Origin of the sequence: Enterobacter cloacae complex sp. IR5403 (assembly GCF_049238705.1) — a bacterium.
Lineage (GTDB): Bacteria > Pseudomonadota > Gammaproteobacteria > Enterobacterales > Enterobacteriaceae > Enterobacter > Enterobacter hormaechei_C.
The window spans coordinates 1-57128 of the sequence record NZ_JBMKHP010000017.1 but is presented as its reverse complement, the minus strand read 5'-3'; the positions used below and the strand labels follow the sequence as shown (position 1 = coordinate 57128).

The window sequence follows — 57128 nt, the reverse complement described above, 5'->3', positions numbered from 1 at the left end:
CACCGATGGGCTAATGGCGCACGCCATCGCCCAGCTTGGCAAGGAGAACATCTATGGTCGCAGCGGCATTCAGTTTCTGCCGTTTAACACGCTGTATCAGCTGCGCGCGCTGGTTGAGCAACAGCCAGAGCTGGTCGAAAAAGTGGCGCATGCGCTGCTGATCCCGGACTACTTAAGCTACCGTCTGACCGGCAACATGAACTGGGAATACACCAACGCCACCACTACGCAGCTGGTCAATATCAACACCGATAACTGGGATGAACACCTGCTGGCCTGGACGGGCGCCTCGCCGTCCTGGTTCGGCGCGCCAACCCATCCGGGCAATGTGATCGGCCACTGGCTTTGCCCGCAGGGGAATGAAATCCCTGTTGTCGCCGTCGCCAGTCACGACACCGCGAGCGCGGTCATTGCCTCGCCGCTCGCTGGCAAAGATGCTGCCTACCTCTCTTCCGGCACCTGGTCGCTGATGGGCTTTGAGAGCAAAACCCCGTACACCAGCGATGCTGCGCTGGCGGCGAACATCACTAACGAAGGTGGCGCGGAAGGGCGCTACCGGGTGCTGAAGAACATCATGGGCCTGTGGCTGCTCCAGCGGGTGCTGAAAGAGCAGGCCATCACCGACCTGCCCGCGCTTATCGCGGAAACTGAAACGCTGAAGGCCTGCACCTTCCTGATTAACCCGAACGACGACCGCTTTATCAACCCGGCGCACATGAGCGCTGAAATCCAGGCCGCCTGTTTTGAAGCGGGGCAGCCAGTACCTTCCCGCCCCGCCGAGCTGGCGCGCTGCATTTTTGACAGTCTCGCCCTGCTCTATGCCGACATTCTGAGCGAGCTGGCTGACCTTCGCGGCAAACCGTTCACGCAGCTGCATATCGTGGGCGGCGGCTGCCAGAACCAGCTGCTGAACCAGCTCTGCGCGGATGCCTGCGGCATTACCGTGGTGGCAGGTCCGGTTGAAGCCTCCACGCTCGGCAATATCGGCATTCAGCTGATGACCCTGGACGAACTGTCCAACGTTGACGATTTCCGTTCGGTGGTGACGGCGAATAACAGCCTGACCACCTTCACCCCCCATCCCTGCCATGAAATTGCCCGCTACCGGGCGCAGTTTCAGCAAAAACGACTGACTAAGGAGCTTTGCGCATGACCACTCAACTTGAACAAGCCTGGGACCTGGCTAAACAGCGTTTCGCCGCCGTCGGCGTGGATGTCGAAGAGGCGCTGCGCCAGCTCGACCGTCTGCCCGTCTCCATGCACTGCTGGCAGGGTGATGACGTTGCTGGCTTCGAGAACCCGGGCGGTTCCCTGACGGGGGGTATTCAGGCCACGGGTAACTATCCGGGCAAAGCGCGCAACGCCACCGAACTGCGTGCGGATCTGGAGCTGGCGCTGAGCCTCATCCCCGGGCCAAAGCGCCTGAATCTGCACGCCATTTATCTCGAATCCGACGAGCCGGTGGCGCGTAACGAGATCAAACCAGAGCACTTTACGAACTGGGTGGCGTGGGCGAAAGCCAATAAGCTGGGCCTGGACTTTAACCCCTCCTGCTTCTCGCACCCGCTGAGCGCGGACGGGTTTACCCTTGCGCACGCCAACGACGAAATCCGCCAGTTCTGGATCGACCATGTCAAAGCCAGCCGCCGCGTCTCGGCGTATTTCGGCGAGCAGCTTGGCACGCCGTCGGTGATGAACATCTGGATCCCGGACGGCATGAAGGACATCACCGTGGACCGACTGGCCCCGCGTCAGCGCCTGCTGGCCGCGCTGGATGAGGCCATCAGCGAGAAGCTGGACCCGGCGCACCACATCGACGCCGTCGAGAGCAAGCTGTTCGGCATTGGCGCAGAGAGCTACACCGTGGGCTCAAACGAGTTCTACATGGGTTATGCCACCAGCCGCCAGACCGCGCTGTGCCTGGATGCCGGTCACTTCCATCCGACCGAGGTGATCTCCGACAAAATCTCCGCTGCCATGCTCTACGTGCCGCGCCTGCTGCTGCACGTCAGCCGCCCGGTGCGCTGGGACAGCGACCACGTGGTGCTGCTGGATGACGAAACCCAGGCGATTGCCAGCGAAATCATCCGCCACGATCTGTTCGACCGCGTACACATTGGCCTCGACTTCTTCGACGCTTCCATCAACCGCATCGCGGCGTGGGTTATCGGCACCCGCAACATGAAGAAAGCCCTGCTGCGCGCGCTGCTGGAACCTGTCGCCGCCCTGAAACAGCTGGAAGAAAACGGCGACTACACCGCGCGCCTGGCGCTGCTGGAAGAGCAGAAATCCCTGCCGTGGCAGGCGGTGTGGGAGATGTACTGCCAGCGTCACGATGCGCCTGCGGGCAGCCAGTGGCTGGACAACGTGCGGGCATATGAGAAAGACGTTCTTGCCGCTCGTCAGTAAAAAACATTGCCCGGCGGCGCGTTGCTTGCCGGGCCTACAGGTAAAAGTAGGCCGGGTAAGCAACGCGCCACCCGGCATTTTCAAAGGAAACACAGTATGCAGACCATCACCACCTCCTGGTTCGTCCAGGGCATGATCAAAGCCACCTCCGACGCCTGGCTGAAGGGCTGGGACGAGCGCAACGGCGGCAACCTGACGCTACGCCTGGACGACGCGGATATCGAGCCATTTGCCGCCGATTTCCACCAGAAGCCGCGCTATATCGCCCTGAGCCAGCCGATGCCGCTGCTCGCCAACACGCCGTTTATCGTCACCGGCTCCGGGAAGTTCTTCCGCAACGTCCAGCTCGACCCGCAGGCCAACCTCGGCGTGGTGAAAGTGGATAGCGACGGCGCGGGCTACCACATTCTGTGGGGGCTGACGGATGAGGCGGTGCCCACCTCCGAACTGCCAGCGCACTTCCTCTCCCACTGCGAGCGCATCAAGGCGACCAATGGCAAGGACCGCGTGATCATGCACTGCCACGCCACCAACCTGATCGCCCTGACCTACGTGCTGGAAAATAATTCTGATTTCTTCACCCGCAAACTGTGGGAAGGCAGCACCGAGTGTCTGGTGGTGTTCCCGGACGGCGTCGGCATTCTGCCGTGGATGGTGCCGGGCACCGACGAAATCGGCCAGGCGACCGCGACGGACATGCAGAAGCACTCACTGGTGCTGTGGCCGTTCCACGGCGTCTTTGGCAGCGGCCCGACGCTGGATGAAACCTTCGGCCTGATCGACACCGCCGAGAAATCCGCGGAAGTGCTGGTAAAGGTCTATTCCATGGGCGGCATGAAGCAGACCATCACCCGGGAAGAACTGATCGCCCTGGGTAAACGCTTTGGCGTCACCCCCATGCAGTCGGCGTTAGATCTGTACCAATAACAACATCGCGCCCCGCTCACCGAGACGGGGCGAAAACCACCTGCAATCCCTACAACTAACTCAAGTCAGTGGAGTAAAAGCAATGAAAATAAAAGCAAGCTTGATCCTCACCGTTGCCGCTCTGGCGTTGTCCGGTTCCGCTTTAGCAGAAGTGAAAATCGCCCTGGTGGCGAAGTCCTTAGGGAATGGATTCTTCGAGGCAGCGAACGTCGGCGCGCAGGAGGCGGCCAAAGAGTTAGGCGATGTAAAAGTGATTTATACCGGCCCGACCACCACCACGGCGGAAGCGCAGATCGAGGTGCTGAACGGGTTGATCGCCCAGGGGGTGGATGCGATCGCAATTTCCGCGAACGATCCGGACGCCGTCGTGCCGGTGCTGAAAAAAGCGATGCAGCGCGGCATCAAGGTAGTGTCGTGGGATTCCGGGGTGGCGAAAGCCGGGCGTCAGATCCACCTCAACCCGTCCAATAACGCCCTGATTGGCGAAACCAACGTCAAGCTCGCCGCCGATGCCCTGAAAGCGCTGAACGTGGAGAAAGGCGATGTGGCGGTGCTGAGCGCCACGCCAACCTCCACCAACCAGAACACCTGGATTGCGGAGATGAAAAAGGTGCTGCCGAAGTACCCGTCCGTCAATCTGGTGACCGTGGCCTACGGTGACGATCTCTCTGATAAAAGCTACCGCGAGGCGGTCGGCCTTCTGAAAACCTACCCTGATTTGAAAGTGATCGTTTCACCGTCGTCCGTGGGCATTGTCGCTGCCGCGCAGGCGGTGAAGGACCAGGGCAAGATTGGCAAAGTGTACGTCACCGGGTTAGGCCTGCCGTCTGAGATGGCGGGCGCGGTGAAGTCTGGCGCAAGCAAGAGTTTTGCCATCTGGAACCCGATTGACCTCGGCTATGCCGCAACCTACCTGGCGGATGACCTGGTGAAAGGCACGGCCACGAAAGGCGAGGCCAGCATGGGCAGACTGGGCAAAGTGAAGCTGGATGCCGACGGCAACGGCGCGATGGCCGAGCCGTTCGTTTACGATGCCAGCAATATTGATAAGTTCTCGAAAATCTTTTGATGCGATTTGTAGGCCGAATAAGCGTAGCGCCATCCGGCAAAAGGCGGGTGGCGCTGCCGCTTACCCGCCCTACAAATTCCCCTGTCCAGGAGAACTATCATGACCCCATTGCTACAGCTTTCTGGCATCACCAAGGTGTTCCCCGGCGTGCGTGCTCTTGAGAACGTGCAGCTTGCGCTGTGGCCCGGCAAAGTGACGGCGCTTATCGGCGAAAACGGCGCGGGCAAGTCGACGCTGGTCAAAGTGATGACCGGCATATACCAGCCCGACGAGGGCGAAATTCTCTACAAGGCGATCCCCGTTCACCTTCCGACGCCGGAGTCGGCGCATAAAATGGGCATCACCGCCATTCACCAGGAAACCGTCCTGTTCGATGAACTCTCGGTCACCGAAAATATCTTTGTCGGTCAGTACCTTCACAAAGGCTTCCTGAAAAAGCTCGACTGGCCGGAAATGCACCGCCGGGCGCAGGCTATTCTCGCCCGCCTTGAGGTGCAAATCGACCCGCGCGCAACGCTGAAAACCCTGAGCATCGCCCAGCGTCACATGGTGGCAATTGCCCGCGCGCTGTCGTTTGAGGCGCAGGTGGTGATCCTCGATGAACCGACGGCGGCGCTGTCACAGCATGAAATCCTCGAGTTTTACCAGATTGTGGAACGCTTAAAGCAGGAGGGAAAAGCCATCCTGTTTATCTCCCACAAGTTCGACGAGATTTTTGAGCTGGCCGATCACTACACCATTTTGCGCGACGGCGTGTTCGTCGGTGCAGGGGCAATAAATGAGATCACCGAGGAGCGGATGGTGTCGATGATGGTCGGGCGCGCCATTACCCAAACCTTCCCGAAAATCGACTGCGAAAAAGGCGAGACGGTGCTGGAGGTGAAAAACCTCTGCCATCCGACCGAGTTTGCGCATATCTCGTTCTCCCTGCGTAAAGGGGAGATCCTCGGCTTTTACGGGCTGGTGGGTGCCGGGCGTACCGAGCTGATGCAGGCGCTTTCCGGCGTCACGCGGCCATCGTCGGGGGAAATTATCCTCAACGGACAGCCCCGGCGCTTCCGCCAGCCTGCGGATGCGATCAAAGCCGGTATCGTCTGTGTGCCGGAAGAAAGGCAGAAACAGGGGGCGATTATCGCCCTGCCGATTGCCCAGAACATCAGCCTGCCTCAGCTCAGCAGGCTCAATCCGAACGGCGTGCTGCATGACGACCGCGAATGGAAGCTGGCGGACGAGTACGCCAAACGCCTGCAAGTGAAAGCCTTCAGCTGGAAGCAGGCGGTGGAGACCCTCTCTGGCGGCAACCAGCAAAAAGTCGTGATCGGCAAATGGCTGGCGACGCACCCTGACGTGATCATCCTCGATGAGCCGACAAAAGGCATCGATATCGGCTCAAAGGCAGCCGTGCATCAGTTTATGTCCGAGCTGGTCAGTCAGGGGCTGGCGGTGATTATGGTCTCGTCCGAACTGCCGGAAGTGATGGGCATGGCGGATCGCATTATCGTCATGCACGAGGGGCTGATGGTGGCCGAATACCAGGCGGGAGACGCGACGGCGGAAACCATCGTCAGCGCCGCCAGCGGTGCAAAACAGGAGGCGGCATAAATGATTAGCTCACTCTTAAAACATCGCGAAGCTCTGCTTGGCGCGGTGATTGTGCTGATGGTCGTCGCCATTGGCAGCCGCGTGCCATCGTTTATCGCGCCGGGCAACCTGGTGGAGATGTTTAACGACACCGCCATTCTGATCGTCCTCGCGCTCGGGCAGATGATGGTGCTGCTCACTAAAGGCATCGACCTGTCGATGGCGGCTAATCTGGCCCTGACCGGGATGATTGTCGCCCTGATTAACTTCCATTACCCGGACGTGCCCGTCTGGGCGCTGCTGATCCTCGCCAGCGCGCTTGGGCTGCTGATGGGCGCGATTAACGGCCTGCTGGTGTGGAAGCTGGGCATTCCGGCGATTGTGGTCACGCTCGGCACCATGAGCATCTACCGCGGAATGATCTTTTTGCTCTCCGGCGGCGGCTGGGTGAACGCCAACCAGATGGGTGCAGACTTCCTCGGCCTGCCGCGTGCGTCAGTGCTGGGCTTGCCGGTGCTGAGCTGGTGCGCCATCGCCATACTGCTGCTGGTGGGCTACTTCCTGCGCTACAGCCGCACCGGACGGGCGCTCTACACCGCAGGCGGGAACGCCACGGCAGCGTACTACACCGGGATCAACGCCGGGAAAATGCAGTTCATCAGCTTCTGCCTTTCCGGTCTGCTGGCCGGGTTCTGCGGCTACCTGTGGATCTCGCGCTTTGCCGTTGCGTATGTTGACGTCGCGAACGGTTTTGAATTGCAGGTGGTGGCCGCCTGCGTGATTGGCGGGATCAGCACCATGGGCGGCACCGGCCGCGTGCTCGGCTGTCTGTTCGGGGCGCTGTTCCTTGGCGTCATCAACAACGCCCTGCCGGTGATCGGCGTCTCCCCGTTCTGGCAGATGGCGATTTCCGGCACGGTCATTGTCATCGCTGTGCTGCTGAACGAGCGCGGCAACAAGCGCAAAGGCAGGCTGATCCTGCGCGACGCGGCGTTGGCACGTCAGAAACTGGCGGTGAAATCATGAGCAAAATGATGACATCTGAAGAGTTTAAACCCACTTCTGCGACGGGCATCTTCCAGCGCCTGCTGTGCTGGGAGGGCTTCCTGCTGGCGGTGACGCTGGCGGTGTTTGTGGTGAACGCGCTCGCCTCGCCCTACTTCCTCAATATCTGGAACCTCTCCGACGCGACGTTCAACTTCACCGAAAAGGCGATCATCGTGTTGCCGATGGCGATGCTGATTATCGCCCGGGAAATTGACCTGTCGGTGGCCTCCACCATCGCACTCAGCTCCACGGTGATGGGCTTTTGCGCGGCGGCGGGCGTCGATACGCCGCTGCTGGTCTGCGTGGGATTAGGCGTCGGGCTGCTGTGCGGGCTGTTCAACGGCATTCTGGTGACGCGCTTTAACCTGTCGTCCATCGTCATCACCATCGGCACAATGAGCCTGTACCGCGGGATCACCTACATCCTGCTCGGGGACCAGGCGCTGAACAGCTATCCGGAGAGCTTCGCCTGGTTCGGCCAGGGCTACGTCTGGGGCGCGCTGTCGTTTGAGTTCGCGCTGTTTATCGTGCTGGCCGCTCTGTTTGCCTTTGTGCTGCACCGCACCAACTTTGGCCGCCGCACCTACGCCATCGGCAACAACCCGACCGGCGCGTGGTACTCCGGCATCAACGTGAAGCGCCACAACCTGATCCTGTTTGCGCTGGTGGGGCTGATGTCCGGCCTGGCGTCGGTGCTGCTCACCTCGCGTCTGGGCAGCACCCGCCCGACCATCGCGATGGGATGGGAGCTGGCGGTGGTGACGATGGCGGTGCTCGGCGGCGTCAATATTCTCGGCGGGTCCGGCAGCATGGTGGGCGTGATTATCGCCGCCTTCCTGATGGGGCTGGTGACCTTCGGCCTGAGCCTGCTCAACGTGCCCGGCATTGTGATGTCAGTGATTATCGGCGCGATGCTGATCGTGGTGATTTCGCTGCCGATTATTACCCGCCGGATTATGCAGCGAAGACGGATCTCATAGCCGGGTGGCAATGCGTTTACCCGGCCTGCTTAACCGTAGGCCCGCGCAAGCGCAGCGCCGCCGGGCATAAAAATCACAGCAATTAAGGAGAATTATCATGAGCTTTATGTTGGCGCTTCCAAAAATCAGCCTGCACGGCGCGGGCGCGATCGGCGATATGGTCAATCTGGTGGCAAACAAACAGTGGGGAAAAGCGCTGATTGTCACCGACGGCCAGCTGGTGAAGCTGGTCCTGCTCGACAGCCTGTTTTCCGCGCTCGACGCCCATCAGATGTCGTATCACCTGTTCGATGAGGTATTCCCGAATCCGACGGAAGCGCTGGTGCAAAAAGGCTATGCGGCATATCAGGATGCGGAGTGTGATTACCTGATTGCCTTTGGCGGCGGCAGCCCGATTGATACCGCCAAGGCAATCAAAATCCTCACCGCCAACCCAGGTCCGTCAACCGATTACTCCGGCGTCGGCAAGGTGAAAAACGCGGGCGTGCCGCTGGTGGCGATCAACACCACCGCAGGCACGGCGGCGGAGATGACCAGCAACGCGGTGATCATTGACGCCGCGCGACAGGTGAAAGAGGTGATTATCGACCCGAACATCATCCCGGATATCGCCGTGGACGATGCCAGCGTGATGCTCGATATTCCGGCCTCCGTGACCGCCGCAACCGGCATGGATGCCTTGACCCACGCCATTGAAGCCTACGTGTCCGTCGGCGCGCACCCGCTGACCGATGCCAACGCGCTGGAGGCGATTCGCCTGATCAACCTCTGGCTGCCGAAAGCGGTCGACGACGGTCACAACCTGGAAGCGCGCGAGCAGATGGCTTTTGGTCAGTATCTGGCGGGCATGGCGTTTAACAGCGCCGGTCTGGGGCTGGTACACGCTCTGGCGCACCAGCCGGGCGCGACGCACAACCTGCCGCACGGCGTGTGCAACGCCATTCTGCTGCCGATCATCGAAAACTTTAACCGCCCGAACGCGGTTGCCCGATTTGCCCGCGTGGCGCAGGCGATGGGCGTTGACACGCGCGGCCTGAGCGATGAAGCGGCCAGCATGTCAGCCATTCAGGCGATTCGCGACCTGAGCGCCCGGGTCGGCATTCCGTCCGGCTTCAGCCAGCTTGGCGTCACCAAAGCGGATATTGAAGGCTGGCTGGATAAAGCGCTCGCCGACCCGTGCGCGCCGTGCAACCCGCGCACCGCGAGCCGTGACGAGGTCCGCGAACTGTACCTGGAGGCATTATGATCCGCAAAGCGTTTGTGATGCAGGTAAACCCGGACGCGCACGAGGAGTATGCGCGCCGCCACAACCCGATCTGGCCTGAACTGGAGGCGGTACTGAAAGCCCATGGCGCGCACCACTACGCCATTTACCTCGACAAAGCCCGCAACCTGCTGTTTGCGACGGTGGAGATTGAATCGGAAGAGCGCTGGAACGCGGTGGCAAACACCGATGTCTGCCAGCGCTGGTGGAAATATATGGGTGACGTTATGCCGTCGAACCCGGATAACAGCCCGGTGAGTGCGGCGCTGAAAGAGGTGTTTTACCTGGCGTAAAGGCAAAGCAGGTGATGCAACACAAGCGTCACCTGCTTTTAGCGCAAGGTCCGCAGACCATAAACGACTCTATCATGCTCCCATATGATGGTTTCGTTTCTCTCTTTTGCAGCACGACAGGGCGGTTCAATGACTGAAATCTGCTCGGGCGATAGCGCGCAATACGGTTTGATATAGCGATAAATATCAAGCTCTTCCACTGAACAAACGCGTCTGGCATTTTCAAACAGCCCAACCTTTTTCATCACGTTCAGCAGGTTGAGATCAAGGGCTTCAAGGACAAGCTCAATTTTATTTATCTTGATTCTAATCGTATCGATGGCCGTTCTTGCATCATTCACATTCGGCGCTTTAACCCAGATAGGTTCGTGATGGGAAATACGGTTTCGATACTCTCTCAGTTCGAAGATGAGATCGATCAACTCCTTTCTGACTTTTTGCGGATTGGCGCTGATTTTAGCGTAATTTTTAAAGACCTTACTCAAAGACTTAGGCCATAAATACTGCTGGTTTTCTCGCGGTGCAGGGGCACTAAACTCATTATTTAATACATAATGCCAGGTACTAAAATCCGTGGATGCAACGATCCGATCGTGAGTCCAGTCCGGAACAGGTTGTGCATGCGCTCCAGCGCCTCGTCTGCGTCTCATCTCTTTTTTGCGCCATTCCCGGGTAAGGCAATCTTTAGCCTTTTCGATGTTTTTATAGAAATGACACTCATCCCGATCTTTTGAAGTGTGGATATTTTCCCACCACATTTCGCCAAATCTTGCCCTTGCCTCTTTATCAACGGCATTTCTTAATGAAATCTCAAGGTTCTGAAGTAATGGATAAATAGACGCTGCTGCATGCTGAGACCAGATATAAACCCCGTATAATTCGCATTCATCAGCTGGGCGAAAAGTCGTACGGTAACTGTCCAGACGTATTGATGAGATCAATGAAATAATTGGTTTATAATTAGTCTCTTGCGGCATTTTTCTTACTCCCATCACAATGGGACGAAGCATACCATATGCGCGAAGAAACGGTTGACTGAGGATCCCCCAGCCTTTAGTATCTGCTCTCAACAGCCTGTACTGTCTACTTCCCCTTTCATAGGTTCTAGTTGCGTACATCTTAGGCAAAGCGATTTATGAAACCCACCTCTGGTGGGTTTCGTCGTTTTAAACGGTATCTAAACTTTTTCCTTAATTCACCTCCACCGCACCCCGGCTTGCAGCAATCTCCCGCCTGCCACTCAGCGTAAACGCCGACACCACCGTGATCGCCAGCACGAAGCAGCCCAGTATCAGATACGTCTCCTGGAAGCCGACCCGGTCATACATATTTCCGGCAAAGGCGGAGAGGAAGATCGCCGCCGACTGTTTGGCAAACTGGAAGCCAATCAGGTAGATGGTGGCCGACAGGCGCGTATCAAACACCCCGGTGATGTACTTGAATGCCCCCACCAGCAGGAACGGGACTTCCAGCGCGTGCAGCATCTTCAGGGCAATCACCTCCACGGCAGTGGTGGCAAACGACGAGCCGATAATGCGCGTCGCCATGATCACCCCGGCAATCAGCAGCGTGTTTTTCGCGCCGATGCGGTTAATGATCCACGGCGAGCAGAACATGATGATCGCGTTACAGATTTCCCCCGCCGTGGTGGCGAAACCAAAGGCGCGGGTCCCCTCCTGCGGCGTGGCGAAGAAGGTTTTGAAGAAGGTGGCAAACTGCTGGTCGAAGACGTCATACACGCAGGCCACGCCAATCACGTACAGGATGAATATCCACATTCTGCGCTGGCGGAACAGGGTAAAGACGGTTTTAGCGGTGATCTGCGGCTGATTCGCACCCAGGGCATTCATCACCTGCGCCGTCTGGTTGGGCTTCGGTTTCGCGACCACCAGCAGCAGCATCAGCAACAGCGCCGCTCCCGACCCCATCCAGAATACATACGACGGATCGATGCCGAACAGGATGCCGCCCGTTGAGGCGCAGAGCCCCCAGCCGAGACAGCCAAACATACGCGCCTTGCCGTACTCAAAAAAGCTGTTGCGGCTCACGCGCTCAATGTAGGCCTCAATCGCCCCCGAACCCGCTGAAAAGACAAAGCCGATATAGATCCCACCGCTCAGCGCGCCCAGCCAGATATTGGTTTTCAGCAGCGGGGCGAAGACGTACAGGAAGAACGGCGCGAACAGGAACAGCAGCACCGAGATGATCCAAAGCAGATGTTTTTTCAGCCCCAGCTTGTCGGAAATGACCCCCAGCACCGGCTGGAAGGCAATGGCCGACAGCGAGATGCAGGAGAAAACAATCCCGGTATGGGTTTTGTTCAGGCCGATGATGTCCGACAGCCAGATCGGCAGGAACGGAAAGCAGGTGGCCATGATGAAGAAGTAGAGAAAGAAGAACAGCCCGAAGATCCAGAAGTTAGGGTTGTCTTTGTGGGTACAGGTTGTTGTGTTCATTATTTTTATCCTCAACGGAGGGCCGGTCGCCCGGCCCGTCACCCTTACACGCGTTCCACACCAATCAGAATGGCGGTTTCCGGATCCAGAATCGGCAGCGCAATACCCGCTTGCATCAGCCACTCACCGCTTACCGTTTGCGGCGCGTCCATCCACGCCGGGAGCTTGCGCATGGTGTGCCCGCCCTCGCCCGTAATCTGAATGTTCGGGTGATCGAGCAGCGTGATGCGGTACTGCGCGCTGGCGTCTAACCCCGGCATGCGCAGCGGCATCATCAGGGTGTAGTCCGGCATCGCGAGCTGGCTGACCAAAAACAGCCCCTGCGCCTTGTCTTCGCTCACTATACCCTGCGCCAGGGTGGTGGCGTCCGGCATATCCACGCGCCACTGGGTGCCGCGATGAATGATCTCGCGCCACCGCTTATACAGCGCGGCGTAATGGCGATAGCCTTCACGCTCCTGCGCGTCGACGGTGAGCGGATCCAGCTCCAGCCCCATGTGACCAAACAGCGCCGTCAGCCCGCGGAACTGAATGCTGTGCTGGCGGAAGGTGGCGTGACATTTATGATGACCGATATGCGCCCCCATCACCTCCGGCGGGAAGAAGTAGCTCATGCCGCGCTGGATAGTGTTGCGCTCCAGCGCGTCGTTGTTGTCGGACGCCCAGAAGCGGTGGCAGCGGGTCAGCACTTCATAATCGATTCGCCCGCCGCCGGAGGAGCAGGATTCAAATTCAATGTGCTGGAAACGCTCGCCCAGCACGTCCAGCAGGCGATAAAACTGACGCGTCTGGGCATCGGCGGCGGCTTTGCCCTTGTGCCCTGGCTGCACCAGCTCGCGGTTCATGTCCCACTTCACATAGTCGACCGCGTGTTCGCCCAGCAGCCAGCTCATGCGCTCGACCAGATAATCAAAGGCCTGCGCAATATTGAGATTGAGCACCAGCTGGTGTCGCCCGGTCGCCTGGGCGTAGCCCGGCAGCGCCAGCACCCAGTCAGGGTGCGCACGATACAGATCGGAATCCGGGTTAATCATCTCCGGCTCAACCCAGATACCAAACTCCATGCCGAGCTGTTTAACGTGATCGATCACCGGCTTAAGGCCGTTCGGGTATTTTTTCTCGTCCAGATACCAGTCGCCCAGCGCGGCGTGGTCGTCGTTGCGGCCTTTGAACCAGCCGTCGTCAATGATAAAGCGCTCCACGCCCAGCGCGGCGGCCTCGTCGGCCATGCGCATGATGTAGTCCGGATCGTGGTTGAAGTAGATCCCCTCCCAGGTGTTGAGATGCACCGGGCGCGGTTTATCTTCCGGGAAGCGGATAACGTTATCGCGCAGGTAGCGGTGGAACTGCTGGCTCATGCCATTCAGCCCGTGCGGGGAGTGGCTGGCATACAGGCGCGGCGTCCAGAGCGTTTCCCCCTCTTCAATCGCCCTTTCACCCGGCAGGTAGAGCGCTTCGGCCTGCATATAGCGGCGGCCATCGGTTTTCGCCTCCGCGCGCAGGCGGTGGTTGCCGCTCCAGCCCAGATGCACGCCCCAGACGTGGCCGTGCATTTCACTGAATGACGGCGTACCTGAAATCAGCGCCGGGAAATGTTCATGGGAGGTTTTACCCCGGCGGTTTTCAATCACGAAGCTGTCATGTTCAAGCATCACGCGGTGCGGCTGAAACTCCCTGATCCAGCGTCCGTGGAAGGCCATCACCTCCTGCGCGCGTTCGGCCACCGGCAGCGTCACGGCAAAGCGATCCACCTGCCACGCCTGCGTTTTCAGGTTGGTTAAGCCATGGCGCACCACCAGTACGCCGCTGGCATCCAGCGTTAATTCACTGGTCAGGCGCAGGCCCGCCTGTTTATCTTCTGCCGTTACCGTCAGGGTTTGCCCCTGCTGTTGTACGCCTGTGGTGGTGAAGACAGGCGATCCGTCCAGCCCCTGGCGATGCCCCTCAATGCCGGGCGAACCAAACAGGCCGTGCCCCAGCTCTGCCATCAGCGTGACGGGGGAGTCCACGTCCAGCCTGCCATTCGCAACCGGGCGCGCAATACTCAGCGCATCCTGCGGCGAAAAATGCTGAAGGTGCGGCCCCCAGTAGAGAATTTCGGCGAACGGGTGGGTTTTTAGCACCACGTCAACCGTATTGCTTTCAAGTCGAAAAATGGCATCTTGCATCGGACATCTCCTGTCATCGGGATGTCCTGAGTGTTGATCCGAAACGTTTCGGATACAAACCAAAACGTTTCGGATCTGTGATCGGGTTTTGAATTTTTGGTGTAATCAGGCCGTCTGGCCTGGGGAAAATTCCGGCTGCCAGAGCACCTGAAGGGTGTCGATGTCGTCGCCGTTAATCAGCTGGCGCACCATATCGGCAATCTGTTTCCCGACACCCTGACGGGTAGACTGGATCACCGCCGCGACGTCGATATCGACAATGCTGTCCTGCGGTAAACCGTCATAGACCACCAGCGAGACGGCATTTTCACCGGTTAAGCGCCCCATCTGCGCCAGGGCCATCGCTGCGCCGTCGCCGTGGGTGTTGCAGTCGGTAATGATGGCCGTGGGCGGCTGCGGCAGGGAGAGAAGTTCTTGCGTGGTGGCATACCCCACGCGGCGCGAAGGGGGCATGGCGCGCAGCCATTCGCTGGAAAGTCCGGCTTCCCGCAGCGCGTCCAGATAACCCTGGCGGCGCTGGGTGATGAATGCCTGGTTGTTGCTTTCGCCCAGCAGCGCAATGCGCTGATGGCCTTTCTCGATCAGCCAGCGGGTGGCCTGATACGTACCGGCATAGTTGTCGAAATCGAACCACGCGTACGGCTGCGGGAGCTGGCTGCGGCCGAGCGCCAGGAACGGGAACCCGGCGGCCTGAAGCTGCTCAAGACGCGGATCGTGATCCAGCGTATGCGCCACTATCAGCGCATCCACGCGTCGGCTCTGCACCATGCGCATATAGCTGTGTTTGTCCGCCAGATCGTCGTCAGCGATGAGCAGCAGGTCAATCTCATGTCGCGCCAGTTCGTGGCTAATTTCGCCGACCATGTCCATAAAAACGCTGTTATTGAGCGGAACAGGATGCACCGGAAACACCAGCCCGACGGCGTCGATTTTTCCCATCTTCAGGCGGCGGGCAAAGGTGTTTGGTCGGTAGCCACGGCGCTGGGCCTCCGCTTCCACGCGGGCCCGCGTCTCAGCAGAAACGTCGTCATACCCGTTGAGGGCGCGGCTGACGGTGGTAACAGACAGCCCCAGTTCTTTGGCAATGGCTTTAAGCGACATGATTTTCCGTATCTTCGTTAGTTTTGTTCCGCCACCAGCAGCGCGTGCGTATCCGGCTCCAGCGCCTTAAAGATATGCGGCTGGTCAGCGGGGTAGCAAATGTAATCTCCCGGGCCGAGCTCTTCCGCCGCGTCGATCAGGCCGACCATCGCCCGCCCCTGGGTCACGATAATATGCTCAACCGACCCAGGCGGATGGGGCTGGGAAATACGGTCTGCCCCCGGCTGAGTCAGCAGCAGATAGATATCACGACGCGCGCCAGGCGGACACGCCGCGAGCAAAATCGCCTCGTAGTTCGCCTGCCCGGCGACGACTTTTGTGCCCTCGCCGCGGCGGATCACCTGCGTGACGGGTTGTTGCGGCTCCAGTAACCGGGCAAACGGAATATCCAGTGCCACGCAAAGCGACCACAGCGTTTCCAGGCTAGGATTGCCGTTGCCAGATTCCAGTTGTGAAAGCGTGGATTTGGCGATCCCGGCACGGCGGGCAATTTCCGCCAGTGAGAGCCCGGTTCGCAGGCGTTCTCGTACCAGGCTTTTGGCGATCACGCTGATTGGCTGCGTCATAATAACGGCCTCTGTCTCTCTATAACGAACGAATCGTTCGTCTTGTAAAACGCTTCTGATGCGTTCATTATAATGGAAATACGTTCGATATGGCTAAAATGGTATGAAGAATCACCTCTCTTGCCTGAAAGGCGACACGATAAAAGCGATCGTCCTGGTCTGCCTCGCGGTGGGCGTGGTCGGCATGTCTTATGGCTCACTGGCGATGGCCTACGGTTTCCCGCTGTGGGTGCCGTTTGTCCTCTCCCTCACGGTGCTGGCAGGCGCATCCGAGTTTATGTTTATCGGCATCGTCGCGAGCGGCGGCAATCCGCTGGCAGCGGCCGCAGCCGGTTTACTGGTTAACGCGCGCCATGTGCCGTTCGGCGTAACGGTGCGTGACCTGGTGGGCAAGCGCGGCCTGAGCTTTCTGGGCTGTCATATCATGAACGATGAAAGCGTGGTGTTCGGCCTGTCGCAAAAAACCGCCGAGCAGCGTAAAGCGGCCTACTGGCTGTGCGGCCTGGGCGTAGCAATCATCTGGCCGCTGGGGGCGGTGCTGGGCGCGATGGTCGGCAAGCTGCTGCCGGACCCGGAAACCATCGGGCTGGACGCGGTGTTCCCGGCGATCCTGCTGGCGTTAGTGGTGCCGGCATTTAAAAACCGTACCACGCTGATCCGCGCCTGTAGCGGCGCAGTGTTGTCGCTGGCCGCCGTACCGTTTGCGCCGGTGGGTCTGCCGGTGCTGCTCTCTTTGCTCGGCCTTGCCGCGAGGAAAAAATAATGGAAAACATGACGGTCTTTATTCTCGGCATCGCCATTCTTTCTGCCGGAACCTATCTGATGCGTCTTGGCGGAGCGAAGCTTGGCAACCGGCTGGCGCTTTCAGAACGGTCGCAGGCGCTGCTTTCAGACGCGGCTACCGTTTTGTTGTTCTCCGTCGCGCTGGCGACCACGTTTTATGAAGGGGACCATTTTGCCGGGATGGCGCGCGTGCTGGGGGTGGGGTTCGCGGTGTTTCTGGCCTGGCGCAAAATGCCGTTAATCGTGGTGATCGTCGCGGCGGCGGTGGTGACTGCTCTGCTGCGTCTGGCGGGCATAAACTAAAAAGCGCCCCAGGGGCGCTCTTTCGACGGTATAGCGGAATTATTTGTTCAGTTCAGCGGTCATGTGTACGCGGTTACCGGTGAATGCCTGGGTAATTTTGTAGGATGACGCGCCCGCTTCCTGAGCCTGTGCAGCGATTTTAGCTTCTGCACCATCCAGCGTAGAGGCGGATGCGGTCACTGTCTGCGCAGCGAAAGAACCAAAAGAGGTAGCCAGAGCAATTACAGCGACAAAAGTTTTGATGCTTTTCATGAGATAAACCCTTTCGTTAAGTTGTTTAGATAAGGCGCCGTGCCTTGATGAGATAAATATTAGACCTCATCATGAACAACTAAAAGCGGAAGGATTTGCTATACTCATTCAAAATTACTGATCAATTATCAATCGCTGCGGATGGGTGTAAATTGTCGCCCTTCCCGGCTTGCAGAACCCCACCAGCGTCAGGTTGCAGCGCTCCGCCACCTCCACCGCCAGCGTGGTTGCCGCTGACACCGCAAACAGAATTTCCACGCCGCACATGGCGGACTTTTGCACCATCTCATAGCTGGCGCGGCTGGAGACTAACGCCGCGCCCTGCTGCCAGACGTTGCTTTCCCGAGCGCGGCGACCTAGCAGCTTATCCAGCGCGACGTGGCGGCCCACGTCTTCATGACCGCCGGCAATGTTGCCTGACGGCAATATCCATGCCGCCGCGTGGGTACAGCCGCTGAGCTGACCGATGGGTTGCACGTCGTTCAGGTGCTCAAGCGCCCGGTCAAGATGCGTCAGATTGAACGTCTGGGTGAACGGCAGCGGGATAATGGGTTTGCCGATATCATTAAGCTGTTCAACGCCGCACACGCCGCAGCCGGTACGTCCGGCCAGCGCCCGGCGGCGCTCTTTCAGCCCCATAAAGCGACGGCTGGAGAGTTCGATTTGCACTTCAAGACCATTACAGACCTGAACCACATCCATGCCGTAGATCTCCTGCGGATGCGCAATGATGCCTTCCGAGAGGGAAAAACCTATGGCGAACAGCTCCAGATCTTTCGGCGAGGCCATCATCACCACATGCGAAATCCCGTTGTAAACCAGGGCAACGGGGACCTCTTCCGCCAGAAAATCCGGCGTGGCATGTGAAATGTGAGGCGGTCTGTGCACCGACAGTTCCACAATGCCCGCAGGCAGTGGCGACGCGTGGGCAGCACGGTTTTGTTTAGACACAACGGTATTCCTGAACAACCACGGAAGTGAGCCTGCTATTGCAACACAAACGGCAGGCCTTACGCATAGTATGGATCAACTTTTCAGCAACCATTCTCCTACTCAATCCGGAGAGGTGCAACCGATCACCTGCTACACCTCTTTAACATGCACGGGGTAAAATGTGATTGATATCACATTTTATAATCAATGCCGTGATAATACGTTCACTTTGTTTTAACGCCGTTGGAACAGGCGTACCGACATTGTGGTATTCTGGGCTTATCCCTCGGAGAAATGAGGGATTAACGCAAATTTTTCTCCTTTGCGGTTAATTCTCAACCGCAGAGTAAAACTACATAGCAATGTCGTAATGAACCAAGGAGTGACCCATGCAGGTCAGCAGAAGGCAGTTCTTTAAGATCTGCGCTGGCGGTATGGCAGGCACCACGGCGGCGGCACTGGGCTTTGCACCCGGTGTAGCGCTGGCGGAAACACGGCAGTATAAACTGCTGCGCACCCGCGAAACCCGTAACACCTGTACGTACTGCTCCGTCGGCTGTGGGCTGTTAATGTATAGCCTCGGCGACGGTGCGAAAAACGCCAAAGCATCCATTTTCCACATCGAAGGCGATCCGGATCACCCGGTCAACCGTGGTGCGCTGTGTCCGAAAGGGGCCGGTCTGGTAGATTTTATCCACTCCGAAAGCCGCCTGAAGTTTCCTGAGTATCGCGCTCCCGGCTCTGACAAATGGCAGCAAATCAGCTGGGAAGAAGCGTTCGATCGCATCGCTAAGCTGATGAAAGAAGACCGCGATGCCAACTTTATCGCGAAGAATGCCGAAGGCACCACCGTTAACCGCTGGCTCTCCACCGGCATGCTGTGTGCTTCTGCGTCCAGTAACGAAACCGGCTATTTAACCCAGAAATTTACGCGCGCACTCGGTATGCTCGCGGTCGACAACCAGGCGCGTGTCTGACACGGACCAACGGTAGCAAGTCTTGCTCCAACATTTGGTCGCGGTGCGATGACCAACCACTGGGTCGACATCAAAAACGCCAACCTCATTGTGGTGATGGGCGGTAACGCCGCTGAAGCGCACCCTGTTGGGTTCCGCTGGGCGATGGAAGCCAAAATCCACAACGGCGCGAAGCTGATTGTGATCGATCCCCGCTTTACGCGTACGGCGTCAGTGGCGGATTTCTACACCCCTATTCGTTCAGGTACTGACATCACTTTCCTGTCAGGCGTATTGCTGTACCTGATGACCAACGAAAAATATAACCGCGAGTACACCGAAGCCTATACCAACGCCAGCCTGATCGTGCGTGAGGATTACCACTTCGAAGATGGCCTGTTCAGCGGTTATGACGCCGAAAAACGCAAATACGACAAAACCAGCTGGAACTACGAGCTGGACGAAAACGGCTTTGCGAAGCGCGACACCACCCTGCAACACCCGCGCTGTGTGTGGAACCTGCTGAAAGAGCACGTTTCCCGCTATACGCCGGAGGTTGTCGAAAACATCTGTGGGACGCCGAAGGCGGACTTCCTGAAGGTGTGCGAGCTGATTGCGGAAACCAGCGCGAAAGATAAAACCGCGTCGTTCCTGTATGCGCTCGGCTGGACGCAGCACTCCATCGGCGCGCAGAACATCCGCACCATGGCGATGGTTCAGCTGCTCCTCGGCAACATGGGGATGGCAGGCGGCGGCGTGAACGCCCTGCGCGGTCACTCCAACATTCAGGGTCTGACCGACCTCGGCCTGCTGTCTCAGAGCCTGACGGGTTACATGAACCTGCCGAGCGAGAAACAGACCGACCTGCAAACCTACCTGACGGCCAGCACGCCAAAACCGCTGCTCGAAGGCCAGGTGAACTACTGGGGCAACTATCCGAAGTTCTTCGTCTCGCTGATGAAAGCCTTCTACGGCGACAAGGCGACGGCGGAAAACAGCTGGGGCTTTGACTGGCTGCCGAAGTGGGACAAAGGTTACGACGTACTTCAGTACTTCGAAATGATGCACCAGGGCCAGGTCAACGGCTATATCTGCCAGGGCTTTAACCCGGTGGCGTCGTTCCCGAACAAGAACAAGGTTGTCGAATCTCTGTCGAAGCTGAAGTTCCTGGTGACGATTGACCCGCTCAATACCGAAACGTCGACGTTCTGGCAGAACCACGGTGAGTCGAACGATGTCGATCCGTCGAAGATTCAGACCGAAGTGTTCCGTCTGCCGTCAACCTGCTTCGCGGAAGAGAACGGGTCTATCGTCAACTCCGGCCGCTGGTTGCAGTGGCACTGGAAAGGCGCGGATGCCCCGGGCATCGCCTTGAACGACGGCGAGATCCTGGCCGGTATCTTCTTACGCCTGCGTAAAATGTACGCGTCTGAAGGCGGCGCAACGCCTGAGCCGGTGCTGAACATGACCTGGAACTACTCGACGCCAGAGAATCCGTCTCCGGAAGAAGTGGCGATGGAGAGCAACGGTAAGGCGCTGGCGGACGTTATCGACCCGGCGACCGGTGCGGTGCTGGCGAAGAAAGGCGATCAGCTCAGCACCTTTGCGCACCTGCGCGATGACGGTACGACCTCCAGCGGCTGCTGGATCTTTGCCGGTAGCTGGACGCCGAAAGGCAACCAGATGGCCAACCGCGATAACGCCGACCCGTCGGGCCTCGGCAATACGCTGGGCTGGGCATGGGCGTGGCCGCTTAACCGCCGCATCCTCTATAACCGCGCCTCTGCTGACCCGCAGGGCAACCCGTGGGATCCGAAGCGTCAGCTGCTGAAGTGGGACGGCGCGAAATGGGGCGGCGTGGATATTCCGGATTACAGCACTGCCGCACCAGGCAGCGATGTCGGGCCGTTTATCATGCAGCCTGAAGGGATGGGCCGTCTGTTTGCTATCGATAAGATGGCGGAAGGGCCGTTCCCGGAACACTACGAGCCGTTTGAGACGCCGCTGGGTACTAACCCGCTGCACCCGAACGTGGTCTCTAACCCGGCAGCCCGTATCTTCAAGGGCGACTTTGAAGCGCTGGGTAAAAAGGACAAGTTCCCGTATGTCGGCACCACTTACCGTCTGACCGAGCACTTCCACTACTGGACCAAGCACGCGCTGCTGAATGCCATCGCGCAGCCGGAACAGTTTGTGGAGATCGGTGAGAAGCTGGCGAACAAACTCGGCATTGCCCATGGCGATACCGTGAAGGTCTCCTCTAACCGCGGCTACATCAAAGCCAAGGCGGTGGTGACCAAGCGTATTCGCACGCTGAACGTTCACGGTCAGCAGGTGGATACCATCGGCATCCCGATTCACTGGGGCTATGAGGGCGTGGCGAAGAAAGGATTCATTGCGAACACCCTGACGCCGTTCGTCGGTGATGCGAACACGCAGACGCCGGAGTTTAAGGCCTTCCTCGTGAACGTGGAAAAGGTGTAACGGAGACGACTTATGGCTTATCAATCTCAGGATATTATCCGTCGTTCCGCGACTAACGGTTTCACGCCCGCGCCTCAGGCGCGGGACCACCAGCAGGAAGTGGCCAAGCTTATCGACGTGACCACCTGTATCGGCTGTAAAGCCTGTCAGGTGGCCTGTTCAGAGTGGAACGACATCCGTGACGAAGTGGGTCACAACGTCGGGGTGTACGACAACCCGGCGGACCTGACCGCCAAGTCCTGGACGGTAATGCGTTTCTCGGAAGTGGAGCAGAACGACAAACTGGAATGGCTTATCCGCAAAGACGGCTGTATGCACTGTGCGGATCCGGGTTGCCTGAAGGCGTGTCCGTCAGAAGGGGCTATCATTCAGTATGCCAACGGCATCGTCGACTTCCAGTCCGAGCAGTGCATCGGCTGCGGCTACTGCATCGCGGGCTGTCCGTTCGACGTGCCGCGCCTGAACCCGGAAGACAACCGCGTCTACAAATGTACGCTGTGCGTTGACCGCGTAAATGTCGGCCAGGAGCCAGCGTGCGTGAAGACCTGTCCAACCGGCGCTATCCATTTTGGCTCCAAAGAGGATATGAAAACGCTGGCGGCAGAGCGTGTGGGCGAGCTGAAAACCCGTGGTTACGATAACGCGGGCCTGTACGATCCGGCCGGGGTTGGCGGTACGCACGTCATGTACGTGCTGCACCACGCCGACAAGCCGAATTTGTACCATGGCCTGCCGGAGAACCCGGAAATCAGCGCCACCGTGAAGTTCTGGAAAGGCATCTGGAAACCACTGGCCGCGGTCGGTTTTGCGGCCACCTTCGCAGCGAGCATCTTTCACTACGTCGGCGTTGGTCCGAACCGCGCGGAAGAGGAAGACGACAACCTGCATGAAGAGAAAGACGAGGTGCGCAAATGAGAAAACGTGACACCATCGTGCGCTACACCGCGCCGGAACGCATCAACCACTGGGTCACCGCCTTCTGCTTCATGCTGGCGGCGATAAGCGGGCTGGGGTTCTTCTTCCCGTCCTTCAACTGGCTGATGCAGATCATGGGGACACCACAGCTGGCGCGTATACTGCACCCGTTTGTGGGCGTCATCATGTTCGCGTCGTTCATCATCATGTTTTTCCGTTACTGGCACCATAACCTAATCAATCGGGATGATATCTTTTGGGCGAAGAATATTCGTAAGATCGTCGTCAACGAGGAAGTGGGTGATACCGGGCGTTATAACTTCGGCCAGAAATGCGTATTCTGGGCGGCGATTATCTTCCTGGTCCTGTTGCTGGTGAGCGGCGTGATCATCTGGCGTCCGTACTTTGCGCCTGCTTTCTCAATCCCGGTGATCCGATTTGCGCTAATGCTGCATTCATTTGCCGCAGTAGCGTTAATTGTGGTTATCATGGTGCATATTTACGCCGCCCTCTGGGTGAAAGGCACCATTACCGCGATGGTGGAAGGCTGGGTCACCAAAACGTGGGCGAAGAAACATCACCCGCGCTGGTACCGTGAAGTCCGCCAGAAACAGGAAAAGTCATCTGAATGAGTATTCGCATAATCCCGCAAGATGAGCTGGGGTCGAGCGAGAAACGTACGGCGGAGTATATTCCGCCGTTGTTATTCCCCAGACTCAAGAACCTCTACAACCGCCGCGCAGAGCGTCTGCGCGAGCTGGCAGAGAACAACCCGCTGGGCGATTTTCTGCGTTTTGCCGCGCTGGTCGCCCATGCGCAGGAAGTGGTGCTGTACGACCATCCGCTGCAAATGGACCTGACCGCACGCATCAAAGAAGCCAACGAGCAGGGCAAGCCGCCGCTGGATATTCACGTCCTGCCGCGCGACAAGCACTGGCATAAGCTGCTGCATTCCCTGATCGCCGAGCTGAAGCCCGAGATGAGCGGCACGGCGCTGGCGGTCATTGAGAACCTGGAAAAAGCCTCCGATCAGGAGCTGGAAGAGATGGCGAGCGCGCTGTTTGCCTCCGACTTCTCGCTGGTGAGCAGCGATAAAGCCCCGTTCATCTGGGCTGCGCTGTCGCTCTATTGGGCGCAAATGGCGAGCCTGATCCCAGGCAAAGCCCGCGCCGAATACGGCGAAGCGCGCCAGTTCTGCCCGGTGTGTGGTTCAATGCCGGTCTCCAGCATGGTACAGATTGGTACGACGCAGGGGCTGCGCTATCTGCACTGCAACCTGTGTGAAACCGAGTGGCACGTGGTGCGCGTGAAGTGCAGCAACTGCGAGCAGACCCGCGATCTCAACTACTGGTCGCTGGAAAATGAAGACGCGGCGGTGAAGGCCGAAAGCTGCGGCGACTGCGGGACCTACCTGAAGATTCTGTATCAGGAAAAAGACCCGAAAGTCGAAGCGGTGGCCGACGATCTCGCCTCGCTGATTCTGGATGCGAAGATGGAGCAGGAGGGCTTTGCCCGCAGCTCGATCAACCCGTTCCTGTTCCCGGGTGAAGGGGAGTAATCTCCTGTGAGAGTGCCGGGCGGCGCGAGCTTGCCCGGCCTACAGCTGGTAAGGCGTAAGGACCTCGTCAATACCCGCAAAATCTTTCGTGTTGCGAGAAATCAACGGACATTTTCTGCTCTGCGCTGTGGCCAGAATGATAGCATCAGGCAGTTTCATTCCATGCTTCTCACGTAGTAAAACGCTTCTTTCCGCAATATCCCGAGACACATCAATAATTTCAAAAGCGCCCATAACGGCTGCCGTTTTCGCTTCATGACCATGCCTGCGAGCGCCCACCATTACTTCCATCCAGGTAATTAAGCTGATGGCACGATGCGACGCGGTATGCTCAATCGCATCCGCAGCTTCAACACGGTTGTTGAAGAGATCAATGAGAATATTGGTATCAAACACTGCCATGTGCTCCATGATTACCACTCCTCACGCAACTTGCGTTCATACTCAAGCCCGTCCTCTTTTCTGTCTCCCCACAGACCAAGCGCATTTCGGATAACAGAAGAACTCTGCTGGTCGAGATACAGTTCTATCGCTTCCCGAAGCAGTTCAGCACGTGGTTGATTTCGCAATTGCTTGAGATTATCCAAACGTTGAATCACGTCATCAGATAAATCGATAAGTATTCTGCCCATATCAAGTTCCGCTAAAACGCTCATATATCACCTTAGTATATCATCTTTGGTTAATTTTCAGGCAAAATACTCTTTATCAATTTAGGGTGAAAGGACGTTTTTTAGGGAATGATCGATTTTGCGAGCCGCTTTCCACAATATGCACCTCTCAACATTTCTCTGTTTTCATCTGCTCTAAACCAGGCTATAAACTGTATAAACACACAGTAAAAGGACGTAACCATGGCTCTGGAGAAGGGTATTGATAAGCTGGTACAGGAGTTTATTACCGCAGGACGACCTTCCTCACGAAAGCAGAGTATTGATGACCGGAGAAGCGGGTATGTCGCCAGCACAGCGCTGGCCGGGGAAACAGAAAAGCGTATCCAGGTTGAAACGCTTGTTCTTGAGAATATGACCTTTCGGGTCTTTTCGCCTTTCAATGCCCCTGAAATGTTACCTTCTGCCCTCTACTATCATGGCGGTTGTTTTGTCAGCGGTGGGTTTGAAACCCATGATAATCAGCTTCGCCAACTGGCGTTTTACGGTAACTGTCGGGTCATTGCGGTTCAGTACAGACTCGCACCCGAGCATACTTTCCCCGCTGCGCATGACGATGCAGAGAGAGCGGCAGATCTTGTCTGGCAAAATGCTGAACTATTAGGCGTGGATAAAAACCGGATTACACTTTGTGGAGACAGCGCGGGAGGTCATCTTGCGCTGGTAACGTCATTGCGGCTTAAAGCCAAAGGTCTCTGGGATCCCGCGCAGCTCATTCTTATCTACCCCATGCTCGACGCTACGGCCAGTTTTGAAAGCTATACCCTCAATGGCATGGATTACGTGATTACTCGCGATACCCTTTTGAGCGGCTATGAAATGTATCTGGCTGGAGCCGACCGTCAGCATCCTGACGTCAGCCCACTGTGGCGCAACGACTTTAGCGGTCTGCCGAAGGTCCATATTGTTACCGCTGAGTATGATCCGTTACGCGACGAAGGCGAGGCGCTTTATCAGCGCCTCACGGAGCAAGGCGTGAAGTGTACCGCTCAACGATGGCGGGGTGTAATTCACGGCTTCTTCCAGTTGGGTGGAATTAGCCAGTCAGCGCGAGACGTTATGCGAGATATTGCCTGGCGCATTAACCATGCCGGGCGAGAGTGAGAAGGAGACTACTCCTCCTCGTTCCCGCCCTCTTCATACGCGCCATAAGGCTTCGCAGGCAGAACGATATAGGTGCCTTCAAACACCGCGCCTGGCGTTTCATCGCCGAACAGCTCAACCTGCATCTGTACGCGCGCTTTACGTCCACGCGCCAGACGGTCGAGATCGCCGCCCAGTGCGCCCAGGTCAGCTACCGCGCTCGGCTTGCCGCTGATCGGTGCGCTGTAGCGGATATGGGCATCGGCCAGAATAATGGTGCCGCCGAGATGACGTTCGCGCAGCATCAGCCAGATCAGCCCCCAGCCGGTGAGCGTGGCGAGTGAAAACAGGCTGCCGGCAAACAGGGTATGGTGCGGGTTCTGGTTGCCGGTTTCCGGCATGGTGGTAATAAATTTTTGCCCGGTGTACTGCTGAATACGCACACCCATTTTTTCACTGAGCGGAATGTGCTGATACCACGCCTGCTGGAGCTGCCCGCACCAGTCGGCGCGATGGAGAATATCGTCCAGCGTGGCGATGGGTTTGATCATCAAAAAGTGACGAATCGGCGTAGTTTGCGGGGCGGTGATTTCCCCCTGATTCACGAAACCAAGCTTGGCAAAGAACTCAACGGCATCTTCGCGGGCGCTACAGGTGACGCGCTTGACCCCTTCCTGACGGGCGACGGATTCCAGCGTCATTGCCATCAGCGTTCCGAGGCCTTTGTCCTGCACGGAGGGGTGAACGGCCATAAAGCGGATTGAAGCTTCGTTGTCGGCATTGATATACAGACGTCCCACGGCAACGAGGTTGCCCTCTTCATCAACCACCATCTGGTGGTGCGCCATCGCGTCCCAGGCGTCGCGTTCAGACCCTTTTGGTTGATGCAGTGGCTTGCGCAGCATTTCCCAGCGGAAATGGTAATAAGCGTCTAATTCTTCTTCCGTTTGCGGTACTCGAAGGTGATACATAGCTGTACTCTCTCTTGTTACCCGCGGCCATGCCGCCAGTTGGCTCATACCTGGAGCCAGAATGTGACGGGGCCATCGTTCACCAGCGAAACCTGCATATCCGCAGCGAATCGTCCGGATTGTGTATTCATGTCCTGTTGGCGACAACGCTCAACAAAGTACTCGTAAAGGGCTTCTGCGCGATCCGGTGCCGCGCCCTTCGAAAAACTCGGCCGCATGCCGCGTTCGGTATCCGCAGCCAGCGTAAACTGGGAAACCACCAGCACGCTGCCGCCCGCCTGCTGAACGTTCAGGTTCATCTTGCCTTCCGCATCGCTGAAAATGCGATAGCCCAGCACGCGCTCACATAAGCGGTTGGCTTTTTGTTCGTCGTCATCCTTTTCGACACCCAGGAGCACCAAAAGTCCTGGGCCAATTTCACCCGTCACCTCATCCGCCACGGTGACGCTGGCACGGGTTACGCGCTGAATCAATGCAATCATGGTTGGTCTGCTTCTTGTTGTTTTTCAGCTTCTGCTGCTTTTTTGAGTTCGCGGTAGACCCCGAGAGTGACAGTTATTTCGGCGCCAAGCAAGACGATACACCACGTCCAGTAGACCCAGACAAACAAAATGGGGATCACCGCCAGCACGCCATAAATCAGCTGATAAGAGGGGAACATGGTGATATAAAGCGCGAATCCTTTCTTGCCCAGCTCAAAGAGCAACGCCGCGACCAGCGCACCCACCACGGCATCCCGGTTGGGTACGCGCGTGGTTGGCACCACGCTGTAGAGCAGCCAGAACGAAAGCCACGATAAAATCAGCGGGAAGATACGCAGCACGTTATCGATCACGCTGTTTAAGTCTGTCGCCCAGCGCAGCGAAAGAAGGTAGGAACTGATCGCCAGGCTTGCCCCCGCCAGCAATGGGCCAAGGGTTAAAATCATCCAGTAGACGGCAAAGGAGTAAACCTTCGGGCGGACTTTTTTGCTCCGCCAGATGGTGTTGAGCGCACTGTCGATGGAGTACATCAGCAGCAGCGCGGTAACAATAAGCCCACACGCCCCCACCGCCGTCATCTTGCTGGAGTTTGCGACAAACTGTTCAATGTAGTTCTGGATCACATCGCCGGTGGCCGGAATAAAGTTCGCGAAAACAAAATGGCGAAGCTGCATGCTCACATCGGCAAACATCGGAAACGCCGAAAAAAGCGCAAAAATCACCGCCACCAGCGGCACCAGCGAGAGCAACGACACGTAAGCGAGATTGCCCGCCAGCGTGGTCATGTTGTCCTCGTCAATGCGATGCCAGAGGAGTTTCAGCCACGCCCTCAGCGGGCGCGTGTGGTGATTGGCTTTTTGATGCACGGTTTTTAGCATAACTGCTTCGCAAAGTAGTTCGGTATCGTCTCTTTTCCGGTCACCAGAATGGAGGTGATACCTAACTGATTAGCCCCTTCTATATTATCGGCGTTGTCGTCAAAAAAGACCGCATCCGCCGCCGTGAATCCTTCTTCCTGCAATACCGCCTGATAGATGCGCGCCTCAGGTTTACGCATCCCCATCTCCTGGGAGAGATACACTTTATCTGCCGCTGCGTGGATTTCCGGGTATTCATCCGGCCAGAAGGTGGTATGCAGGCGGTTGGTATTCGACAGTACGACGACGCGATGCCCCTGCTCGCGCAGCTTGTGCATGATGTCGATCACTTCGGGGCGGATCGCGACAAAAACCGCCTGCCAGCCGTGGGAAAACTGCTCGTAGCTTAACGAGAGACCCATTTCCTGACAGAAACGCTCTGCGAACGCTTCATCGCTGATCTCACCGCGCTCGTGCAGATGGAAAGTCTCACCCATCGCGAAATTCTGCTTTAACGTCGCCAGCGGAACACGGCTAAAATCGCTCCATGCACCCAGCACCCGGTTAAAATCGATATCGACGATTACATTTCCTAAGTCAAAGATATAAAGCATGTTTATCTCCTTTCGCCGTGGAAAAGTAACTGTAGCGGGAAAGAGAAACTTTAGCTATGCGCCAGATTCAGCTTAGAGAAAGGAAAGGCCCGAATCGCAATATCGGGCCATAAGAGGATCAGCCAGCCTGCTGCTCTTCTCCGGAATTGACTTCGACAACCTCAACCTTGCTGGATTTGAGGTGATTTTGCAGCGCCGGGCCGGGCAGCTCATCGGTGAACAGCGCCGTCGCCTGCGCCACGTTGCCGATTTCAACCGCCGCGGAGGCGTGGTATTTCGTATGATCGGCCGCCAGTAAAATGTGGCGGGAGTGGGCAATCATGGTTTTCACCACACTGGCTTCGTTAACGTCAAATTCCATCATCGCACCGTCGTGTTCAATCGCCCCCACGCTGGTCACGAGGTAGTCCGCCCGGAAGCCCGACACAAACGCCGTTGCCGCAGGACCGATAATGCCGCCGTTATGCGGGCGCAGCGTACCGCCAGGCACCATCACCTCAAAGCGCGGGTTCTTATAAAGAATGTGCGCCACCCGCAGGCTGTTGGTGATGATGCGCAGATGATTATGGTTAAGCAGTGCCCGGGCAACGTGCTCCACGGTCGTCCCGATAGTGATAAAGATAGTCGAACCGTCGGGAATATAGTCCGCAATGGCTTCGGCAATCGCCCGTTTCTCTTCGGTAAGCGAGACTTCACGCTGTTCAAACGCCGTGTTGACCACGCTGGATGCCCTGCCCGCGCCGCCGTGATGACGGGTGATCAGCCCCTGCTCGCTGAGCTTACGGATATCCCGGCGCACGGTTTGCGTCGACACATCCAGCAGCTGCGCCAGTTCATCAATGTTCATATAGCCGCGATCGGCAATCAGCGTCAGCAGCTGATCGTGACGCGGGTTGCCGGTCAGTTCGGTAAGGCTCATGGGCTGTCCTCTGAAAACCATCACGCCCCGCATTTTATACAAAAAGTGACAAAAAAGAGCGGGTTTGATCACAGTCGGGTATACCCGCGCGCCCGCCGGGCTTTGTGCATTTCAGTGCTGCGACGGCGCTGGCAAAACGCACGGCGTCTGCGGCGGGCAATTTCTGCCCCAGGCTGACCGCCAGCGCACCGTGGAATACGTCTCCCGCCCCGGTGGTATCAATGACGTTCACTTCAAAACCAGGCTGATGACATAGCGCGCCGTTTTCCAGCCAGAAACAGCCGTCTCGCCCTTGAGTGACATACACATGTCCATTTGTGAGCGTTTGTGCTTTCTTCAGCGCATCTTCGGTTTCATCCCGCTGCGTTAACCGCCGCAGTCCCGGCGCGGAGAAGGCCGCGTGGTCGCTTAAGGCGATCAGCTCCGCGATATCCTGCGGGGTGACATCCGCATCCAGCAACGTCGGAACACCCTGCTGACGGGCCAGGGTGAATGCCTGTTTTGCCCCGTCATGCCAGCGCACGTCGGCTAAGACAATGTCCCACTGAGAGAAGTCGATTTCTTGCAGCCAGTCTGCCGACGCAGGGAGATCGGGGCTGGGATAGTTCGCTATAACACGCTCCCCGCTGCCGTCCACCAGCACCGCCGACTGTGACGAACGAGCCCCCTTAAACACGCGCGTATAGCGTGTGTTCACCCCCAGGGATTCCAGCTCCGCGAGCAGCCGTCTGCCGGTATCGTCGTCCCCCACCCGGCCAATAAAATCCACTTCCGCATCCAGTTTCGCGGCTGCCACTGCCGCCGTTGCCGCCGGTCCGCCGCCCACTTCCGTATAATCTTTTGCGACATATTTCCCACCTTCTTTCGGTAAATCATCGAGATACCAGATGCGATCCAGCACGGTAATGCCGACACAAACGATGCGAGTCATGGTGATTCCTTCTGCGATTTCTGATGCCTTCATTTTAATTTCACCAAATGTTTAAAAAGTGACCCGTGTCAATTTTTTGACTATAAATTACAAATACGATCAAAAACAGACACCACAAACGCGCAAAAATTGACACGATGTGACAGGAGAGAGGCATGTCAGCAATCGCATTTATCGGCTTAGGACAGATGGGCGCGCCCATGGCGAAGAATCTGTTGAAACAGGGCCACCAGCTTAACGTTTTTGATGTGAACCCGCAGGCGGTTCAGGCGCTGGTAGAGAGCGGCGCCCGGGCGGCGGCTACGCCCGCACAGGCAGCAACGGATGCCGAATTCGTGATCACTATGCTGCCAAACGGCGACCTGGTGCGCAGCGTGCTGTTCGGCGAGCACGGCGTGTGCGAAGGGTTATCCCGCGACGCGCTGGTGATTGATATGTCCACCATTCACCCGCTGCAAACCGACGCGCTGATCCGCGACATGGCTGAGCAAGGCTTCAGCCTGATGGACGTGCCCGTCGGACGCACCTCTGATCATGCCATCGCCGGTACGCTGCTCCTGCTGGCGGGCGGTACGGCGCAGCAGGTTGAGCGCGCCACCCCCGTCTTAATGGCGATGGGCAATGAACTGATTAACGCTGGCGGGCCGGGCATGGGCATCCGCGTGAAGCTCATCAATAACTACATGAGCATCGCCCTGAACGCCCTTTCCGCCGAGGCCGCCGTACTGTGCGAAGCGCTTGGCCTCTCCTTTGACGTGGCGCTCAAGGTGATGAGCGGCACACCGGCGGGTAAAGGCCACTTCACGACATCCTGGCCGAACAAGGTGCTGAAAGGGGATCTTTCACCCGCCTTCATGATCGACCTTGCGCATAAAGATCTGGGGATCGCCCTGGACGTGGCCAACCAGCTCCACGTTCCGATGCCGCTGGGCGCGGCGTCCCGCGAAGTATACAACCAGGCACGCGCCGCCGGGCGCGGGCGCGAAGACTGGACGGCCATTCTTGAACAGGTTCGCGCATCTGCCGGGCTGAAAAAATCACACTGATACGAAAGGACTGAGGAATGACGATGTACACCCTGAAAGATATCACCCGACCTTCCGGCGGTTTTGCGATGCTGGCCGTGGATCAGCGCGAAGCGATGCGCCTGATGTTTGCTGCCGCAGGCGCGCCGGTGCCGGTAACCGACCAGCACCTGACGGATTTTAAAGTCAATGCGGCGAAAATTCTGTCGCCGTACGCCTCTGCGATCCTCGTCGACCAGCAGTTCTGCTACCGCCAGATTGTCGAGCAGCAGGTCGTGGCCAAAAGCTGCGCAATGATTGTCGCCGCCGACGAGTTTATTCCGGGGAACGGCATTCCGGTCGACAGCGTGGTGATCGACAAGAACGTCGACGCGCAGGCGGTCAAACGCGATGGCGGTAAGGCGCTGAAGCTGCTGGTGCTGTGGCGCAGCGATGAAGATCCACAGCAGCGCCTGGAGATGGTGAAGGCGTTCAATACGCTGTGCCACGACAATGGTCTGCTGAGCATTATCGAGCCAGTGGTGCGTCCGCCGCGTCGCGGAGCCGAATTTAACCGCGAACAGGCGATTATCGATGCGGCCAAAGAGCTGGGCGACAGCGGCGCCGACCTCTACAAAGTGGAAATGCCGCTGTTTGGCAAGGGCACACAGCAGGAACTGCTGACGGCCTCGCAGAAGCTGAACGAGAACATCGCCATGCCGTGGGTAATCCTCTCCTCCGGCGTGGACGATAAGTTATTCCCGCGTGCCGTTAGCGTCGCTATGCAGGCGGGGGCATCAGGCTTTTTAGCCGGTCGCGCCGTCTGGTCATCGGTGATTGGCCTGCCGGACACCGAGCTGATGCTGCGTGATATTTCAGTACCAAAACTTCAGCGTCTGGGTGAGATCGTCGACGAAATGATGGCTCGCCGTTAAGAAAGGACCCGAACATGAAATGGTTTAACACCCTGAGCCATAACCGCTGGCTCGAACAAGAGACCGACCGCATTCTCAATTTCGGTAAAAAAGCCGCCGTACCGACCGGCTTTGGCTGGCTGGGCAATAACGGGCAGGTGCGCAGCGATATGGGCACCCATCTGTGGATCACCGCCCGCATGCTGCACGTTTACGCGGTGGCGGCGAACATGGGACGTCCCGGCGCGTACGCCCTGGTTGAGCACGGCATTAATGCCCTGAACGGTCCGCTGCGCGACAAACAGCACGGCGGCTGGTACGCCTGCGTAAACGATGAAGGCGTGATTGATGCGTCCAAACAGGGCTATCAGCATTTCTTCGTCCTGCTGGGCGCGGCGAGCGCCGTCACCACCGGCCACCCCGAGGCGCGCAAGCTGCTGGACGACGCCATCGAAGTGATTGAGCGCTACTTCTGGAGCGAACAGGAGCAGATGTGCCTGGAGTCCTGGGACGAAGCCTTCAGCAAGACGGAAGATTACCGCGGCGGTAACGCCAATATGCACGCCGTGGAAGCCTTCCTCATCGTCTATGACGTGACCCACGACCGTAAATGGCTCGACCGCGCCCTGCGTATCGCCTCGGTGATTATTCACGACGTGGCGCGCAAAGGGGAGTACCGCGTTAACGAGCATTTCGACACCAACTGGAACCCGATCCGCGATTACAACATCGATAACCCCGCCCACCGCTTCCGCGCTTACGGCGGCACGCCGGGGCACTGGATCGAGTGGGGCCGCCTGATGCTGCACCTGCGTGCCGCGCTGGAAGCCCGCTTTGAAACCCCGCCGGAATGGTTGCTGGAAGATGCGAAAGGCCTGTTTCACGCCACCATCCGCGACGCCTGGGCACCCGACGGGGCTGACGGCTTTGTCTATTCCGTGGGCTGGGACGGCAAGCCTATCGTGCGCGAACGCGTGCGCTGGCCAATCGTCGAGGCGATGGGCACGGCTTACGCGCTATACACCGTCACTGGTGAGGCGCAGTACGAAGCCTGGTATCAGAAATGGTGGGATTACTGCATCAAGTACCTGATGGATTACGAAAACGGTTCATGGTGGCAGGAGCTGGACACCAATAACGAAGTGACCACCAAAGTCTGGGACGGCAAGCAGGATATTTACCATCTGCTGCACTGCCTGGTGATCCCCCGCCTGCCGCTGGCGCCGGGCTTAGCCCCTGCCGTCGCCGCCGGATTACTGGATAGCCTGGCCAAATAATAAAGACGGAGTTTTTATGCGTACCCTACACAATATTGACCTGAAAAATAACGAAAGTGGTTTCACCCTGCGCTGGCAGGACCGTCTGATTTTATCCCACTCTGCGGATGCCCCTTGCCTGTGGATCGGCGCAGGTGAGGCGGATATCGAGATGTTTCGTGGCAACTTCAGCATCAAAGACAAGCTCAACGAAAAGATTGCCCTGACGAACGCGACCGTTACGCAGCAAAGCGCGGGCTGGGCAATCCGCTTTACCCGCGGCGACGCGGTGAGCGCCACGCTGCTGGTGGGCGTGGATGGTGAGGGCCGTCTGGAGCTGAAGCTGAAAAATGACGCCGCCAGCCATAACCGCATCTGGCTGCGGCTGGCAGCTCAGCCTGACGATCATATCTACGGCTGCGGCGAGCAGTTCTCGTATTTCGATTTGCGCGGCAAGCCGTTCCCGCTGTGGACCAGCGAGCAGGGCGTGGGCCGCAATAAGCAGACCTACGTCACCTGGCAGGCCGACTGCAAAGAGAACGCGGGCGGCGATTACTACTGGACCTTCTTCCCGCAGCCTACCTTCGTGAGCACCCAGAAGTATTACTGCCACGTGGATAACAGCTGCTACATGAACTTTGACTTCAGCGCGCCGGACTTCCACGAACTGGCGTTCTGGGAAGATAACGCCACGCTGCGCTTCGAATGCGCAGAAACCTACGTCGATCTGCTGGAAAAACTGACCGGCCTGCTGGGGCGTCAGCCTGAACTGCCGGACTGGGTTTACGATGGCGTGACGCTGGGTATTCAGGGCGGCACCGAGGTGTGTCAGCAGAAGCTCGACGCCATGCGCAAGGGCGGCGTGAAGGTGAACGGCATCTGGGCGCAGGACTGGTCCGGCATCCGCATGACCTCCTTTGGCAAACGCGTAATGTGGAACTGGAAGTGGAACAGCGCGCTCTATCCGCAGCTTGATGAGCGGATTGCACAGTGGAAAGAAGAAGGCGTGCAGTTCCTCTCCTACATCAACCCGTACGTCGCCAGCGATAAAGATCTCTGCGAAGAGGCGTCGAAGCGCGGCTATCTGACCAAAGATGCCGACGGCAAGGATTACCACGTTGAGTTCGGCGAGTTCTACGCGGGCGTTATCGACCTGACCAACCCGGAAGCCTACAGCTGGTACAAAGAGGTGATCAAAAAGAACCTGATCGAACTGGGCTGCGGCGGCTGGATGGCCGATTTCGGGGAATATCTGCCGACCGATACCTTCCTGCACAACGGCGTGAGCGCGGAGATCATGCATAACGCCTGGCCTGCCCTGTGGGCGAAATGTAACTACGAAGCGCTGGAGGAGACCGGCAAGCTCGGGGAGATCCTGTTCTTCATGCGCGCGGGCTACACCGGCAGCCAGAAGCACTCGGTGATGATGTGGGCGGGGGATCAGAACGTCGACTGGAGCCTGGACGATGGTCTGGCGTCCGTCGTACCGGCGGCGCTGTCGCTGGCGATGACCGGGCACGGGCTGCACCACAGCGACATTGGCGGCTATACGACCCTCTTCGAGATGAAGCGCAGCAAAGAGCTGCTGCTGCGCTGGTGCGACTTCAGCGCCTTTACGCCGATGATGCGTACCCACGAGGGCAACCGCCCTGGCGACAACTGGCAGTTCGACGGCGACGCGGAAACTATCGCCCACTTCGCGCGCATGACCACCGTCTTCACCACCCTGAAGCCGTATATCAAAGCTGCGGTTGCGCAGAACGCGAAAAGCGGCCTGCCGGTGATGCGTCCGCTGTTCCTGCACTATGAGGACGACGCGCGCGCCTACACGCTGAAATACCAGTACCTGTTTGGCCGCGATCTGCTGGTGGCGCCGGTCCATGAAGAGGGACGCCGCGACTGGTCGCTCTATCTGCCGCAGGACACCTGGGTCAATGCGTGGACCGGAGAAACCTGCCAGGGCGGTGACATCACCGTTGATGCCCCGCTCGGCAAACCGCCGGTCTTCTATCGCCAGCAAAGCGAATGGGCAGATCTGTTTAGCACCTTACGTCATATCTGATAAGGCTCGCCCGCAGGGAAACCTGCGGGCAGACGGAGAACAATAATGAGTCAACATACTTCTGATCCGGCAACCCTGCGCCTGCCGTTTAAAGAAAAACTCGCCTACGGGATGGGCGATCTCGGCTCTAACATCCTGCTTGATATCGGCACGCTGTATCTGCTGAAGTTCTACACCGACGTGCTGGGGCTGCCTGGCACCTACGGCGGGATTATCTTCCTGATTGCGAAGTTTTTTACCGCCTTCACCGATATGGGCACCGGGATCATGCTCGATTCCCGGCGCAAGATCGGCCCGAAAGGGAAATTCCGCCCGTTCGTGCTGTATGCAGCCTTCCCGGTAACGTTGCTGGCGATTGCCAACTTCGTCGGCACACCGTTTGAAATCACCGGTAAAACGGTGATGGCGACGGTGCTGTTCATGCTGTACGGCCTGTTCTTCAGCATGATGAACTGCTCCTACGGCGCGATGGTGCCCGCTATTACCAAAAACCCGGACGAGCGTGCTTCGCTGGCCGCCTGGCGCCAGGGCGGCGCCACGCTGGGTCTGCTGCTCTGTACCGTCGGTTTTGTCCCGGTAATGAACCTGATTGAGGGCAACGATCAGCTAGGCTACATCTTTGCCGCTACCCTCTTCTCGCTGTTCGGGTTGTTCTTTATGTGGTGGTGCTATAAAGGCGTAACCGAGCGTTACGTCGAGACGCAGCCTGTTAACCCGGCGCAGAAACCGGGGCTGTTGCAGTCGTTTCGCGCCATCGCCGGGAACCGTCCGCTGTTTATCCTGTGCATCGCTAACCTGTGCACGCTGGGCGCCTTTAACGTCAAACTCGCCATTCAGGTCTACTACACGCAGTACGTGCTGAACGACCCGATCCTGCTGTCGTATATGGGCTTCTTCAGCATGGGCTGTATTTTTATCGGCGTCTTTATGATGCCCGGCGCGGTGCGCCGCTTCGGTAAGAAAAAGGTCTACATCAGCGGGCTGATGATTTGGGTGGCGGGCGATCTGCTTAACTACTTCTTCGGCGGCGGCTCGGTGAGCTTCGTGGCGTTCTCCTGCCTGGCGTTCTTCGGCTCCGCGTTCGTGAACAGCCTGAACTGGGCGCTGGTCTCCGATACCGTGGAGTACGGCGAGTGGCGCACCGGCGTACGCTCCGAGGGGACGGTCTATACCGGCTTTACCTTCTTCCGTAAGGTATCGCAGGCGCTGGCGGGCTTCTTCCCGGGGATCATGCTCACGCAGATCGGCTATGTGCCCAACGTGGTGCAATCCGCCGGCACGGTTGAAGGGCTGCGGCAGCTGATATTTATCTATCCGAGCCTGCTGGCGGTCATCACTATCGTGGCGATGGGCTGCTTCTACAACCTTAACGAGAAGATGTATGTGCGCATCGTGGAAGAGATCGAACTGCGCAAACGTACGGCATAAATGACGTGATTGAGCGCCTTGCGGGGCGCTTTGAGGATCGACCATGACACATAATACTGATCCGTTAACCCTGAAATTGAGCCTGCGAGAGAAGTGCGCCTACGGAATGGGCGATTTTGGCTCGAATCTGATGCTGTGTATTGGCACGCTGTACCTGCTGAAGTTTTACACCGATGAACTGGGCATGCCGGCGTTCTATGGCGGCATTATTTTCCTCGTCGCGAAGTTTTTCACCGCGTTTACCGACATGCTGACCGGGGTGCTGCTGGACTCCCGGCGTAACATCGGCGCGCGGGGGAAATTCCGGCCATTCATTCTCTACGCCTCCGTTCCGGTGGCGCTGGTGGCCACGGCGCAGTTTATGGCCAACGACTTTAGCCTGACGGTGAAAACGGCCCTCGCCACCGTGCTCTTCATGATGTTCGGCCTCTGCTATAGCCTGATGAACTGCGCCTACGGTGCGATGGTCCCGGCCATCACCAAAAACCCGAACGAGCGCGCGCAGTTGGCGGCCTGGCGTCAGGGCGGCGCAACGGTGGGGCTGTTACTCTGCACCGTCGGCTTTATGCCCATTCAGGCGCTGTTCGTCCACCAGCCCTCCCTCGGCTATCTGGTAGCCGCGCTGGTGTTCGTCACCGGTGGTCTGTTCTGCATGTGGTGGTGCTACAGCGGGGTGAAAGAACGCTACGTGGAGCTCACACCCGATCACCATAAGCCCGGCATTCTGAAATCGTTCTGCGCGATTTTCCGTAACCCGCCGCTGCTGGTGCTGTGCATCGCCAACCTGTGTACCCTCGCCGCGTTTAACATCAAGCTGGCGATTCAGGTCTATTACACCCAGTACGTGCTGAACGATCTGCATCTCCTGTCGTGGATGGGCTTTTTCAGCATGGGCTGCATTCTGATTGGCGTGTTTCTGGTGCCTGGCGCGGTGAAGCGCTTTGGCAAGAAGCCGGTCTATCTGGGCGGGCTGACGCTGTGGGCGGTGAGCGACGTACTGAACTTCGTCTGGGGGACCAGTTCCCTGCTGTTCGTGCTCTTTTCCTGCATGGCCTTTTTCGGCACCGCGTTTGTGAACAGCCTGAACTGGGCGCTGGTGCCGGATACGGTTGATTACGGCGAGTGGAAAACCGGGATCCGCGCCGAAGGGTCGGTGTATACCGGCTATACCTTCTCGCGCAAAATCTCCGCGGCGCTGGCCGGTTTTCTGCCCGGCATCATGCTGACCCAGATTGGCTACGTTCCCCATGCCGTGCAGAGCGCGGGCACGCTGCTTGGGTTGCGTCAGCTTATTTTCCTCTGGCCGTGCGGCCTGGCGATCGTTGCCGCCGTGACCATGGGGCTGTTTTATAAACTCAACGAAGCGCGCTTCGCCTTTATTATCGAGGAGATTGGAAAACGGAAAAAACAGACAGCAAATACCCCTGAGATAACCACCAACAATAAAGCGTCAGCAGTCACTTTATAACAATAAATCCGGCCACTATGTCCTTCCTGTTTATCAAGAGGGAGGCCTTTCTGTACCTGATACATGGACAAATTATGAAAAGAATCATTACTGTACTGATCGTGTCGTCTGTGTCCTGCCCGGTTTTTGCCGGGGCCTATGTCGAAACGCGCGAAGCCTACAACACCGCCTCTGAGCTGCACGAAGTGATCCTGCGTGCGGGCTATAACTTCGATATGGGCGCGGGACTGATGTTCACCAATGCTTATAACGTGGGGAAATGGGACGAACTGAAGCACAGCTATAACGAAATCGAGGGGTGGTATCCGCTCTTCAAACCGACCGACAAACTGACCTTCCAGCCCGGCGGCTTAATTAATGACAGCAGCGCAGGATCAGGTGGCGCGGTTTATTTAGATACCAATTACAAATTTACGGACTGGTTTAATCTGACGTTCCGCTATCGCTATAACCATAACAATTACGATACGCCGGACTATAACGGGCAGATGGATAAGAACGACACGCATGAATTCGCCAACTACTGGAATTTCAAAGTGACGGATGCGTTTTTCTACACCTTTGAACCGCACTTTTTTCAGCGGGTGAATGATTACCACAGCAAAAATGGTAAAGATCATCACTGGGAAATTACCAACAAGTTTAGCTATAAAATCGACAGAAACTGGCTGCCGTATCTTGAGCTACAGTGGCTGGACCGATGGAATGATTACAACCGCGAGCAGTACCGGATCCGGTTAGGGTTGCGGTATTCGTTCTAATAAAAAAGCCGCTGATCGCTCAGCGGCTTTTTCGTTGCCGGGTGGCGCTTGCGCTTACCCGGACTACGGCATAACCGAATTAGTCTTCTTTCGCACCGCGCATAGCACGTTTACGATCGTTCTCGGTCAGGTGACGTTTACGGATACGAATTGACTGAGGCGTCACTTCGACCAGTTCGTCATCATCGATGAATTCCAGAGCCTGCTCCAGGGTCATCTTGATCGGTGGAACCAGAACCGTTGCTTCGTCAGTACCGGACGCACGCATGTTGGTCAGTTTCTTACCGGTCAGGCAGTTTACCGTCAGGTCGTTAGAACGGCTGTGAATACCGATGATCTGGCCTTCGTAAACTTCAGCGCCGTGGCCCAGGAACAGCTTACCGCGATCCTGCAAACCGAACAGCGCAAACGCAACCGCTTTACCCTGACCGTTGGAGATCAGCACACCGTTGTTACGCTGGCCCACTTCGCCCGGACGAACGTCGTCGTAGTGGCTGAAGGTGGAGTACAGCAGACCAGTACCGGAAGTCATGGTCATGAACTCAGAACGGAAGCCGATCAGGCCACGACTTGGGATCACGTAGTCGAGACGTACGCGGCCTTTGCCATCTGGATTCATGTTTTTCAGGTCGCCTTTACGCTCACCCAGTGCCTGCATCACAGAACCCTGGTGCTGCTCTTCAACATCCAGCGTTACGTTTTCGAATGGCTCTTGTTTACGGCCATCGATTTCGCGGAAGATAACTTTCGGACGGGAAACCGCCATCTCGAAACCTTCACGACGCATGTTCTCAATCAGAACAGACAGGTGCAGCTCACCACGACCCGAAACGCGGAATGCATCAGCGTCTTCGGTTTCTTCAACGCGCAGCGCAACGTTGTGCACCAGCTCTTTGTTCAGGCGGTCAAGGATCTGACGAGAGGTAACAAACTTACCCTCTTTACCACAGAACGGAGAGGTGTTGACGTTGAAGAACATGGATACGGTTGGTTCATCAACGGACAGGGCTGGCAACGCTTCGACGTTCTGCGGATCGCAGATGGTGTCGGAGATGTTCAGTTCACCCAGACCGGTGATGGCGATGATGTCGCCCGCTTCAGCGATGTCGCTCTCGATACGCTCAAGACCCAGGTGAGTCAGAACTTTACCGACTTTACCGTTACGGGTTTTGCCTTCGCTATCGATGATAGTGACCTGCTGGTTAGGCTTCACTTTACCGCGCTTGATACGACCAATGCCGATTACGCCAACATAGTTGTTGTAGTCGAGCTGGGAGATCTGCATTTGCAGGGTGCCTTCCAGGTCAACGTTTGGCGCAGGAACGCGGTCAACAATCGTCTGGTACAGCGGAGTCATGTCTTCCGCCATGTCTTCGTGATCCAGACCGGCGATACCGTTCAGCGCAGACGCATAAACGATAGGGAAGTCCAGCTGTTCGTCGGTCGCGTCGAGGTTAACGAACAGGTCGAAGACCTGGTCAACAACCCAGTCAGGACGCGCGCCAGGACGGTCAACCTTGTTGATCACAACGATAGGTTTCAGGCCGTGGGCAAATGCTTTTTTGGTCACGAAGCGCGTTTGCGGCATAGGGCCATCAAATGCGTCAACCACCAGCAGCACGGAATCCACCATGGACATCACGCGCTCAACTTCACCACCGAAGTCGGCGTGCCCTGGGGTATCAACGATGTTGATACGGTAGTCATTCCATTTGATAGCGGTGTTTTTGGCGAGGATGGTAATCCCACGCTCTTTCTCCAAATCGTTGGAGTCCATCACACGCTCTTGAGTTTCGGCACGAGCATCAAACGTACCGGACTGCTGTAGCAGCTTATCAACCAGGGTAGTTTTACCATGGTCGACGTGCGCGATGATGGCGATATTACGCAATTTTTCGATCACAACTTTGCCTCAGGCATTTAGAAATAGCGCGTTATTGTACACGGATTAATCGCACTACAAAACAGGATCACAAACATCCCCCGCAAACAAGTATTGCAGAGATGCTTTGTGATCGCTTTCACGGAGCGGTAAAAGGGCACTTTAACGTAAATTGCACCAATATGGTGCTCGATGTTCACACAGAAGCACTATAATGGTGCAACAAATCCAATGTGGTGCAGCCCTTCTGCACTATGGTGCGCATGATAACGCCTTTTTGGGGTGTTTTAAAAGTTGGCACAGATTTCGCTTTACAGAAATACAGTAAAAATATGGCAGCCCAGCCGATTTGAAGACCTCGTTACCACGACGACAATGACCAATCTGGAGAGTTAAGTATGTCCGCTGAACACGTTTTGACGATGCTGAACGAACATGAAGTGAAGTTTGTTGATCTGCGCTTCACCGATACCAAAGGTAAAGAACAGCACGTCACGATCCCTGCTCATCAGGTGAACGCCGAATTCTTTGAAGAAGGCAAAATGTTTGACGGCTCCTCCATTGGCGGCTGGAAAGGCATTAACGAATCCGACATGGTTCTGATGCCAGATGCAACCACTGCGCTCATTGACCCGTTCTACGAAGAACCTACGCTGATCATCCGCTGCGATATCCTGGAACCTGGCACGCTGCAAGGCTATGACCGTGACCCACGCTCCATCGCAAAACGCGCTGAAGAGTACCTGCGCTCTACCGGCATCGCAGACACCGTTCTGTTCGGGCCAGAGCCAGAGTTCTTCCTGTTCGACGACATCCGTTTTGGCGCTTCCATTTCTGGTTCCCACGTCGCTATCGATGACATCGAAGGCGCATGGAACTCTTCCACCAAATACGAAGGTGGTAACAAAGGTCACCGTCCGGGCGTGAAAGGCGGTTACTTCCCGGTTCCTCCGGTCGATTCTTCACAGGACATCCGTTCTACCATGTGTCTGATCATGGAAGAGATGGGCCTGGTTGTTGAAGCGCACCACCACGAAGTGGCAACGGCTGGCCAGAACGAAATCGCAACCCGCTTCAACACCATGACTAAGAAAGCGGATGAGATTCAGATCTACAAATACGTTGTGCACAACGTTGCGCACCGTTTCGGTAAAACCGCGACCTTCATGCCAAAACCCATGTTCGGCGACAACGGTTCCGGTATGCACTGCCACATGTCCCTGTCCAAGAACGGCACCAACCTGTTCTCTGGCGACAAATACGCAGGTCTGTCTGAGCAGGCGCTGCACTACATCGGCGGTGTTATCAAGCACGCTAAAGCGATCAACGCCCTGGCGAACCCGACCACCAACTCCTACAAGCGTCTGGTTCCAGGCTACGAAGCACCGGTAATGCTGGCGTACTCTGCCCGTAACCGTTCTGCTTCTATCCGTATCCCGGTGGTGGCGTCTCCGAAAGCGCGTCGTATCGAAGTGCGCTTCCCGGACCCGGCGGCTAACCCATACCTGTGCTTCGCAGCACTGCTGATGGCCGGTCTGGACGGTATCAAGAACAAGATCCACCCGGGCGAAGCCATGGACAAAAACCTGTACGACCTGCCGCCAGAAGAAGCGAAAGAGATCCCACAGGTTGCCGGCTCTCTGGAAGAAGCCCTGCAAGCGCTGGACGCAGACCGTGAGTTCCTGACCGCTGGCGGCGTGTTCACCGATGAAGCGATCGACGCTTACATCGCGCTGCGTACCGAAGAAAACGACCGCGTTCGCATGACGCCGCACCCGGTTGAGTTCGAACTGTACTACAGCGTTTAATTGATTTGTTTTACCCGGCGCATACGCGTCGGGAGTAGTTGCCGTGGAAACTTTAGCCCATCTTCGGATGGGCTTTTTTCACCACCAACAACCTGATCTCACGCGCTTTTTATCTCTAAAACGCTATACTGCACTAAAATAGTGCAACGACTCCAGGAGACTGCTGAATGGCAACTGGCACGCTGCCCGATGCTGGGCAGATCCTCAATTCTTTGATTAACAGTATCTTGCTGGTCGACGACGAGCTGGCGGTGCATTACGCCAACCCGGCGGCGCAGCAACTGCTCGCCCAAAGCGCCCGTAAACTGTTTGGCACGCCGCTGCCTGAACTGCTGAGCTATTTCTCGCTGAATATTGGCCTGATGCAGGAGAGTTTGCAGGCGGGTCAGGGCTTCACCGATAACGAAGTGACGCTGGTGATTGACGGACGCTCGCATATTTTGTCCCTCACCGCACAGCGCCTGCCGGATGGCATGATTCTGCTGGAAATGGCGCCGATGGATAACCAGCGTCGTCTCAGCCAGGAGCAGCTTCAGCATGCGCAGCAGATTGCGGCGCGCGACCTGGTGCGCGGGCTGGCTCATGAAATTAAAAACCCGCTGGGCGGCTTACGCGGTGCGGCACAACTTTTGACCAAAGCGCTGCCTGACCCTGCCCTGGCGGAGTATACCAACGTCATTATCGAGCAGGCGGACCGTCTGCGTAATCTGGTCGACCGCCTGCTCGGGCCGCAGCAGCCGGGGATGCATGTTTCAGAAAGCATTCACAAGGTCGCGGAGCGGGTGGTGAAACTCGTCTCTATGGAGCTGCCGGATAACGTCACGCTGGTGCGTGATTACGACCCAAGCCTGCCGGAGCTGGCGCACGATCCGGACCAGATTGAACAGGTGCTGTTGAACATTGTGCGTAACGCGTTGCAGGCGCTGGGCCCGGAGGGTGGCGAAATTATTCTGCGTACCCGCACCGCGTTCCAGCTGACGCTGCACGGCGTGCGTTATCGTCTGGCGGCACGTATTGATGTGGAAGATAACGGGCCGGGGATCCCGCCGCATCTCCAGGACACCCTGTTCTACCCGATGGTCAGCGGTCGCGAAGGCGGCACCGGGCTGGGGTTATCCATCGCCCGTAATTTGATTGACCAACACTCCGGCAAAATTGAATTTACCAGTTGGCCGGGACATACCGAGTTTTCGGTTTTCCTGCCGATTAAAAAATAAAGGTGACGTTTATGCAACGAGGGATAGTCTGGGTAGTCGATGACGATAGCTCCATCCGTTGGGTGCTTGAACGCGCGCTCACAGGAGCGGGATTAAGCTGCACGACGTTTGAGAGCGGCAGCGAGGTGCTCGACGCACTCACCACCAAAACGCCGGACGTTCTGCTCTCGGATATTCGCATGCCGGGCATGGACGGACTGGCGCTCTTAAAGCAGATCAAACAGCGCCACCCCATGCTTCCGGTCATCATAATGACCGCTCACTCCGACCTGGATGCCGCCGTCAGCGCCTACCAGCAGGGGGCGTTTGATTACCTGCCAAAACCGTTTGATATCGACGAAGCCGTTGCCCTGGTCGAACGCGCCATCAGCCACTATCAGGAGCAACAGCAGCCCCGCCACGCGCCGGATTTCGGGCCTACGACGGACATCATCGGTGAAGCGCCAGCCATGCAGGACGTGTTTCGCATCATCGGGCGTCTGTCGCGCTCGTCTATCAGCGTCTTGATTAACGGTGAATCAGGGACCGGTAAAGAGCTGGTTGCGCACGCCTTGCATCGCCACAGCCCGCGGGCGAAAGCCCCCTTTATCGCCCTGAACATGGCGGCGATCCCCAAAGATTTGATTGAATCTGAGCTGTTCGGCCACGAAAAAGGGGCGTTTACCGGGGCAAATACTATTCGTCAGGGACGCTTTGAACAGGCTGACGGCGGAACGCTATTCCTGGATGAAATCGGCGATATGCCGCTGGATGTGCAGACCCGACTGCTGCGCGTGCTGGCAGATGGCCAGTTTTACCGCGTGGGCGGCTATGCGCCGGTGAAGGTGGACGTGCGTATTATTGCCGCGACGCACCAGAACCTGGAGCTGCGCGTGCAGGAGGGGAAATTCCGTGAGGATTTATTCCATCGTCTGAACGTGATCCGCGTCCATCTGCCGCCGCTGCGCGAGCGTCGGGAAGATATCCCGCGTCTGGCGCGCCATTTCCTGCAAGTGGCGGCCCGCGAGCTGGGCGTGGAAGCCAAGCAGCTTCATCCGGAAACGGATGCCGCCCTCACCCGTCTGGCGTGGCCGGGCAACGTGCGTCAGCTGGAAAACACCTGTCGCTGGCTGACCGTGATGGCCGCCGGACAGGAAGTGTTGATTCAGGATCTCCCTGCCGAGCTGTTTGAAGCAACCGTGCCCGAAAGCACCACCGGACATGCGCTGCCAGACAGCTGGGCGACGTTGCTGGCGCAGTGGGCAGATCGCGCGCTGCGTTCCGGTCATCAAAATCTGCTCTCCGAAGCGCAGCCTGAGATGGAGCGCACGCTGTTAACTACCGCGCTTCGTCATACCCAGGGCCACAAACAGGAAGCGGCTCGCCTGTTGGGATGGGGTCGAAACACCCTGACGCGCAAGCTGAAAGAGCTGGGAATGGAGTGATCTTACTCCGCTGTGTAAAGGTTACTAATTGAGCGCAAAGTGCCGTTATTTTGCGCTTTACTGTTCCGATGAGTTTTGTATGATCGTGCCCGGAAACAGGGGGGAGCATCATGCTGGAATCATTAGTGACTTTGCTTTCGAGCGGAGCAGCAGAAAGCCACACGCCACAAACTGCCGTTGCGGCGGTATTGTGTGCGGCACTGGTTGGGCTGTTTAGCTAACGAGCTGTCGATGAAAAGCCGGGTGGCGCTTCGCTTACCCGGCCTACATCTCGCACTTAAGTAGGCCGGGTAAGGCAAAGCCGCCACCCGGCATTACAGCTCAAATCACCCGCGAGAACTGCTGTAAACGCGCCTTCTGACGCAGATAGGCATCGAAGCACATGCAGATATTACGAATCAACAGACGTCCTTTCGGCGTGACGACAACCGCACTCTCCGACACATCCACCAGCCCGTCTTTCGCCAGCGGCGCCAGAAGCTTCAGGTCTTCGGCAAAGTAATCGCTGAATTGCAGATCCCATTGCGACTCCACCTCGCGAAATTCGAGACGGAAGTTGCAGATAAGCGCCTTAATCACGTCCCGACGGATGCAGTCGTCGCGCGTTAGCGCAATGCCGCGCCACAGCGCGTTGCCGGTTTCGTCTATCTGCTGATAGTACAGCTTCAGCTCTTTCTGATTCTGGGCGTAGCAGTCGCCAATCATGCTGATGGCGGAGACGCCCATTCCGAGCAGATCGGTATCGCCCTGGGTGGTGTAGCCCTGGAAGTTACGGTGGAGAACACCTTCGCGCTGGGCAATCGCCAGTTCATCGTCAGGGCGGGCAAAGTGATCCATTCCGATAAACTGATAGCCGGTTTCGGTCAGCGAGGCGATGGTCTCCTGCAAAATGTCCAGCTTCTGCTGGGCGGAAGGCAGATCCGCATCTTTGATTTTGCGCTGAGCGGCGAACAGCGTCGGCAGGTGCGCATAGTTAAAGACGCTCAGACGGTCCGGGTTAAGCTCAGCCACGCGTTTAAGCGTGTAGGCGAAGCTCTCCGGCGTCTGCTTCGGCAGGCCGTAAATCAGGTCTATATTCGTTGAGGTAAAGCCGATTTCACGCGCATGGTTGAGTAAGGCAAAGATAAACGCTTCGTCCTGCTCGCGGTTTACCAGGCGCTGTACTTCTTTGTTGAAGTCCTGTACGCCCATACTCAGGCGGTTGAAACCTTCGGCGCGTAAATGATCCAGCACATCCAGCTCGATTTCACGCGGATCGACCTCGATCGAAATTTCGGCGTCGTCGTTAAAACTAAAATTGCCGCGCAGCAGCGCCATCAGGCGGCTGATCTGCGCTTTATTCAGATAAGTTGGCGTACCACCGCCCCAGTGAAGCTGGCTGACGTGACGCCCTTTAAACAGCGGTGCGCGGTGCAGAATTTCCTGTTCGAGCGCATCGAGGTATTGATCGGCTTTGTGCTGCTGGCGGGTAACGATTTTATTGCAGCCGCAGAAGTAGCAGAGCTTATGGCAGAACGGAATATGGACGTAGAGCGACAGCGGGCGCTCGGGATAGCGCGCCACAGCTTGCTGAAAATGCGCCTCGCCGAAAGCGTCAGAAAACTCCAGCGCGGTGGGGTATGAGGTATAACGCGGCCCGGAATAGTTATATTTCTGGATCAGGGCCAAATCCCAGTCGATAGATGGTACAGACATGCTCACTCCTTCCGTTGGTGTCGCGTTCGTATACGGCGGCCCGTTCTGGTCCCGTTGCGGGCCATCATTCGGGTGCGCAGCCACTTCTGTCGCCGCGACAACCGCCGTAGTTTAACGAATAACCACACCAGATAACATATAACCGGAAGGGTTATAAGCAGGACGAGTGTACCTGCCGGGTGCAAATGTTAGTTTCCACCTTTCAGCAGACGCATCATATCTTCCTGCTTTTCGTCTTCCTCTTCGTCTTCTTCATCATCGTAGGACAGACCCAGCTTCTGCATCAGTTCATCAATGCGGTCCAGTTTGGCATCCACCCAGGACTGCTCTTCAGCAGTCAGGGTTTCACCCTCTTCAAGACGTTCCAGCAGCGCGTCCAGGCGCTCATCGTTCTCCAGCATATCCAGCTCAGCCTGCGGTGAAAGCATAGGTTTCTCGCTCTTTGGTTTGTGCTGCTTAGTGACCGGCGTGTCTGTCACGCCCAGTGGAATGGGAGTTTTACTGCCGATACGAGGATCTTTCTGCTGTTTGCCTTTTGCAGAAGCGCCTGCGGCACCGCCACCGTTAGCACGGCTACCCGCAGCATGACCACGATGTTTTTTATCGCGTTTGCGATCGCGCGCTTCCTGATTCAATTCTTCGCGCGTTTTGCGGCGTGCTTTTGCAGGGCGTTTCGCGCCCGCAGCGGAGGTCGGTTTTTTCATGATGTTTTATCTTTAAGTCGTTTTCTTCAGTATAGAATTGCGGCGAAATCTAGCAGAAAGCAAGCAAAGAAAAAAGGCGACAGAGCAATCTGTCGCCTTTTTTCCTGACTCACAACCCTTAACGGGTCAGACATTCCCTGTTTGCCTGCAACAAACCCTGTTTATCCCTTGGCTACTACCGTCCGTGATACGGTTCCGTTTCCTGTTAAAAACGCCTCCAGGCGCCGGTCGTCCTGACAATCCTGAGTCTTCGCCTCCTGGCGCTCCTGACCCTTATCCTTAAGTCGTTATCCTGTTGGCATCCTCGCCCTGGCACACACTTTACCTTGTTCCCTTAAACTAACAAGCTATGAAAAGGTAAAAAACCGGATTTTCAGATAATTACTCATTAATAACTCTTTGAATTTTAATATTTTGAGTTTTTTAGCGCCTGCGATTTCTCTTAAATTTCTCATACGCTTAAGAGCAGATCTCTTACATTCCGTAGGGCTTTCACTTACATGTCAATGACGAAGGGAAAAGCCTTTTGCCCGCATTCAGGTATAATCCCCGCAGATTACGATTTTTGGAGACGACCACGTGACTACCTGGAACTACCAACAGACGCATTTTGTCACCAGTGCGCCCGATATTCGCCACCTGCCCTCAGATACAGGGATTGAAGTGGCATTTGCTGGCCGCTCCAATGCGGGAAAATCCAGTGCCCTGAATACGCTCACCAATCAGAAAAACCTGGCGCGTACCTCAAAAACACCTGGCCGTACTCAGCTGATTAACCTGTTTGAAGTGGCTGAAGGCAAACGCCTGGTCGATTTACCGGGCTACGGTTACGCGCAGGTACCGGAAGAGATGAAGATCAAATGGCAGCGTGCGCTGGGTGAATACCTGGAAAAACGCATGTGTCTGAAAGGTCTGGTGGTGCTGATGGATATTCGTCATCCGCTAAAAGATCTCGACCAGCAGATGATTGACTGGGCGGTGGCAAGCGATATTGCGGTGCTGGTGCTGCTGACAAAGGCGGATAAGCTGGCGAGCGGCGCGCGCAAGGCGCAGGTGAACAAGGTTCGTGAAGCGGTGCTGGCATTCAACGGTGATGTGCAGGTTGAACCGTTCTCCTCGCTGAAAAAGCAGGGCGTGGATAAACTGCGACAGAAGCTCGACAGCTGGTTTAACGATCTGGAACCGGCGACAGAAGCGGAAGCAGAGTAACAACAGGCGCGGCGATGACCGCGCTTTTTTCGCCTGAAACTTTCTTTGCCGCAATAAAAAACGCCCCAGTCATTACTGACTGGGGCGGCTAAAATATTCAGCCAAATCCGATTACGTGAAGTAAAAGGTCTGAAAGATAGAACATCTTACCTCTGTACCCTACGTCGTTAACTCTACTCTTTTTTTATCGCTGGACAAAGCACTTTTTGTAGTTTTTTTTCATTCTTTACATAGGGAATTCTAATGATCGTCACAAAACGCGCGTACTTATGTTGCTTACTTACATAAAACGCGCGTTATTCCGTTAACCCTTAGTGAGCCTGATCCCAGTTTTCGCCGCTACCCACTTCCACCAGCAACGGAACGTCCAGCTTCATGCTGTTTTCCATCAGTTCATGGATCTTCTGAGAGACCTTTTCCAGATCGTCTTTATGAACTTCAAAGACCAGTTCATCGTGTACCTGCATGATCATTTTCACGCGCGGCTTCTCTTTTTCGAGCCAGGCATCGACGGCGATCATTGCGCGTTTAATGATGTCCGCCGCAGTGCCCTGCATGGGGGCGTTGATCGCAGCACGTTCAGCACCCGCGCGACGCGCGGCGTTGCTGGATTTGATATCCGGAAGGTAGAGACGACGCCCATCCAGCGTTTCAACGTAGCCTTTCTCTTTCGCCTGCGCGCGGGTACGTTCCATATATTCCAGCACGCCCGGATACCGCTCGAAGTAGAGATCCATATACTTCTGCGACTCTTTACGCGGAATATTGAGCTGGCGTGAAAGACCAAAGGCACTCATGCCGTAAATCAAACCGAAGTTGATCGCTTTTGCGCTACGACGCTGCTCGTTTGTTACGTTCTCCAGCGGCAGCCCAAACACTTCGGCAGCGGTTGCCCGGTGGATGTCCTTGCCTTCGGCAAAGGCCGTCAGCAGGCCTTTGTCGCGTGACAGGTGCGCCATAATACGCAGTTCGATTTGCGAGTAGTCTGCGGAGACAATCAGATAATCCTCTGGCGCAATGAAAGCCTGGCGAATACGACGGCCCTCTTCATTACGCACCGGAATGTTCTGAAGGTTGGGATCGGTTGACGAAAGTCGCCCGGTCGCCGCCACAGCCTGATGATAGGAGGTGTGCACGCGGCCCGTTTTCGGGTTAATCATCAACGGCAGTTTGTCGGTATAGGTCGATTTCAGCTTAGCCAGACCGCGGTATTGCAGAATAACTTTTGGCAGCGGATAGTCCAGCGCCAGCTCTTCCAGCACCTCTTCAGACGTTGAAGGGGCGCCGCCCGGGGTTTTCTTCAGCGGCTTGATACCCTGTTTTTCAAACAGGATGGTTTGCAGCTGTTTCGGTGACGACAGGTTAAATGCCTCGCCAGCAAGTTCATGCGCTTTCTGTTCAAGCTCGGTCAGGCGCTGCGCCAGCTCACCAGAGTGGTTATGCAGCACCGTTGGGTCGATTTTAACGCCGTTACGCTCAATACGAGACAGCACAGGCACCAGCGGCATCTCAATGTTCTGGAACACATTCAGCGGCCCTTCGTGCTTCTGCAATTTCGGCCACATTTTGAGATGCAGCTGTAGCGTGACGTCAGCGTCTTCCGCGGCGTAGCGGCCTGCTTCTTCCAGCGCGATCTGGTTAAAAGTCAGCTGATTTTTGCCCTTACCGGCAATTTCTTCAAAGGTGATGGTTTTGTGTTTCAGCCAACGATCGGATAAGGAATCCATATCATGGCGGCCCGCCACGCTGTCCAGAATGTAAGATTCCAGCATGGTATCAAAAGCGATACCACGCAGCTCAATGCCGTAGTTTTGCAGAATACCGCGGTCATACTTCAGGTTTTGCCCGACCTTCAGCGCTTTCTCGTCTTCCAGAATCGGCTTTAGCAGTTCTAAGGCGCGCTCGCGGGAGATTTGCTCCGGCGCATCCAGATAGTCGTGAGCCACCGGAACATAGGCGGCAATACCCGGCTCCGTCGCGAATGACAGGCCCACCATATTAGCCGTAATGTTATCGAGGCTGTCCGTTTCGGTATCGAAAGCAAATACTGGCGCTTTTTTTAGCTTTTCAATCCAGGCGACGAGCCGTGACTCTTCAAGGATGGTTTCATAGTTGTCGAAGGAGAGCGCTACCGCCTCTTCTTCTGCCTGCTCTTCGGCATCGACAACGATGGTCTCTTTCGGCTTCGCCGCAGGTTTAGCCCCTTTCGCCTGAAGCCATTTCCCGGCTTCAACATCCGCGGTCCAGCGTTTAAATTCGTATTTTCTGAACAGGCCAAGCAGTTCGTCGGCGGCGGGTTCCTGCACTTCCAGCTGCTCGCAGGTAAGCTCCAGCTCTACGTCAGTTTTGATGGTAGCTAACTGATAGGAGAGATAAGCCACCTCTTTGTTATCGGCAAGCTTTCCGGCCATGGTTTTTGCGCCACGGAAGGTAAGACCGGCAATTTTGTCGGACTCTGCATACAGCGTATCCAGCCCGCCCAGCCCTTGCAGCAGCGCCTGAGCTGTTTTTTCACCCACGCCCGGTACGCCAGGAATGTTATCCGAGGAATCGCCCATCAGGGCGAGGAAATCAATAATGAGCTCTGGCGGCACGCCATATTTGGCGACCACTTCTTCCGGGCCAAGAATGGTGTTGGTCATGGTGTTGATCAGCGTGATCCCTGGCGTTACCAGCTGCGCCATATCTTTATCACCGGTACTGATCAGAACCGGGCGGCCTGCTTTTTCCGCTTCGCGCGCCAGGGTACCAATTACGTCGTCAGCTTCAACGCCTGAGACCGCCAGCAGTGGCAGCCCCATCGCTTTCACCATAGCGTGCAGCGGTTCAATCTGCGCGCGCAGATCGTCAGGCATAGGGGGACGGTGAGATTTGTAATGCTCAAATAATTCATCGCGGAAGGTTTTACCCTTCGCATCAAACACCACGGCCGCATGGGTTGGATGGTATTGCAGAATCAGGCTGCGCAGCATATTCAGCACGCCGTACATTGCGCCGGTAGGTTCCCCTGCGCTGTTGGTCAGAGGAGGAAACGCATGATACGCCCGATACAGGTAAGAAGAGCCATCGACGAGTATAAGTGGGTTTTCTGGGATCTGAACCATAATGTCCGTGCCTTTTATGAATTTATGGGTAAAGGATGCCACAGAAGGATGAAAACATCAGGTTTTAGCGCTTTATACAGAAAAAGATTTTGCGATCGTGAAGATCGCTCGCAAAACAAAACTGTGGATAAGTTTGTGCATATTTTTAATGCAGGTGAATAACAGCTTTATAAAAGTGATACTAAAAACTTATTTATCTAGTTAAATCAAACCATTAACACGAGATCAATTAAGATCGCGCCTCACTGATGATTATTTCGTCTATGTGGATATAAGACTTAAGCACCCTGTCTATAGGGAAAAATTCGCGGCCTGGCAGGAAAAGCCGCGGCCTCCTGGTGTGAAAGCGCCCTGGTCTGAGCGAATTTCTGATAAGATCGGCGCCCAGCACCGGATAGCCGGCTGCTCAATTACAGCTAACTATCTGAAAAAATTCATCATGTCGAGAATACTCGCTGCGATAACATTATTGTTAAGCGTCATTTTAACTATTCTGGTTACCATCGCCTGTTCTGTGCCAATCATCGTTGCCGGAATAATTAAGCTCCTGCTGCCTGTCCCTCCGGTATGGCGCGCGGTGTCTGCTTTTTGTAATTTTATGATGTACTGCTGGTGTGAAGGCCTGGCGATCCTGTTGCATCTGAACCCCTGGCTGAAGTGGGACGTTCAGGGTCTGGAGAAGCTGAACAAAAAGAACTGGTATCTGCTGATCTGTAATCACCACAGCTGGGCCGACATCGTTGTATTGTGCGTACTGTTTCGCAAACACATTCCGATGAACAAATACTTTCTGAAACAGCAGCTGGCCTGGGTGCCTTTCATTGGTCTGGCCTGCTGGGCGCTGGATATGCCGTTTATGAAACGCTATTCACGCAGCTATTTGATTCGTCATCCGGAACGCCGCGGTAAGGACGTGGAAACCACGCGCCGTTCTTGCGAGAAGTTTCGCGCGCATCCCACCACCATTGTTAACTTCGTCGAAGGATCGCGCTTTACCGAAGAGAAGCGCCAGCAAACTCGCTCTCATTATCAGAACCTGTTGCCGCCAAAGGCTGCGGGTATCGCAATGGCGCTCAACGTGCTGGGTGAGCAGTTCGATAAATTGTTGAACGTAACGCTCTGCTATCCGGAAAACGACAGGACGCCGTTCTACGATATGCTCAGCGGCAGGCTGACGCGTATCGTTGTCCGCGTTGATCTGGTGCCCGTCAATACTGAACTGCACGGGGATTACGTCAACGATAAAAACTTCAAACGTCGTTTCCAGCTTTGGCTTAATACACTCTGGAAAGAGAAAGACAAGCAGATAGCGAAGATTAAATCTTCATACAAAAACGCCGGTCAGTGACCGGCGTTTTTCTTTGTGGTTGTTACTTTTTCTCAACCAGGTATTTCACGGTATCAGCGTACTGTTGTACGAAGATATCCATGCTGGTCGTGTCCATACCACGCATATTCACCTGGTATTTGCCGTTAACATACATCGCCGGCACGCCCTGCAACTGGAGGTCAGCGGCAGCTTTTTCCTGCTGTGCCACGAGAGATTTCACCACGAAACTGTTCCAGGCAGCGTCGTAGTCTTCACCTTTCACACCGGCATCCACGAATACTTTACGGATATCTGCCGTAGTTTGTACGGTCTGGGTTTTCTGTACGGCTTCAAACATAGGCGCGGTGATCTTATCTTCCACACCCAGCGCAATCGCGACCGCCCATGCCTGAGTCAGGTCTTTACCCAGTGGGCCAAGGAACTCAACGTGGTATTTCGTCATTTTGGTGCCTTCCGGCAGCTTTTTCTTCACGTTGTCAGAAACATGAAGTACCTGCTCAAACTCGTAGCAGTGCGGGCAGTAGAAGGAGAAGAACTCCAGCACCTGAGGCTCGCCAGCAACAGGCTTGTCCAGCGTTATGTACTGCTTGCCGTCGGTAAACTGCGCAGCAGTTGCGCTAAATGCCAGAATCATACCAGCCAGCGCCAGCCAAATTTTTTTCATGATCAACTCTCTCCTGGGTGTGTCCAATTAATACATCGGCGTTAATTGCAGAGGGGGTTCCTGTAGAACCTTAACCTGCTCGGTAAATGTGGATATCTGGTTGCGCCAGTAATCCTCCCCGGGAAGCCAGGGGAAATTTCGGGGAAAAGCCGGGTCTTCCCAACGCCTGATTAACCACGCGAGATAATAAACAAATCGCATCGCACGTAAAGGCTCTATCAAGGCAATTTCGTCTGAATTAAAGGGGCTAAATTCTTCATAAGCTTCAATTATGGTCTCAAGCTGCATGCGCTGCTCGGCTTTATCACCGTTGAGCAGCATCCACAGATCCTGCACAGCGGGTCCCATACGTGCGTCATCAAGATCGACAAATAGCGGCCCATCACGCCAGAGAATATTCCCGGCGTGGCAGTCACCGTGCAGGCGCAGAGTAGTAATATCATCCCGCCAGCAGGCTTTTACAGCATCAATAAGCTTATCGGTCGCCGTGAGGAAATTATCCTTTAGCGCATTCGGGATCAGCGCCGATGTTTCGAATACCTGTCGCGGCTCAACAAGATATTCCTGAACACCAATCGTCGGACGGGCAACAAACGGTTTTTTACGTCCCGTCTGATGAATGCGCCCCAGATAGCGGGCAACCCATTCCATCTGATCGATATTATCTGCCTCAAACTGTCTTCCGCCCAGGCTCGGAAATACCGCGTAGTAAAAGCCCTGATGGGTCAGCAGCGTTTGGTTATTGAATTTGAGCGGTGCCGCAACGGGAACATCGTCATCCAGCAGATCGTGGGCAAACTGATGCTCTTCCTGAATTTGTTCTGCGGACCAGCGCTGTGGACGGTAAAACTTTACGACAAAGCGCTGGCGCTCTTCGTCCTGAAATTGGTAGACACGGTTTTCGTAGCTGTTTAAAGGGGTTAACCCGGAATCCACCCGAATACCCTGTTCGAACAGCGCATCCATTATGGTATCCGGGTGTAGTGTCTGGAAAGTAAAAGCCTGGTCGTTCATCCGATCATCCGGAAATTATACGAATGATTCAGGATATCATCTTGTGGCGATTTCGGTGGCTCCGCTTACAAGCTTTTACTCTTTAATTACGCCTCGGGCACGCAGTAATGCGGTTTTAAAATCCTCTTCATAATCTTTCTGAATGCCAGGAATAACAGCATCTTTAGCCGAGTCACGCATTTTCAGGTGGTAGATCAGGATGTCGTCAGAAAGGTCTGCCAGTTCGCCATCAAAACCTGACTCTTTCGCCAGTTTCTGTAAAAATTGCATCAGATTCAGCTCTGGCTCTTTTTGCCAGGCCGGCTGGAGAAGCTCAATGACTTCATTAAGACGTTTACATTTCATGGTAGTGCTCCTTTCATTTAGAGAGACACGTTAGCAGGGTCAATCCCACAATAAAAGAGGCGATATTCGTGAATCAATGCCAGGAAATCATCGGAGTTGTTCTGGCCGGGGGCAGGGCAATGCGAATGGGCGGAAAGGATAAGGGGCTTCAGCTCCTGAACAACACTCCATTATGGCAGCATGTTGCTGATACGCTTGCAGATCAGGTGTCGTCGATAGCGATCAGCGCTAACCGACATGTTGATATTTATCAGCGCAGCGGGTATCCGGTTTATCAGGATAACCTGGTGGACTACCCCGGTCCGCTGGCGGGAATGCTTTCCGTTATGCAGCAGTCGTACGGAGAGTGGTTTCTCTTTTGTTCCTGTGATACGCCCTTCATCCCGTCCTGTCTGGTTGAACGTCTGGTGCAGCGGCGCGGTGATGCTCCCGTCGTCTGGGTACACGACGGTGAACGCGACCATCCGACTATCGCATTGATCAATCGCTCGTTAATATCCGCGCTGGAAGATTACCTGGCCGCAGGAGAGCGACGCGTCATGGTATTTATGCGCCGGTCAGGAGGGCATTCCGTTGATTTCAGCGACATGAAATCGGCGTTTGTGAATGTAAACACGACGGAAGATTTGCAGATGATGCAGGAGAAGAAATGATACCCGTATTAGCGATCTCAGCCTGGAGTGGCACCGGGAAGACTACGCTGCTAAAAAAACTGATACCTGCACTTTGCGCTAAAGGCATTCGGCCCGGATTGATTAAGCATACGCACCATAATATGGATGTCGATAAGCCGGGGAAAGATAGCTATGAGCTGCGTAAGGCTGGCGCTGCACAAACGATGGTGGCGAGTAACCAGCGCTGGGCGTTAATGACAGAAACACCGGATGAAGCACCGCTGGATCTCGCTTATCTTGTCAGCCGGATGGATCACTCCACGCTGGATCTGGTGCTGGTTGAGGGGTTTAAGCATGAGGCTGTTGCGAAGATCCTGCTATTCAGAAGCGATGCCGGACATGACGTAAGTGAGTTAACGCTGGATGAACATGTGATTGCCGTGGCCAGTGACGTTGCGTTGACGCTGGAAGTACCGGTTCTGGATTTGAATAATGTGGAGGGGATTGCAGAGTTTATTTTGGCGTGGAGTGCAGTCTGAGTTGCAGGGTGACGGCTTCGCCTTACCCGGCCTGCCGTTTTTCAGCAAATAAACGCAAAAAGGCCATCCTTGCGGATGGCCTCTTCACTTGTTTGATGCCTGGCAGTTCCCTA

53 protein-coding genes (1 of these 53 running past the window's edge) are annotated in these 57128 nt (G+C 56.3%); 31 read left to right on the top strand and 22 right to left on the bottom strand.

The genetic code is table 11. The features are described 5' to 3' along the window. The 9 genes from rhaB to rhaM form a co-directional block, all read left to right on the top strand. Positions 1–1153 carry the 3' portion of a rhamnulokinase gene (gene rhaB / locus ACOTW6_RS18875; RefSeq protein ID WP_213789391.1) on the top strand. Its footprint begins 317 nt before the window's first position, so the window shows 1153 of its 1470 coding nt (coding positions 318–1470); its start codon lies off the left edge, out of view; its stop codon occupies positions 1151–1153. Then, positions 1150–2409 carry an L-rhamnose isomerase gene (gene rhaA, locus ACOTW6_RS18870; RefSeq protein WP_045142625.1) on the top strand — a complete coding sequence of 420 codons (1260 nt, stop codon included), beginning with the start codon at positions 1150–1152 and terminating at the stop codon, positions 2407–2409. The genes rhaB and rhaA overlap by 4 nt, the downstream gene beginning before the upstream one ends. A 96-nt stretch (positions 2410–2505) precedes the next feature. Beyond that, complete coding sequence (rhaD, locus tag ACOTW6_RS18865) at positions 2506–3336, top strand: rhamnulose-1-phosphate aldolase (protein WP_015569930.1); 831 nt, start codon at positions 2506–2508, stop codon at positions 3334–3336. An 82-nt stretch (positions 3337–3418) separates the two neighbouring features. After that, positions 3419–4405, top strand: a complete 987-nt coding sequence (gene rhaS / locus ACOTW6_RS18860; protein WP_063865444.1) for a rhamnose ABC transporter substrate-binding protein — start codon at positions 3419–3421, stop codon at positions 4403–4405. 99 nt (positions 4406–4504) lie between these two features. Next, positions 4505–6007 (top strand): sugar ABC transporter ATP-binding protein, encoded by a 1503-nt coding sequence (locus tag ACOTW6_RS18855; RefSeq protein ID WP_032649877.1) that lies wholly within the window; start codon positions 4505–4507, stop codon positions 6005–6007. Then, positions 6008–7012, top strand: coding sequence for an ABC transporter permease (locus tag ACOTW6_RS18850; protein WP_121479422.1), 1005 nt, complete (start codon positions 6008–6010; stop codon positions 7010–7012). Further along, complete coding sequence (locus ACOTW6_RS18845; protein ID WP_047051658.1) at positions 7009–8013, top strand: ABC transporter permease; 1005 nt, start codon at positions 7009–7011, stop codon at positions 8011–8013. Before ACOTW6_RS18850 ends, ACOTW6_RS18845 begins: the two co-directional genes overlap by 4 nt. Before the next feature lie 97 nt (positions 8014–8110). Continuing rightward, the gene (fucO, locus tag ACOTW6_RS18840) at positions 8111–9259 is read left to right on the top strand and encodes a lactaldehyde reductase (protein ID WP_213789392.1); all 1149 of its coding nucleotides are present in this window, start codon (positions 8111–8113) and stop codon (positions 9257–9259) included. After that, complete coding sequence (rhaM, locus tag ACOTW6_RS18835) at positions 9256–9570, top strand: L-rhamnose mutarotase (RefSeq protein WP_121479424.1); 315 nt, start codon at positions 9256–9258, stop codon at positions 9568–9570. The genes fucO and rhaM overlap by 4 nt, the downstream gene beginning before the upstream one ends. Positions 9571–9608: 38 nt before the next feature. On the opposite strand, the gene ACOTW6_RS18830 is transcribed toward rhaM, so the two are convergent. The 5 genes from ACOTW6_RS18830 to ACOTW6_RS18810 form a co-directional block, all read right to left on the bottom strand. Beyond that, positions 9609–10580 (bottom strand): Abi family protein, encoded by a 972-nt coding sequence (locus ACOTW6_RS18830; RefSeq protein ID WP_163324152.1) that lies wholly within the window; start codon positions 10578–10580, stop codon positions 9609–9611. A 180-nt stretch (positions 10581–10760) separates the two neighbouring features. Then, positions 10761–12026 carry an MFS transporter gene (locus ACOTW6_RS18825; protein ID WP_213789393.1) on the bottom strand — a complete coding sequence of 422 codons (1266 nt, stop codon included), beginning with the start codon at positions 12024–12026 and terminating at the stop codon, positions 10761–10763. A gap of 44 nt (positions 12027–12070) precedes the next feature. Then, positions 12071–14194 (bottom strand): alpha-galactosidase, encoded by a 2124-nt coding sequence (locus tag ACOTW6_RS18820; protein WP_213789394.1) that lies wholly within the window; start codon positions 14192–14194, stop codon positions 12071–12073. Positions 14195–14299: 105 nt separating this feature from the next. After that, positions 14300–15295, bottom strand: a complete 996-nt coding sequence (locus ACOTW6_RS18815; protein WP_003861974.1) for a LacI family DNA-binding transcriptional regulator — start codon at positions 15293–15295, stop codon at positions 14300–14302. Positions 15296–15312: 17 nt separating this feature from the next. Beyond that, complete coding sequence (locus ACOTW6_RS18810) at positions 15313–15861, bottom strand: helix-turn-helix domain-containing protein (protein WP_003861973.1); 549 nt, start codon at positions 15859–15861, stop codon at positions 15313–15315. Between the two features lie 103 nt (positions 15862–15964). Between ACOTW6_RS18810 and ACOTW6_RS18805 the strand changes: the two genes are divergently transcribed. Further along, entirely contained in the window at positions 15965–16624 is a 660-nt protein-coding gene (locus ACOTW6_RS18805; protein ID WP_003861971.1) for an AzlC family ABC transporter permease, read from the top strand. After that, the gene (locus tag ACOTW6_RS18800) at positions 16624–16947 is read left to right on the top strand and encodes an AzlD domain-containing protein (RefSeq protein WP_003861969.1); all 324 of its coding nucleotides are present in this window, start codon (positions 16624–16626) and stop codon (positions 16945–16947) included. Before ACOTW6_RS18805 ends, ACOTW6_RS18800 begins: the two co-directional genes overlap by 1 nt. A 39-nt stretch (positions 16948–16986) precedes the next feature. Here ACOTW6_RS18800 and ACOTW6_RS18795 read toward each other — a convergent pair whose 3' ends face one another. Next, on the bottom strand, positions 16987–17199 hold the full coding sequence (locus tag ACOTW6_RS18795) for a DUF1471 domain-containing protein (RefSeq protein WP_003861966.1): 213 nt from the start codon (positions 17197–17199) through the stop codon (positions 16987–16989). A 114-nt stretch (positions 17200–17313) separates the two neighbouring features. Then, on the bottom strand, positions 17314–18150 hold the full coding sequence (gene fdhD / locus ACOTW6_RS18790; RefSeq protein ID WP_213789395.1) for a formate dehydrogenase accessory sulfurtransferase FdhD: 837 nt from the start codon (positions 18148–18150) through the stop codon (positions 17314–17316). Between the two features lie 371 nt (positions 18151–18521). Between fdhD and fdnG the strand changes: the two genes are divergently transcribed. The 4 genes from fdnG to fdhE are packed head-to-tail and all read left to right on the top strand — an operon-like array spanning position 18522 to position 24045. Beyond that, positions 18522–21572 (top strand): formate dehydrogenase-N subunit alpha, encoded by a 3051-nt coding sequence (gene fdnG / locus ACOTW6_RS18785; RefSeq protein WP_111976126.1) that lies wholly within the window; start codon positions 18522–18524, stop codon positions 21570–21572. A gap of 12 nt (positions 21573–21584) precedes the next feature. Next, the gene (fdxH, locus tag ACOTW6_RS18780) at positions 21585–22487 is read left to right on the top strand and encodes a formate dehydrogenase subunit beta (protein WP_014072386.1); all 903 of its coding nucleotides are present in this window, start codon (positions 21585–21587) and stop codon (positions 22485–22487) included. Further along, positions 22484–23119: a formate dehydrogenase cytochrome b556 subunit gene (gene fdoI / locus ACOTW6_RS18775; protein WP_003861958.1), complete on the top strand. Its 636-nt coding sequence runs from the start codon at positions 22484–22486 to the stop codon at positions 23117–23119. The genes fdxH and fdoI overlap by 4 nt, the downstream gene beginning before the upstream one ends. Further along, positions 23116–24045, top strand: a complete 930-nt coding sequence (gene fdhE, locus ACOTW6_RS18770) for a formate dehydrogenase accessory protein FdhE (RefSeq protein ID WP_022652077.1) — start codon at positions 23116–23118, stop codon at positions 24043–24045. The genes fdoI and fdhE overlap by 4 nt, the downstream gene beginning before the upstream one ends. Before the next feature lie 39 nt (positions 24046–24084). Here the strand turns inward: fdhE and ACOTW6_RS18765 are convergent, their stop codons facing one another. Both ACOTW6_RS18765 and ACOTW6_RS18760 read right to left on the bottom strand, forming a co-directional pair. Then, a complete protein-coding gene (locus ACOTW6_RS18765) occupies positions 24085–24456 on the bottom strand; it encodes a type II toxin-antitoxin system VapC family toxin (protein ID WP_080336832.1) in 372 nt (123 codons plus the stop codon). A 2-nt stretch (positions 24457–24458) separates the two neighbouring features. After that, the gene (locus ACOTW6_RS18760) at positions 24459–24701 is read right to left on the bottom strand and encodes a ribbon-helix-helix domain-containing protein (protein WP_015569912.1); all 243 of its coding nucleotides are present in this window, start codon (positions 24699–24701) and stop codon (positions 24459–24461) included. A gap of 198 nt (positions 24702–24899) precedes the next feature. On the opposite strand from ACOTW6_RS18760, the gene ACOTW6_RS18755 reads away from it, so the two are divergent. Beyond that, entirely contained in the window at positions 24900–25820 is a 921-nt protein-coding gene (locus ACOTW6_RS18755) for an alpha/beta hydrolase (protein ID WP_213789396.1), read from the top strand. An 8-nt stretch (positions 25821–25828) separates the two neighbouring features. Here ACOTW6_RS18755 and fabY read toward each other — a convergent pair whose 3' ends face one another. The 6 genes from fabY to ACOTW6_RS18725 form a co-directional block, all read right to left on the bottom strand. Further along, entirely contained in the window at positions 25829–26770 is a 942-nt protein-coding gene (gene fabY, locus ACOTW6_RS18750; RefSeq protein WP_015569910.1) for a fatty acid biosynthesis protein FabY, read from the bottom strand. Between the two features lie 44 nt (positions 26771–26814). Beyond that, positions 26815–27252, bottom strand: coding sequence for a D-aminoacyl-tRNA deacylase (gene dtd, locus ACOTW6_RS18745; protein WP_213789397.1), 438 nt, complete (start codon positions 27250–27252; stop codon positions 26815–26817). Then, positions 27249–28130 (bottom strand): virulence factor BrkB family protein, encoded by an 882-nt coding sequence (locus ACOTW6_RS18740; RefSeq protein WP_003861949.1) that lies wholly within the window; start codon positions 28128–28130, stop codon positions 27249–27251. The genes dtd and ACOTW6_RS18740 overlap by 4 nt, the downstream gene beginning before the upstream one ends. Beyond that, positions 28124–28723: a glucose-1-phosphatase gene (gene yihX, locus ACOTW6_RS18735; protein ID WP_032649898.1), complete on the bottom strand. Its 600-nt coding sequence runs from the start codon at positions 28721–28723 to the stop codon at positions 28124–28126. Before yihX ends, ACOTW6_RS18740 begins: the two co-directional genes overlap by 7 nt. A 118-nt stretch (positions 28724–28841) precedes the next feature. Beyond that, on the bottom strand, positions 28842–29642 hold the full coding sequence (locus tag ACOTW6_RS18730; protein WP_003861944.1) for a DeoR/GlpR family DNA-binding transcription regulator: 801 nt from the start codon (positions 29640–29642) through the stop codon (positions 28842–28844). A gap of 34 nt (positions 29643–29676) precedes the next feature. After that, a complete protein-coding gene (locus ACOTW6_RS18725; RefSeq protein ID WP_213789398.1) occupies positions 29677–30573 on the bottom strand; it encodes a sugar kinase in 897 nt (298 codons plus the stop codon). A 155-nt stretch (positions 30574–30728) separates the two neighbouring features. On the opposite strand from ACOTW6_RS18725, the gene yihU reads away from it, so the two are divergent. From yihU to ompL, 7 genes are all read left to right on the top strand, one after another. Next, on the top strand, positions 30729–31619 hold the full coding sequence (yihU, locus tag ACOTW6_RS18720) for a sulfolactaldehyde 3-reductase (protein WP_023323900.1): 891 nt from the start codon (positions 30729–30731) through the stop codon (positions 31617–31619). A gap of 17 nt (positions 31620–31636) precedes the next feature. Further along, positions 31637–32512 carry a sulfofructosephosphate aldolase gene (gene yihT, locus ACOTW6_RS18715; RefSeq protein ID WP_213789399.1) on the top strand — a complete coding sequence of 292 codons (876 nt, stop codon included), beginning with the start codon at positions 31637–31639 and terminating at the stop codon, positions 32510–32512. Between the two features lie 14 nt (positions 32513–32526). Continuing rightward, positions 32527–33768 (top strand): sulfoquinovose isomerase, encoded by a 1242-nt coding sequence (yihS, locus tag ACOTW6_RS18710; protein ID WP_213789400.1) that lies wholly within the window; start codon positions 32527–32529, stop codon positions 33766–33768. A gap of 16 nt (positions 33769–33784) precedes the next feature. Then, a complete protein-coding gene (locus tag ACOTW6_RS18705; protein WP_121479430.1) occupies positions 33785–35809 on the top strand; it encodes an alpha-glucosidase in 2025 nt (674 codons plus the stop codon). A gap of 45 nt (positions 35810–35854) precedes the next feature. Continuing rightward, the gene (locus tag ACOTW6_RS18700) at positions 35855–37237 is read left to right on the top strand and encodes an MFS transporter (protein WP_121479431.1); all 1383 of its coding nucleotides are present in this window, start codon (positions 35855–35857) and stop codon (positions 37235–37237) included. Between the two features lie 43 nt (positions 37238–37280). Further along, positions 37281–38705, top strand: a complete 1425-nt coding sequence (locus ACOTW6_RS18695; protein ID WP_121479432.1) for an MFS transporter — start codon at positions 37281–37283, stop codon at positions 38703–38705. 74 nt (positions 38706–38779) lie between these two features. Then, positions 38780–39466 (top strand): porin OmpL, encoded by a 687-nt coding sequence (gene ompL / locus ACOTW6_RS18690; protein ID WP_003861929.1) that lies wholly within the window; start codon positions 38780–38782, stop codon positions 39464–39466. Positions 39467–39545: 79 nt separating this feature from the next. On the opposite strand, the gene typA is transcribed toward ompL, so the two are convergent. After that, on the bottom strand, positions 39546–41369 hold the full coding sequence (gene typA / locus ACOTW6_RS18685; protein ID WP_003861927.1) for a ribosome-dependent GTPase TypA: 1824 nt from the start codon (positions 41367–41369) through the stop codon (positions 39546–39548). Between the two features lie 377 nt (positions 41370–41746). On the opposite strand from typA, the gene glnA reads away from it, so the two are divergent. From glnA to ACOTW6_RS18665, 4 genes are all read left to right on the top strand, one after another. Beyond that, positions 41747–43156 (top strand): glutamate--ammonia ligase, encoded by a 1410-nt coding sequence (gene glnA, locus ACOTW6_RS18680; RefSeq protein WP_003861925.1) that lies wholly within the window; start codon positions 41747–41749, stop codon positions 43154–43156. A gap of 167 nt (positions 43157–43323) precedes the next feature. Further along, entirely contained in the window at positions 43324–44373 is a 1050-nt protein-coding gene (glnL, locus tag ACOTW6_RS18675) for a nitrogen regulation protein NR(II) (protein ID WP_003861923.1), read from the top strand. Between the two features lie 11 nt (positions 44374–44384). Then, complete coding sequence (gene glnG / locus ACOTW6_RS18670; protein WP_047052503.1) at positions 44385–45797, top strand: nitrogen regulation protein NR(I); 1413 nt, start codon at positions 44385–44387, stop codon at positions 45795–45797. A gap of 110 nt (positions 45798–45907) precedes the next feature. Beyond that, positions 45908–46018: a YshB family small membrane protein gene (locus tag ACOTW6_RS18665; RefSeq protein WP_017382667.1), complete on the top strand. Its 111-nt coding sequence runs from the start codon at positions 45908–45910 to the stop codon at positions 46016–46018. Positions 46019–46118: 100 nt separating this feature from the next. On the opposite strand, the gene hemN is transcribed toward ACOTW6_RS18665, so the two are convergent. Further along, positions 46119–47492 carry an oxygen-independent coproporphyrinogen III oxidase gene (hemN, locus tag ACOTW6_RS18660; RefSeq protein WP_032652012.1) on the bottom strand — a complete coding sequence of 458 codons (1374 nt, stop codon included), beginning with the start codon at positions 47490–47492 and terminating at the stop codon, positions 46119–46121. A 188-nt stretch (positions 47493–47680) separates the two neighbouring features. Then, positions 47681–48196 (bottom strand): Der GTPase-activating protein YihI, encoded by a 516-nt coding sequence (yihI, locus tag ACOTW6_RS18655; protein ID WP_047052501.1) that lies wholly within the window; start codon positions 48194–48196, stop codon positions 47681–47683. A 579-nt stretch (positions 48197–48775) separates the two neighbouring features. Here yihI and yihA point away from each other — a divergent pair. Beyond that, on the top strand, positions 48776–49405 hold the full coding sequence (yihA, locus tag ACOTW6_RS18650) for a ribosome biogenesis GTP-binding protein YihA/YsxC (protein ID WP_003861913.1): 630 nt from the start codon (positions 48776–48778) through the stop codon (positions 49403–49405). A 311-nt stretch (positions 49406–49716) separates the two neighbouring features. On the opposite strand, the gene polA is transcribed toward yihA, so the two are convergent. Then, on the bottom strand, positions 49717–52509 hold the full coding sequence (gene polA, locus ACOTW6_RS18645; protein WP_062933594.1) for a DNA polymerase I: 2793 nt from the start codon (positions 52507–52509) through the stop codon (positions 49717–49719). Between the two features lie 439 nt (positions 52510–52948). Between polA and ACOTW6_RS18640 the strand changes: the two genes are divergently transcribed. Then, positions 52949–53857: an acyltransferase gene (locus ACOTW6_RS18640; protein ID WP_121479472.1), complete on the top strand. Its 909-nt coding sequence runs from the start codon at positions 52949–52951 to the stop codon at positions 53855–53857. Between the two features lie 22 nt (positions 53858–53879). Here the strand turns inward: ACOTW6_RS18640 and dsbA are convergent, their stop codons facing one another. The 3 genes from dsbA to ACOTW6_RS18625 all read right to left on the bottom strand — a co-directional run bounded on the left by dsbA (position 53880) and on the right by ACOTW6_RS18625 (position 55862). Then, on the bottom strand, positions 53880–54503 hold the full coding sequence (dsbA, locus tag ACOTW6_RS18635) for a thiol:disulfide interchange protein DsbA (RefSeq protein ID WP_047052499.1): 624 nt from the start codon (positions 54501–54503) through the stop codon (positions 53880–53882). 27 nt (positions 54504–54530) lie between these two features. Further along, positions 54531–55517 (bottom strand): serine/threonine protein kinase, encoded by a 987-nt coding sequence (locus tag ACOTW6_RS18630; RefSeq protein WP_062933593.1) that lies wholly within the window; start codon positions 55515–55517, stop codon positions 54531–54533. Positions 55518–55592: 75 nt separating this feature from the next. Further along, positions 55593–55862: a YihD family protein gene (locus ACOTW6_RS18625; protein WP_003861904.1), complete on the bottom strand. Its 270-nt coding sequence runs from the start codon at positions 55860–55862 to the stop codon at positions 55593–55595. Between the two features lie 68 nt (positions 55863–55930). Between ACOTW6_RS18625 and mobA the strand changes: the two genes are divergently transcribed. Both mobA and mobB read left to right on the top strand, forming a co-directional pair. Then, positions 55931–56515 (top strand): molybdenum cofactor guanylyltransferase MobA, encoded by a 585-nt coding sequence (gene mobA, locus ACOTW6_RS18620; RefSeq protein ID WP_062933592.1) that lies wholly within the window; start codon positions 55931–55933, stop codon positions 56513–56515. Beyond that, positions 56512–57015: a molybdopterin-guanine dinucleotide biosynthesis protein MobB gene (gene mobB / locus ACOTW6_RS18615; protein ID WP_062933591.1), complete on the top strand. Its 504-nt coding sequence runs from the start codon at positions 56512–56514 to the stop codon at positions 57013–57015. Before mobA ends, mobB begins: the two co-directional genes overlap by 4 nt. Positions 57016–57128 lie beyond the last annotated feature (113 nt).

What these genes read in the sequence shown, in the direction of transcription:
- rhaA (WP_045142625.1), top strand. Translation starts at nt 1,150, where the DNA reads ATGACCACTCAACTTGAACAAGCCTGGGACCTGGCTAAACAGCGTTTC.
- rhaD (WP_015569930.1), top strand. Translation starts at nt 2,506, where the DNA reads ATGCAGACCATCACCACCTCCTGGTTCGTCCAGGGCATGATCAAAGCC.
- rhaS (WP_063865444.1), top strand. Translation starts at nt 3,419, where the DNA reads ATGAAAATAAAAGCAAGCTTGATCCTCACCGTTGCCGCTCTGGCGTTG.
- ACOTW6_RS18855 (WP_032649877.1), top strand. Translation starts at nt 4,505, where the DNA reads ATGACCCCATTGCTACAGCTTTCTGGCATCACCAAGGTGTTCCCCGGC.
- ACOTW6_RS18850 (WP_121479422.1), top strand. Translation starts at nt 6,008, where the DNA reads ATGATTAGCTCACTCTTAAAACATCGCGAAGCTCTGCTTGGCGCGGTG.
- ACOTW6_RS18845 (WP_047051658.1), top strand. Translation starts at nt 7,009, where the DNA reads ATGAGCAAAATGATGACATCTGAAGAGTTTAAACCCACTTCTGCGACG.
- fucO (WP_213789392.1), top strand. Translation starts at nt 8,111, where the DNA reads ATGAGCTTTATGTTGGCGCTTCCAAAAATCAGCCTGCACGGCGCGGGC.
- rhaM (WP_121479424.1), top strand. Translation starts at nt 9,256, where the DNA reads ATGATCCGCAAAGCGTTTGTGATGCAGGTAAACCCGGACGCGCACGAG.
- ACOTW6_RS18830 (WP_163324152.1), bottom strand. Translation starts at nt 10,580, where the DNA reads ATGCTTCGTCCCATTGTGATGGGAGTAAGAAAAATGCCGCAAGAGACT.
- ACOTW6_RS18825 (WP_213789393.1), bottom strand. Translation starts at nt 12,026, where the DNA reads ATGAACACAACAACCTGTACCCACAAAGACAACCCTAACTTCTGGATC.
- ACOTW6_RS18820 (WP_213789394.1), bottom strand. Translation starts at nt 14,194, where the DNA reads ATGCAAGATGCCATTTTTCGACTTGAAAGCAATACGGTTGACGTGGTG.
- ACOTW6_RS18815 (WP_003861974.1), bottom strand. Translation starts at nt 15,295, where the DNA reads ATGTCGCTTAAAGCCATTGCCAAAGAACTGGGGCTGTCTGTTACCACC.
- ACOTW6_RS18810 (WP_003861973.1), bottom strand. Translation starts at nt 15,861, where the DNA reads ATGACGCAGCCAATCAGCGTGATCGCCAAAAGCCTGGTACGAGAACGC.
- ACOTW6_RS18805 (WP_003861971.1), top strand. Translation starts at nt 15,965, where the DNA reads ATGAAGAATCACCTCTCTTGCCTGAAAGGCGACACGATAAAAGCGATC.
- ACOTW6_RS18800 (WP_003861969.1), top strand. Translation starts at nt 16,624, where the DNA reads ATGGAAAACATGACGGTCTTTATTCTCGGCATCGCCATTCTTTCTGCC.
- ACOTW6_RS18795 (WP_003861966.1), bottom strand. Translation starts at nt 17,199, where the DNA reads ATGAAAAGCATCAAAACTTTTGTCGCTGTAATTGCTCTGGCTACCTCT.
- fdxH (WP_014072386.1), top strand. Translation starts at nt 21,585, where the DNA reads ATGGCTTATCAATCTCAGGATATTATCCGTCGTTCCGCGACTAACGGT.
- fdoI (WP_003861958.1), top strand. Translation starts at nt 22,484, where the DNA reads ATGAGAAAACGTGACACCATCGTGCGCTACACCGCGCCGGAACGCATC.
- fdhE (WP_022652077.1), top strand. Translation starts at nt 23,116, where the DNA reads ATGAGTATTCGCATAATCCCGCAAGATGAGCTGGGGTCGAGCGAGAAA.
- ACOTW6_RS18765 (WP_080336832.1), bottom strand. Translation starts at nt 24,456, where the DNA reads ATGGAGCACATGGCAGTGTTTGATACCAATATTCTCATTGATCTCTTC.
- ACOTW6_RS18760 (WP_015569912.1), bottom strand. Translation starts at nt 24,701, where the DNA reads ATGAGCGTTTTAGCGGAACTTGATATGGGCAGAATACTTATCGATTTA.
- ACOTW6_RS18755 (WP_213789396.1), top strand. Translation starts at nt 24,900, where the DNA reads ATGGCTCTGGAGAAGGGTATTGATAAGCTGGTACAGGAGTTTATTACC.
- fabY (WP_015569910.1), bottom strand. Translation starts at nt 26,770, where the DNA reads ATGTATCACCTTCGAGTACCGCAAACGGAAGAAGAATTAGACGCTTAT.
- dtd (WP_213789397.1), bottom strand. Translation starts at nt 27,252, where the DNA reads ATGATTGCATTGATTCAGCGCGTAACCCGTGCCAGCGTCACCGTGGCG.
- ACOTW6_RS18740 (WP_003861949.1), bottom strand. Translation starts at nt 28,130, where the DNA reads ATGCTAAAAACCGTGCATCAAAAAGCCAATCACCACACGCGCCCGCTG.
- yihX (WP_032649898.1), bottom strand. Translation starts at nt 28,723, where the DNA reads ATGCTTTATATCTTTGACTTAGGAAATGTAATCGTCGATATCGATTTT.
- ACOTW6_RS18730 (WP_003861944.1), bottom strand. Translation starts at nt 29,642, where the DNA reads ATGAGCCTTACCGAACTGACCGGCAACCCGCGTCACGATCAGCTGCTG.
- ACOTW6_RS18725 (WP_213789398.1), bottom strand. Translation starts at nt 30,573, where the DNA reads ATGACTCGCATCGTTTGTGTCGGCATTACCGTGCTGGATCGCATCTGG.
- yihU (WP_023323900.1), top strand. Translation starts at nt 30,729, where the DNA reads ATGTCAGCAATCGCATTTATCGGCTTAGGACAGATGGGCGCGCCCATG.
- yihT (WP_213789399.1), top strand. Translation starts at nt 31,637, where the DNA reads ATGACGATGTACACCCTGAAAGATATCACCCGACCTTCCGGCGGTTTT.
- yihS (WP_213789400.1), top strand. Translation starts at nt 32,527, where the DNA reads ATGAAATGGTTTAACACCCTGAGCCATAACCGCTGGCTCGAACAAGAG.
- ACOTW6_RS18705 (WP_121479430.1), top strand. Translation starts at nt 33,785, where the DNA reads ATGCGTACCCTACACAATATTGACCTGAAAAATAACGAAAGTGGTTTC.
- ACOTW6_RS18700 (WP_121479431.1), top strand. Translation starts at nt 35,855, where the DNA reads ATGAGTCAACATACTTCTGATCCGGCAACCCTGCGCCTGCCGTTTAAA.
- ACOTW6_RS18695 (WP_121479432.1), top strand. Translation starts at nt 37,281, where the DNA reads ATGACACATAATACTGATCCGTTAACCCTGAAATTGAGCCTGCGAGAG.
- ompL (WP_003861929.1), top strand. Translation starts at nt 38,780, where the DNA reads ATGAAAAGAATCATTACTGTACTGATCGTGTCGTCTGTGTCCTGCCCG.
- glnA (WP_003861925.1), top strand. Translation starts at nt 41,747, where the DNA reads ATGTCCGCTGAACACGTTTTGACGATGCTGAACGAACATGAAGTGAAG.
- glnL (WP_003861923.1), top strand. Translation starts at nt 43,324, where the DNA reads ATGGCAACTGGCACGCTGCCCGATGCTGGGCAGATCCTCAATTCTTTG.
- glnG (WP_047052503.1), top strand. Translation starts at nt 44,385, where the DNA reads ATGCAACGAGGGATAGTCTGGGTAGTCGATGACGATAGCTCCATCCGT.
- ACOTW6_RS18665 (WP_017382667.1), top strand. Translation starts at nt 45,908, where the DNA reads ATGCTGGAATCATTAGTGACTTTGCTTTCGAGCGGAGCAGCAGAAAGC.
- hemN (WP_032652012.1), bottom strand. Translation starts at nt 47,492, where the DNA reads ATGTCTGTACCATCTATCGACTGGGATTTGGCCCTGATCCAGAAATAT.
- yihI (WP_047052501.1), bottom strand. Translation starts at nt 48,196, where the DNA reads ATGAAAAAACCGACCTCCGCTGCGGGCGCGAAACGCCCTGCAAAAGCA.
- polA (WP_062933594.1), bottom strand. Translation starts at nt 52,509, where the DNA reads ATGGTTCAGATCCCAGAAAACCCACTTATACTCGTCGATGGCTCTTCT.
- ACOTW6_RS18640 (WP_121479472.1), top strand. Translation starts at nt 52,949, where the DNA reads ATGTCGAGAATACTCGCTGCGATAACATTATTGTTAAGCGTCATTTTA.
- dsbA (WP_047052499.1), bottom strand. Translation starts at nt 54,503, where the DNA reads ATGAAAAAAATTTGGCTGGCGCTGGCTGGTATGATTCTGGCATTTAGC.
- ACOTW6_RS18630 (WP_062933593.1), bottom strand. Translation starts at nt 55,517, where the DNA reads ATGAACGACCAGGCTTTTACTTTCCAGACACTACACCCGGATACCATA.
- ACOTW6_RS18625 (WP_003861904.1), bottom strand. Translation starts at nt 55,862, where the DNA reads ATGAAATGTAAACGTCTTAATGAAGTCATTGAGCTTCTCCAGCCGGCC.
- mobB (WP_062933591.1), top strand. Translation starts at nt 56,512, where the DNA reads ATGATACCCGTATTAGCGATCTCAGCCTGGAGTGGCACCGGGAAGACT.